Here is a 48,675-nt window from a genome sequence, read left to right as displayed (position 1 = left end):
AGTCTCCGAGCCAGTAGTCAGTAGTCAGGAGAATTAAGAATGAGCATTAATCAATTAAATGCTCTATTTGGTTATTTTATGCAATTTTATGCTTATTTTTCTCATTTTTGCCCTCTCAAAAATTAATTATGCAAGAACTCTATTAAACTTACTCAAATCTACTCATGAGCAAATTTGAAGCTAATTTCCTGCTTCAAGGTAGCAGTGTCGGCACTATCTACTCCCCAGGCTGACACGGTGGAACTCACCGCCAAAGAAGCTAGATTGAGACTAGCGTTCAAGTCTCTATCACAAACAAAAGAGCATTGTTCACAATCAAAAACTCTTTCGGATAAAGATAGAGACTCTTTTTTGTATCCACAATTGGAACAGATTTTGCTACTGGGGAACCATCTATCAGCTACGATTAACTCCGCACCATACAACTGATTTTTTTTGTTGGCTTTTGAAACTATTTCAATAACTTGAACCTCCTTCTGAAGTGCGGAATGTAGCCCTCTAAAATACCTCTGAGGGGGTTGCGGGCTTTTTCTTCTAATTTTTTACCCCGCACCCAAAGGACAGCACAAAATCCGAACCGCTTCCTTGCCTTTTTCCCATATCCTAACTACCAATATAACACTATTTCATTAATCAGAAAAATTACTTAAAAAACTCTGTGTCCTCTGGGTCTCTGTGGTGAGCAATCAATTACTCAATCGACACTTTAGACATCTTCCACTACTTTTACCATTCCTTCTCGACCAACTTCTCCTAACTTTTCTCCCCAAACCTCCCAGCAATCTTCACAGGATTTTCCTACTCGTTTTTTGACGTTAATTCGGTAATAAAAATGTGTTTCATTATCTCCCACTAATTCCCCTGAAAATATTTCCCAATTGGGACTAACTAACAGCAGGAGTTCGTTAATTGGATCGTAAATATCTACCTCTGGATGCGCTCTTTCGGCAATTCGTTTTAACTTGATATCTGGCAGATACATAAATTTAGGTTCACAGCAGGAATTAACCATCAGCCACAGACAACCTGGCCCCTCCACTCGGTAATTAACCCACGCGATTGATGATGCTATTTCTAACATTTCATCTGGCATTTCATCAGGAGTGGGTAAGTGTAAATCCACTCGCATTATCCAATCACAAGATTCCTTTTTAGCCATGATTTTATAACTCCATATATAACATTTTTACTAACTAATGACACGAGCGGGTATTTAACGGGATGGTCTGGGATTTTAGAAGCTCTATATCTGTCAGCACTTGATAAAAATTAACCCATTACTTTAATAATAATAAACGCTGGGGAGATAAAGTAACAGTCCAAGGCAAAGCTTGCTCCTTAATTTCTAACCATTTATCCTTATATAACTCTGCTTGGATATGAAAATCGCGGTCGTGGTTGGAGGGTTGATTAAGTTTCAGATAGAGAGTCACCCGATGGGGTCCTTCAATGGCATTAGCTAACCAACAGGTAAAAGTATTAATATCGCCTAAATCTCGACCAAAAATAATTTGATGGGCGCGAATTCCCGTATGAGCTAAATAGTCGGGAATTCCGGGGATGGTGTGTAATTTAACATCCCAATCAATGGCTTCCAATTGTTGATTATTAATGATAATAGCACGGGAAAAATTCTTACAGCCCGTAATCTTGGCCAAACTAACGCTATCTGGTCGCTCAAAAATTTTCTGTTTAGAATTATTAGCAATTGCCCGACCTTTTTCCATAACTAATAAATTCTCACATATTCGATAGGCTTCATCCATATTGTGGGTAACAAAAATTGTCACGCCATCGTAATTACTTAAAGTTTTGATCATCTGACGTTCTAATTGAGCGCGTAGATGGGTATCAAGGGCAGAAAAAGGCTCATCTAATAATAAAGCTTCCGGACGACTAGCTAAAGCGCGAGCGATGGCGACCCGTTGTTGTTGTCCCCCCGATAATTGATGGGGATAACGGTTTTCCATGCCGGGTAACTGCACTAATTCTAATTGGTTGGCAATCTGCTGTTTAATAACTTTTTTAGATAAGTTTTTGGGGAGACTAAAAGCGATATTTTCTGCCACGGTGAGATGGGGAAAAAGGGCATAATTCTGCACCACAAAACCGATACGACGCTGACGACTGGGGAGATTAATTCCCTTTTCGGAATCGAAGAGAATGCGCCCATTTAAGACAATACGACCCCTTGAGGGCGTTTCCACACCAGCCAGCGATCGCAAAATCAGGCTTTTTCCCGATCCCGAAGCCCCTAATAGTCCTAGGGGCTGATTTTGGCAGTTAAAAGTTACCGAGAGGTTAAAACCGGGTAAATATTTCTCTATATCGACAAATAAGCCTATTTTATCCCTATAATGCTGATTTTCAGCTTCTAAAAGGGCAAAATCGCGACCCCAACAGGGTGGCAGCCAGTCCTCCATCTCGTTAGGTTTGCTTTCTCCCGGTCGTCCTAATTGCTGTTTGCGTTGACTTTGCCAGAGATTAACGGCGATAATCCCCGATAGGGAGATTAATATGATAATAAACACCCATATCCAAGCCTCAGTCATCGCTCCTGCTTCCACAGCGAAGAAAATCGCCATCGGGATAGTTTGAGTTTGCCCCGGAATATTACCCGCTAACATCAAAGTCGCCCCAAATTCCCCCAAAGCGCGGGCAAAAGCTAGGGTTAATCCCGCTAATACTCCGGGGAAGGAGAGGGGCAAAAGTACGCGCCAGAATATTTTTCTCTCCGTCGCGCCCAGAGTGCGGGCAACCTGTAGGATGTTGGCATCCACCTGTTCAAAAGCCCCTAGGGTGGTTTTGTACATCAGGGGAAAAGCCACCACCGTCGCGGTGATAATGGCGGCATACCAAGTAAAAACGACGCGAAAGTTAAATAAGTCTAATAACTGTCCTAATAGTCCGTTTTTGCCGAATAGGAGCAGTAAAATGAAGCCTAGCACCGTCGGGGGCAAGATTAAGGGTGCGACGAAAACTCCCTCGATTAGGGATTTCCACCGTCCACGATAACCTAACATCCAATAAGCGGCGGCAATACCGAGAAAAAAGATGATTATCAGGGCAATGGTGGCGGTTTTCAGGGATATCCATAGGGGGGAAAAGTCTGGCATTTTTCAGGGGTCAGGGGTTGGGTTTTGGGGTTTTGGGGTTTTGGGGTTTTGGAGTGTTGGGGTGTTGGAGTGTTGGGGTGTTGGGGTTTTAGTTGAAATTCCCCACTACCCCACTTCCCCACTTCTCCACTTCTCCACTTCTCCACTTCTCCACTTCTCCACTTCCCCACTTCTCCACTTCTCCACTTCCCCACTTCTCCACTTCCCCTAAATTATCTGGCTATTCCGAAGCCGAATTTTTCAAAAATGTTTTTAGCGGCTGTGCTGGTGAGATATTGGGCGAAAGTCTTGGCAGCTTGCGGGTTTTTACTGGCTTTGATGACAGCTATCGGGTAAATAATCGGAGAATGGAGATTATTGGCAGCCGTAGCCACTACTTTTACTTGGTCGGAAATTTTGGCATCGGTGAGGTAAACAATGCCAGCATCGGCGTTACCAGTTTCTACGGCGGCGAGAACATTACGGACAGAGTTGGCCAAGACCAGTTTTGGTTTTATTTGCTCTAAAATGCCGAGATTTTTCAGAACTTCTTCGCTGTACTGACCGACGGGAACGCTGCGCGGTTCACCCACGGCAATTCTTTGGACATTACTGTTAGTCAGGGAACGAAAATCGCTGATTTTTAGGGTGGAATTCTTGGGAACGATTAAAACTAGGCGATTAGTGAGCAGGTTTCTTCTGGTACTTCTATCGATTAAACCAGCTTTTGCTAAAGCGTCCATTTGCTTAGTCGCGGCCGAGACGAAAACATCGGCCGGCGCACCTTGTGTAATTTGCTGTTGCAAAGCTCCCGACGCACCGAAGTTATAGTTAACTTTAATGTTGGCATGGGCTTTTTCAAACCCCGGCTTGATTTCTTCTAGGGCATCTTTGAGACTAGCGGCGGCAGAAACTAGAATTGTCTGGGTTTGTGCAGTGGCGATAGTAGAGGAAAAAAGGTTTATGTCTGGAGATAATAAGCAACTAAGGACAATTGAGCCGATAAAAGCCAGAAAATATCGTCTTTTCATCAAGATTGATAGCAAGCGATCGATATTTATACATCTATCACAACCAATCCACCGCCCGAAATCTGTATCTAGGGTTTGCGGCAAAAAGTTTTTCTTGGGGAAGTGGGGAAGTGGGGTGTAGGGTGTAGGGTGTGGGGTGTGGGGTGTGGGGAGAATAAATAGAAATAATCTCCTATCTCCTATCTCCTGTACCCTGACTCCTGAATCCTAGAACTTAGGGAATCCTGTGAATTTTGAGGAAATTGGTGCCTTTAGTTTTCTGCATGGGAATTCCCGCCATAATCAGGATTTTATCGCCCGATTGCGCTAGATTTTTCTGAAGCAGAATTGATTCCGTTTGCTTTAACACATCCTCAAAGACGGACACCTGATGATCAAGAAGAATCGGGATCACACCCCAGACTAGATTGAGACGGTGATAGACTCGTTTATTGGGAGTCATGGCAATGACGGGAACCGAGGGACGTTCCTTAGAAGCCAGTAGCGAAGTGTAGCCAGAGGTGGTAAAAGTGACAATATAACGGAGATCAAGGGTTTGATCGATCGCCACTAAAGCCTCACTGAGAGCGTGAGTTTCATCGGACTGATTGGGGGGAGCATTATCAAACTTCACATCCGCTTCCACATCATGGGCGATTTTGGCCAACATAGCCACAGCTTTGACGGGAAAATCTCCCACTGCTGATTCCCCCGATAACATCACCGCATCGGTTCCATCGATAATCGCATTAGCCACATCACTAGCCTCGGCCCGAGTCGGTCGGGGATTGTTAATCATGCTTTCTAACATCTGGGTGGCAGTGATGACGGGAATGGTTTTCATGTTGCAGAGTTTGATAATGCGTTTTTGCAACATGGGGACTTTTTCGGGACTTAACTCTACCCCCAAATCGCCCCGGGCCACCATAATTCCGTCACATTCCTCGATAATTGACTCCAAATTTTCGATCGCTTGCGGTTTTTCAATTTTAGCCATCACTGGCATATCCGCATGATTTCTCTCGGCTAAAAATGCCTTAATCGCTTTGATATCTTCTCCTTTACGAACAAAACTGAGGGAAACCCAATCAACCCCCTGAGAAAGACCAAATTCTAGGTCTTGTTTGTCTTTTTCGGTCATGGAAGGTAAGCGCAAATTGAGACGGGGTAGATTGACTCCCTTGCGACTCTTGAGAATTCCTCCCTCCAACACTTGACATTTTAGGTCTTTTCCGTTAATTTCAACGATTTTTAGCTCTAATAAGCCATCATCAAGGAGAATTTGCTCACCTAACTTGGCTTCCTCGGCCAGATAGGGATAATCGATCGAAACGGTGTTCGCTTCTCCCCGATACTCATCCATGGGTACAAGGGTGAGATAATCGCCGTCGTTGATGGTAATGGAACCATTGGGGAGATTACCAACGCGAATTTTCGGCCCTTGTAAATCTTGCAGGAGAGTGATAGGATTGTCTAATTCTTGAGAAATTTGCCGTAAAAGGGTAACAACTCTCGCATGATCTTCGTAGCTACCGTGGGAAAAGTTTAGCCGCGCTACATTCATCCCCGCACCGATCATCTGCTTGAGGACTTCTGGCGAATTACTCGCAGGGCCGATCGTGGCTACGATCTTAGTTCTATGGGTAATAATTGACATGGAACCCTTACTAATCAATCTTGGGACGATTACATGATATTCACTTTAGGTTAACTAAAAGTGAAGTGGAAAACAAATTAAGCTTTTGCACAGAGTTGCCATCGCTCCGGGTCCTTTCCTGACTGCTCAGGAATCAGCCCAGCGGCAACGGTTGGGATCTTTAAGGTAGGATAAACTAATAACCATCTCCGCTCGTTTAGATTTCGTTATGACCAACACATTAGACGATAAAGCCATAGTCAAGGACTATTTTAACGCCACAGGATTCGATCGCTGGCGCCGGATTTATGGGGATGGCGAAGTTAACAAAGTACAAAAAGATATTCGCATCGGTCATCAACAGACGATCGATACCGTTATTGGTTGGTTAGAAAGTGATGACAATTTGCCTAATCTCTCGATCTGTGATGCCGGTTGTGGAGTCGGTAGTCTTAGTATTCCCCTCGCTCAAGCGGGCGCAACTATTTTCGCCAGTGATATTTCTGAGAAAATGGTGACAGAAGCCAAGGAAAGAGCAGCCAAAGAGTTAGCAGATACCAGCAAACTCACCTTTGCCGTTCAAGATTTAGAAGCATTAACCGGCCAATATCACACGGTCATCTGTCTTGATGTTCTCATTCACTATCCCACAGAAGAAGCATTAGGAATGATTAAACACCTGGGAGCCCTAGCTCAATCCCGTTTAATCCTCAGTTTTGCCCCTAAAACCTGTTTATTAACCATTCTCAAGAAAATTGGTCAATTTTTCCCCGGTCCGAGTAAAACCACTCGCGCCTATCAACACAAGGAAAAAACTATTGTCGCCGCTCTCAACGAAAATGGCTTTAAAATTGAACGGACGAGTATGACTAGCACTCGTTTCTATTTTTCCCGTATCCTCGAAGCTGTCCGCAGTGAATAAATAATGGCAGTCACCACCAGCAAATTAATCGAGTGGAAACAGCAAAAACGCGCGATTGTCACCCTCACAGCTTGGGATTATCCGATCGCGCGACTGCTCGATCGGGCAGGAATTGATATTATCTTGGTAGGTGATTCCTTAGCTATGACCGCTTTGGGCTATCCTACCACTTTACCGATCACCCTAGAGGCGATGATTCACCACGCGGCGGCCGTGTCTCGTGGGGTAAAACAAGCTTTAGTTGTCTGTGATTTGCCTTTTCTCAGCTATCAGGAAAGTGTCAGTCAGGCAATTCACTCCGCCGGAAGGATGTTAAAGGAAGCGGGAGTGCAAGGGGTAAAATTAGAGGGAGGTTATCCCGCTATGATCGAGACTATTAGCCGTTTAACCGAGATAGGCATCCCTGTTATGGGTCATATCGGATTAACTCCCCAGTCAGTCCATCGGTTAGGATACCGTCAGCAGGGAAAAACTCCATCGGATGCACAAAGATTAATCGAGGAAGCTTTAGCCTTGGAGAAAGCGGGAGTATTTGCCCTGGTTTTGGAACATATTCCCGCCAATTTAGCCGCTACTATTACCGATAAATTGACTATCCCGACGATTGGTATCGGTGCGGGGGAAGATTGTGATGGTCAGGTGTTGGTAACGGCGGATATCCTAGGATTAACCGAAAAAGCTCCCCCTTTTGCCAAAGTTTATGCTAATTTAAGCGAAGCAATTACAAAAGCAGTGGTGGAATTTGCCAAGGATGTGAGGGGAAATGAATAGCGGCGAAAAAGCTACCTTTGGGGCCGGCTGTTTTTGGAAAACCGAGGACGCATTTCGGCGTTTACCTGGTGTTTTAGCGACTTCTGTGGGTTATATGGGGGGAAATTTCCCCAATCCTAGTTATCTCGATGTGTTATCGCGAATTACCGGTCATGCGGAAGTGGCACAAATTGCCTATAATCCCCAAGAGATAAGCTACGAGGCGTTATTAGCCGTTTTTTGGTCAATCCATGATCCGACTCAGTTAAATCGCCAAGGACCGGACAGGGGAGAACAATATCGATCGATTATTTTTTATCACACCCCAGAACAAAAGTTAATCGCCACTGCTGGCAAGCGTCAACTACAACTATCGGGAAAGTTTCAGCAGGATATCGTTACTTTGATCGAACCCGCAGGAGATTATTATCTGGCCGATCAGTCCCATCAACAGTATTTGGAGAAAAAACAGGCTCGATCGGTCGCGGATTTCCAGAAGAAAATATAAATACAGGTTCGGGGTATAATGTAAAGTTGCTTTCGCAGGAGATCAGGAAAAATGCCCGAGGCGGTCGGAGTCATTCAAACGTTGGGTTTTCCCCCCGTTTTAGCGGCGGCGGATGCCATGGTTAAAGGGGGACGAGTCACCCTAGTTTATTTTGATCTAGCGGAAAGGGGCGAATTTTTGGTGGCGATTCGCGGTCCGATTTCCGAGGTTAAACCAGCAGTAGAGGCAGGATTAGCGGCGGCGATGACCGCTTTTGGTGGTAATGTGGTCAGTCATTACATCGTACCGAATCCTCCAGAAAATGTACTGGCAGTTTTACCAGTGCAGCATACGCCTAAGTCAGACCGTTTTCGCAGTTAATTTCCCTAGCGATTTACCCCAAACTAGACTATAGTTAAAGACTGGAAAATAGATTGGATTCTATCAATTAAACTTATCTGATTTTTGTTATTAGGAGTTAATTTATGACAGCCCAACCCGCGGTGGGATCGATCGAGACCAAAGGTTTCCCCGGTATTCTAGCGGCCGCCGATGCGATGGTAAAAGCAGGACGGATCACGATTGTTGGCTATTTAAGGGCAGGAAGCGCCCGTTTTACCCTCAATATTCGTGGGGATGTACAGGAGGTAAAAACCGCTATGGCTGCCGGCATTGAAGCCGTCAATAAAACCGAGGGGGCAGCTTTAGAAACCTGGGTAATTATTCCCCGTCCTCATGATAACGTGGTGGCTATTTTACCGATCGATTATAGCGAGGCAGTGGAACCTTTTCGCGCCGCCGCCGACGGTGCGATGGCACCAATCCGTCGTTAATATTCAAGGTCAATTTTTTGTTACTGGTTGGAACTTGTCTAGTTCCAACTTAGTTTTTGATGATGATTTAAGTTTTAGTCAGAAAACCGAATTTGATCATTGCTGCAACAGTTGCACCGATAACAGTGACTATCAAAGCCCATATTTGAGCCGTTGCCCTTCCTTTCAAGTCTTTGACATCTTCTTTGATTTGGGAAACTTCGGTCTCTATTTTCGGCAATACTTCTAGTTTTGTTTCGATTCCCTTCAGGTTTCTGACATCCTCTTTGAGTTGGGAAACTTCGGCCTCTATTTTCGGCAATACTTCTAGTTTTGTTTCGATTCGCTCTAACCGATTGTCAAGTTTAGCGAGAATATCTTTTAAGTCAGTTTCAATGATAATAGGGTTACTCATGGGGAGATTCCTAGATTTTTATGGCTTTGTTTATCGTCAGGTTTGGGAATCGCCGTCTGTTTTACGGCGGCGAGGATCTCAGGTCTTACTCCACTCGATTAAAGCGCTAGTCAACCCTTCTAGGGTGTATTCTTGCGCCTCGATATCAACACGACCAAATAACTCTTGACAGGTTTTTGAAGTTTGCGGACCGATAGAAGCCAGACAAACTTTTTCTAATAGGGAATTAACCGATAATTCTGCCGTTTCTTGCAGCAATAACCGATAAAAATTCTGGACGGTTTTGGAACTGGCAAAGGTGACTATATCGACTTTCCCATCTCGAAACGCTTCCCAGATGCCCCTATCCATGCGTGCCGGACATCCGGAATAATATGCGGCCACTTCCGTCACCTGACCAGCTTTGGCCGTTAATTCCTTAACTAATATGTCTCTGCCTCCCGTTTCCACGCGAGGAAAGAGGAATTTTTGCCCCCTAATCGGGTCGGGAAACTCGTTTACCAAGGCATCGGCGACAAAATCCCCCGGGATAAAATCCGCTTTTAATCCCCGTGAGTGCAAAACTTGGCTGGTTTTTTTGCCCACCACGGCGATTTTTATGGTTGCTAAAGCCCTAGCATCTTTTCCCCAAAATGTCAAGCGATCAAAGAAAAAATTAACAGCATTGGCAGAAGTTAAAATCAGCCAATCAAACTCTTTTAACTGAGCGATGGCATCGTCTAAACCTTGCCAACGGTCGGGGGGACGAATCTCTAAAGCGGGCATTTCTAGGACTTCTGCGCCTTGATTTTGCAAAATTTCGCTAAATTGACTCGTTTGCTCGGCGGCACGGGTAATAACAATAGTTTTACCTCCTAGGGGTGGGGGAGAGGACATAATCGCCAGATCCACAACTTGACCAATGACCATAATAGAGGGTGAGAGGGACACCCCGGCGGTTTGAGCGAGAATATTTTCTAAAGTGCCGCGCCAAATTTGTTGATCCTTGCGTCCCGCCTGGCGGATAATAGCGATCGAGTCGTGAATATTCCGCCCATTTTGGCATAATTTCTCGATAATTTGCCCTAAAGACTGACCGGCCATCAATAGCACCAGTGTATCAATTTTAGCTAAAGCTGACCAATCGAGAGACTCGGGATCGTGAGCGCTCAAGACCGCAAAACAGCGACTAATATCCTTTTCCGTCAGGGGAATTCCGGCCAATAAAGGAGCGGCCAAAGCGGAGGAAATTCCAGTTATCAGTTCAAAATCACAGCCAGCCCGCTTTAGGGCCAACATTTCAGGATATACTCGCCCAAAAACCCCCGGATCACCACTTTTGAGCCGAATAACTCGTTTTCCCTCTTGACAATAATTAACCAATATCCGATTAATCTGATTTTGCTCGGCGCCGGGTTGTCCCCCCCGTTTGCCCACATCGACTAAAACACAGGTTTTCGGCACGAGGGAGAAGATTTGACTATCCACTAGGGCATCATACAGCAAAACCTCGGCCGTGGCTAAAATTGCTCGCGCTTGCAGGGTGAGAAAACTGCTCTGACCGATTCCCGCACCGAGAAGATAAACTTTACCCCGGGGATAGACGACTCCTGACATAATCGCAAATTTGGGTTTAATCTTGAATTTAGCACTGGAGAAGATACAAATTACTAACGCAACAAGGGCAGCAGTAAAGTGACGAAATAATATACTAGGGGAGCGGTGAAGACATAACTATCAGTGCGATCAAGTATACCACCGTGACCGGGGATTAACTGCCCGGAATCCTTGACCCCGGCATCGCGTTTCATCATCGATTCGGTCAAATCGCCCAATAAACTGACAATACCAATTAATAAGCCCAAAATTAAGCCCGTCAGCTGCCAATAGGGCCAATCTAAATACCAAGCACCCACCTCGGCCACCGCTATACTGCCAAGAATCCCAAAAAAGGAACCTTCCACGGTTTTTTTGGGACTAATCAGCGATAAACTGGTTTTCCCTAACCATTTTCCCATGATATAAGCTCCGATATCGGCGGCCCAAATGCAACCGAAAGCTAGAAAAGTCACCGTCAAAGCGGCCGGGAATAATTTCGGTTCCATCCACGATTCTGGCCAATATCCCATCAGGGGTAAGTTACTGGCCATAGCCACGGGACCACTTTCAGGAGAAAAACCGACCCGTAAACGAATCCAATAACTAGGTAAGTAACCACCATAAAACAGACCGAGAATTGAGGTGGAAATGTCGGCAATTGTCGCCATTTTGGGCTGAAAGAGCAGATAAAAACAAATTAACGCCCCAGCGAGGGGAAACATGGCATCGGTGAGGGGGGCTGCCATAGTTGCCGTCAGTAGTAATAATTGCGAAACTACGAGAGTGGTTTTAGCGGCCGGTTCAATGCCTTTAGCGCGAACTAAGCGAAAATACTCCAATTGTCCCAAAAAGACGATAACACCGATGCCGAGGGTGAAATACCAACCCCCAACGATAATAATTCCCAGTGCGAAGGCAATAGCAAAAATAGCGCTGACAATGCGTGGCCAAGGCATGGTTAATCCAGAGAAGTTAGGCGGCATTGTCATAATTATATAGATTAAGAAAACTTTATGGAAGGTTATCCCCAATTAAAGTTTATCGCCACTCAGGATGAACATGGGATCAACGGCGGCAAAAACTTGGTGAATACCCCTAGTTTCTAGGCGATTTACTGCCGCTTGGACAATCTCGATATTACGCGCCTGTAAATTAGAAAAGCCTTCGGAAAATTGATAGAGGGTTTCTAAATTATTGGCCGTAGCCACGATGCGGCCGTTGGGTTTCAGGTATTGCCACACTTCTTGCAGAACCGATTTAATCGGTTTGCCGCCCTCGATACAGACGCGATCGGGTGCTAGGGATATATTGGGCAGACAATCGGGCGCGCTGCCTTCAAAAACCGTAACATTTTTTACCCCAAAGCGATCGCAATTACGGCGGATTAAACTGGCCACTTCTTCATCCCTTTCAATGGCAATAATCGGACTATTGGGGCATAATAAGCCAATTTCAACGGGAATAGTGCCAGTTCCCGCCCCGATATCCCAGAAAACCCCCCCATCACCTAACCTCAAAGCGGAAATCATCAATAATCTCACCTCGCGTTTACTCAAGGGAATCCCGGGCAAACGTTCAAACAATTCATCGGGAATACCAGGGGTTTTATATAACCAAGTCATGGGGAATCAATTATTGAGAAGCTTCACTACCAAGCATTATTATATAAATTTGTCCAAGTTTCTTTATTAAGTAAACAGGGACTTTTCTAGTGGGACTTAGGCGTTTTCGGTCAGCAAAAAAGGCTCAAACCATTACGGGACAAAGGGTTAACCTCGATTGATGATTTTCCTTGATCTATCTGGGTTTCAGCGATTTTGGGCTTCTCGAAGTAAATCCCAAGCGGGGATTGGAGTTGAGGCTTTTCTCGATTTGTTTTTTGTCTAAGTCCCACTAGAGATAAAACCCTGATTATAGGAAACTATTACCGAAAATGTCGGATGAATGCCCCCGCTACATTTTTCAACAAGATACTCACCTTTGCGGGGGATGAAATCCGACCAGAATATCAACCCCAGAGCATCGGTTTAATTCTACCATCTGTGAGTAAACTGTGTTATACTTAACTTAGCCAATGGTCGAGAATTGTTAGATGCTAGTCGTAGAAGCCAAGTTAAAAAACGGGACACCAGAGCAATATCACCAGCTTGATGAAGCTATCAAAACTTCTCAGTTTGTGCGTAACTCTTGTGTTCGTTATTGGCTGGACAATCAAGGGACAACCCGCAATGATCTCCAAAAACTTTGTGCTGTACTAGCAGACAACAAAGAAACACCTTGGGTTAATAAATTAAACTCACAAGCACGTCAATCGGCTGCTGATAGAGCCTGGCAATCAATTAATCGATTTTACCAGAATTGTCATGCTAAGATACCGGGGAAAAAGGGTTTTCCTCGGTTTAAAAAACATAGCCGTTCGGTTTGTGTTATGCAATGGACGGGGGTTATAAGGGATGGAACCCTTATATAGAAGGGCATTTAGCGATTTTTTTCAATTGTTTTTGCTCTAGAGCGAACTAATCAATTAAGTCTCTTGCCAGATAAGGATTTAGTCGATTTATGCCCCCCTATCGAACCATACCAAGTAACGAAGAACCAAAAAACATAGCCGTTCGGTTGAGTATAAACTAACAGGCTACAAACTATCTGATAATCGACGTAAAATCAAGTTCACTGATGGTTTTAAAGCAGGGGAATTTGATTTATGGTGTAGTCAGAAAACCTTAGTTTATTATTCAGATCAACAGATTAAACGGGTAAGAGTTGTTAGACGTGCCGATGGTTATTATTGTCAGTTTTTGATTGACGTAGAACGGCAAGAATACCATAAACCAACGGGACAAATAACAGGAATTGACTTAGGGTTAAAGGAATTTTATACCGATGCCCAAGGTAATACTGTAGAGAATCCACGTTATTTAAGCAAGTCAGAAAAACGACTGAAAAAAGCACAAAGGAGATTATCAAAACGATTTCGTCAAGGAAAGAAACAGTCGAAAAACTATCACAAGCAACGGATAAAAGTAGCTAGGCTTCATCTTAAAGTATCAAGACAACGTAAAGACAAAGCGATTAAAGACGCTTTGGCGTTAGTCCAGTCTAATGATCTGGTAGTCTATGAAGCTTTAAAGGTAAGAAACTTAGTCAAAAACCGTAAGCTTGCCAAGTCGATTTCTGATGCTTCTTGGTATCAATTCACTCAATGGTTTGAATTTTTTGCCAAGATTTATCGGATTGTTTGTGTTGCTGTGCCGCCGCATTTCACTTCTCAAGATTGTTCAGTTTGTGGTACGCGAGTTCAAAAAACATTAAGCACTAGAACTCATCAATGTCCCAATTGTAAAACAGTCTTGGATAGGGATCATAATGCAGCCATCAACATTCTTAAAAAAGGGTTGAAATATTTGGGAAATCATCTCAACGGTACTGTTGGGCAAACAGAAACCGACCCAAACGCCTTGGGAGAGTCCGGCCTCTGGGTTTTCAGTGGAGACATTGAGAATCTAAGTTGTCTCGTCGAACAAGGAATTTCCGATAGTGATAGGTCAAGAATCCCCCGTCACAGCGTAGCTTGACGGTGGGAGTATGTCAACTCACCTTGGCGGCGTATTATTGACAATATTGAGAGCATAAAGGCGAAAACGCTCTAGATCGGCTTGCAGGGTTGATTCCACCACTCGACCGAGGAAAAGATTATCCATCAATTTTCCTAACCAACCTGGTATAGCATAGGCTGCTGTCAGTCGCACAATACTCCTACCATGACGGTCATAAAAACGAATTGCCCCGCGGTTAGGCAACCCGTCCACGGATTCCCATTGAATCATCTGGTGGGGGACAATTTTCAGTATCCGTGACAACCAAGTAAATTCTAGACCACCACTGGCTAACTTCCAACGGGAAAGCTCTGGCTCCTCCTCTAGAATTTTCACCGATTCGATCCATTTCATCCACTGGGGCATTTGTTCTAAATCTGACCAGAGAGCCCAAACCAGATCGATCGGCGCGTCCACTTCTACCTGTACACTATGTTCTAACCAAGTCATTCGTTAATTCTGGCGATGCTGAATATTTCTATGATAACGGCTATTAGTCTTTAGCTTTTGACTCAATGATAAAATAAAAACAATCTTCGAGGTTTAATTTTACTATGTTAATCAGAAAACTGCTCGAATGTGAGGAATTCATCGCCGGTGATCATACCCGATTGCGCGAGTTATTGCATCCCGATAAACAGCCGTTAAATCTACGTTATAGTTTAGCCCACGCCTGGGTAGATGTGGGGGAAACTTCTACTCCCCACGCTTTAAAAACTGCGGAAGTTTATTATATTTTGCAAGGACAAGGGGAAATGCACATCGATGAGGAAGTGCAATTAGTGACTGTCGGTGCTGCCATTTATATACCTCCTCTAGCTAAACAATATATTCATAATTGTGGGGAGGAACCCTTAATTTTCTTGTGCATTGTCGATCCTGCTTGGCGACTAGAAGACGAAATTATCTTTGAGTAAACCTAATGAATATTGGCATTATTGGACTGGGTTTAATTGGTGGTTCCTTGAGCTTAGATTTCCGCTCACAAGGTTATAAAGTTTTGGGAGTTTCTCGTCAACAATACACCTGTGATATCGCTGTGCAAAAAGGAGTTGTAGATGAATCTAGCACCAGTTTAGAATTATTAGCTACTGCCGATTTAATCTTTATCTGTACTCCTATACATTTAATTGTGCCAACTTTGGAAAAATTAACTCCCTATTTAAAAACCCAAACCATTGTCACCGATGTGGGATCAGTTAAAGGGGTAATTGTAGCCAATTGTGGCCAATTGTGGCCAAATTTTGTCGGTAGTCATCCTATGGCTGGGAAAACCGAACAGGGAATTAATGCGGCACAATGTGGTTTATTTGTCAATGCCCCATATCTGATTACTCCCCTTGAATCTACCCCTAACTTTGCCGTGGAAATCTTAACTGAAATCGTGCAGAAATTAGGCTGTAAAATTTATTATTCCTCCCCCGAAGAACACGATCGAGCCGTGGCATGGATTTCCCATCTGCCAGTAATGATTAGTACCAGTTTAATCCAAGCTTGTGCGAAAGAACAAGACCTGAATATTCGAGAATTAGCGGAAAATTTAGCTAGTTCTGGTTTTCGCGATACCAGTCGCGTCGGTGGTGGCAATCCCGAATTAGGTTTAATGATGGCTAAATACAATCGTCAAGCTTTATTGATATCCTTGACAAATTATCGGCAAAATCTTGATCAAATTGTTGACTATATTGCAGGAGAAAAATGGCAGGAAATAGAGGAAATTCTCGTTTCTAGTCATCAATATCGAGCCAAGTTTATTCAATAAAAATACCATTTTGCCCAGCAATTATACCCTGGTGCTGTATTATAGATTTATCCTCAGTAAACCAAGGCAATAATATGAACACCTTTTTTGACTTTGAATCCGAATTTGTTGACTCCTTACGTTGCATACCGATGGCCGTGAGAATGAAACTAGATACCTGTGGAGTTAAATTAAAATTATCCCATTGGATGCAGTTAACTCAACCAGAAAGAATGGTATTAGTTAATATGGCTTGTACGACGGCAGCAGAAGCCAAAATCTATCGAGATTTTCTGCAAAAATTAATCGCCGAAAAAACTGGCAATCCCCCGGAAGAACTAGCAATAGATCCCGATCCTGCTTGGCTAGATGATAGCCAGATTCCCGATACAGTCCGAGAAAAAGCTAGAGAATTCCAGATCGAAATTAGTTTAGAACAATGGCAAAAATTGCCACCATCCCAACGGTTTGCCCTGATTAAACTCAGTCGTCCGGGTCATGAAAATCTCAACTTCTATCCGGCCCTGAAAGAGTTTCATATAGTCGATGCCTAACTCAAGAACCTATGGTATATTAAGTTTGTTTCTACCTTACTTTGGCGAGAAATTAGTATTTTATACCAGATCAATCTCGAATTAAAACGGGGGGAAATAGCGGCTGATAGCTGGTTTAATTAGTCCCAGCAAAGGTGAGATTTTCTGCTAGGGCAAACCTTAACGGGACTTAATAAATAAATTGCAGGAACTCGCTGCTCTGGAACTTGGTCAATTCTCTTAATAAAAATGATAATTAATGAGCATATTCTTGGAAAATAATTATACAGTTTCCATCCAGTCAAAAACTTGATTCAATTGCGACAAATCGATTAAACCGTACTGCCATAAAACCATCGGCAAAGAACCCACCGATGCTTCACAGAGACGCACAGCCATATCGAAGGAACGGGGAGAAATTGCTAATTTTTCCAAGAGGAAAGTGCGGAGTTGTTTTTGTTGATGAGCTTCCATGATGTAAGGATCATTGGTAATGATAATCGGATTATTGAATAACTTATCCTCTATTAAAAAGAGATGCTTCCCTCACGGGGATCACCCAATTGGGTGATTTTGTCCACCAATCGGAATAATTTAAGAATTTATCCATAATATGTCCTACTGTCCCGAAATTGCTAGTAGGGATATCAACACTTCCTTTACTTAGAAAAACGAGAAAGGGGAACTTTTGGGATAAGCTATTGATAACCTAGTTTTTTGCTCGAGTAGGAGAGAATTTCCCTCAATGAGTCATGTTCCTCAAGTTTCCGTGATTATTCCTTGCTATAATTAAGGTCGCTATCTTGATGATGCGATCACATCTGTTTTAGTGCAAACATACCAAAACTTTGAAATCCTGGTCGTTGATGATGGATCCACAGAACCAGAAACCATCGAGATTTTACAAAATTATCAACAGCCAAAAACCTGGATCATCCGCACAGAAAATCAAGAGGTTGCCACAGCGAGAAATCTAGGAATTGCCCAAGGGCAAGGAACCTATATTCTTACCCTTGATGCTGATGATAAAATTGCCGATTCCTATCTAGAAAAAGCGGTTGCTTTGCTAGAAAGTAATGAGCAATTAGGTATAGTTTATTGCGAAGCGGAATATTTTGGCGATAGACAAGGAATTTGGCCGCTGCCTGAGTATAAATTTCCCGATATATTAGTAGATAATATAATATTTTGCTCCGGTTTATTTCGGAAATCTGATTGGGAAACTGTGGGCGGCTATAATACTAATTTAATTTATGGTTGGGAAGATCACGATTTTTGGTTATCTCTGATCGAATTAGGTCGAGAAGTCTATCGTATCCCAGAATTGTTATTTTTCTATCGACAAAAAGCTGATTCTATGAGTCGCTCAATGACCGCAGAACACTAGATCTATTCCTACACCCAACTTTTTTATAATCATCCCCAACTTTACTCCCAAAATATCCAAGCCATTTTTACTGCTTTAGTCACCTTAAGAGTCGATATATTCGCTCAGTTGGAACGGGCTAGAGAACGAATTAAACAATTAGAAATCCATGGACAAGAATTGCAACAAGAATTGCAAAAAACCCAATTGGATTATCGAGAAAGAGACGAGGAATTACAAAAAGCTGACAGTAAAATAGCCGCCATGGAAAAAAGTAAATTCTGGCAAATGAGAAGAGTTTGGATTAAAATGCAAAAATTGCTAGGTTTGCTGGAAAAAGACCCAATTTATTCCTAAGGGAACTTCAACGCTAAACAAAGATCGAATCGATTATAATCATTACAGAGTAAGCACTTGACGATTTGACTTCTGGATCACGGTGCCAAGATTTAGATCGTCGATAATTCCTCGCAGGTTGGCGATTCCTCTCTGTTTCATGGTTTCTTCTAGTTCTTTACTTTCGGTTTCCCAGTATTGAGTCTATTTTAGTCGGTCTTTGGGGTTGTAGATTTTGGCATCGGGGAGGACAATGGGGAAGATGGGATCGTAGAAATCTCCATTTTTTGCGATCTCGATTAACTCGAACATACAGTTACAGGAAAATGGATAATACAATAGGAAAATCTTGGCCAAAGTAGCCACAAAAATTGATAAGTAGGGAGGCACAATTATTTGTAGGATGGGTTAGCGGTAGCGTAACATAATCGGGCGTTGGGTTTCATGCTTCAACCCAACCTACGTTCATCTTATATTTAATTCCACCCACCTACTTAATATCAAGGGTAGAACTGAAAAAAGCAATTTAGCCGCCGCTACAGCAATTCTGGCGGGGTTAGTATTAAGTAAGGAAATCATCAGAAGCTTATTAAGAGAAGAAATTATGGGCGAATCAGTCATTGATCAGGACATCCAAGAAAAAGGAAGACAATCAGAAGCGGTTTCTTTGATTCTACAACTACTTAACCGTCGTTTAGGTGAAATATCCTCAACTTTAAGCCAACAAATCCAAGAACTATCCCTAGAACAATTAGAAACTTTAGGAGAAGCGCTGCTCGATTTTACCAGCTTGACAGATCTGACCACTTGGTTATTGGACACAGAAACTTAAATCCCCAGAAGATGTCTGCTCGTCCTGCGTTAAATTTTTAAATACTGGCTTTTTTTGTATTGATTTAACCATGGCTACCAGCGATATCTCCAATTCTACTCACTCATCCCCAAAACCCCTGCCAAAACTGGGACTTTTCACCATGTTTCGCTTAGGACTCTTTCAGATGGGACTAGGTATTATGTCCCTGCTGACTTTGGGGGTTCTCAATCGGATTATGATCGATGAGTTAAAAGTTTTACCCTTTCTTGCCGCAGCTGCGATCGCTATGCACCAGTTTGTTAGTCCAGCACGCATCTGGTTTGGGCAAAGATCCGACGGTAAAACTATTTTTGGTCATCATCGCAGCGGTTATGTCTGGATTGGAGCGGCAGTTTTTACCGCTTTAGCTTTTGTTGCTTTGCAGGTAGTCTGGCAATTGGGACTTAGTATTCAAACTTCGGGATGGAATACCATTTCCTACGCCTGGATTGCCCTCTTGGCCTTAATTTTCGCCCTCTACGGACTCGCTTTAAGCGCCAGTTCTACCCCTTTTGCTGCCCTCTTGGTGGATGTGTCCGATGAAGATAATCGATCGCAATTAGTTGCTATAGTTTGGTCAATGCTGATGGTGGGAATCGTCGTCGGGGCGATCGTTAGTTCTCGTTTGCTGGATACTCCCAATATCTGCGGTACAAATATTTTGACCTATGATCCGACTCAATCAGCCCCTATAGCCAATATTCCGCAGCTACAGGCGAGTATTAACCCCGTGTTCGCGATTATGCCCGCTATCGTTTTCGTTCTCTGTATTTTAGCGACTTTTGGCGTAGAAAAAAAATATTCTCGTTTTAGTAGCCGGTCCACTCTTGTGCAAAGAGAGGATCAAATTACCTTTAAAGATGCCCTACAAGTTCTCACCGCTAGTCGGCAAACCGGTTTATTTTTCACCTTTCTGCTGATGATGACTTTGAGTTTATTTATGCAGGATGCAATTATGGAACCCTTTGGCGGCGAGGTTTTTGGGATGTGTATCGCCCAAACCACCCAATTGAACGCTTTTTGGGGAACCGGAACCCTTTTTGGTATTGCTGCCACGGGATTTATGCTCATTCCCCGCATCGGTAAACAAAAAACCACTAAATATGGCTGTATTTTTGCAACAATTTGTTTTATTCTCTTGATTTTTGCCGGCTTTTCTGCTAACCAAAGTTTATTAAAATCAAGCTTGCTCTTTTTCGGTTTAGCTTCGGGAATGATTACCGCCGGAGCTACCAGTTTAATGTTAGATTTAACCGCCGCCGAAACCGCAGGAACTTTTATCGGCGCTTGGGGATTATCACAAGCGATCGCACGGGGATTGGCCACGGTTTTAGGGGGTACGATTTTAAATATCGGTAAAGTTGTCTTTTCTAGTCCGGTTTTAGCCTATGGCTTAGTTTTCCTCGTGCAAGCATTGGGAATGATCCTGGCAGTTTGGTTATTAAGTCGCGTCGATGTCAAGGAATTTAAGGAAAATGCCCGAGCAGCGATCGCAACAGTCATGAAAGGAGAGATCGACTAGCAAAAGCAAGTAAAAGTGAGATAACAGGAGAATTAGCCCGATCGGGGGAAGTTGGTTAGCAGCTTTTTTCCTATCCTAAAAGTAGAGAAGAAAACGAAAGAGGAGGCGAAAACGATGAAAAGGACTTTAATGATTGCCCTAGGTTCCCTAGCCTCCTTACTGCTGATTAACCCCGTCGGTGCGGAAAATCCTCAACAGGTACAACAGTTATTGAATACGCGGGAATGTCCGGGCTGTGATCTCCGCGGTGCTGATTTAAGAGGGGCGCATCTAATCGGTGCTGATTTGAGAAAAGCGAATTTACAAGGAGCTAATCTAGAGGAAGCTAACTTAGAGGGCGCGGATTTGACGGATGCTAACCTAGAAGGCGCAAATTTGACCGCAGCTTTTCTGACTAATGCCAGTTTCAATCAAGCTGATCTCGATGGAGTCAATTTCACCAGTGCCGTGATTTATGATGCCGATGTGACAGGTGCATCGATGGAGAGAATTAACTTGACAAATGCTCAGATTTATGGTACTGGCATCGCTGTGGGTGGTGGCAATCCCTAGATAGGGCGGGCTGAATGAATCTAAAAACCTGGCGTTGTCAAATTGAAAGATGCTCCGAATCAGCACCGGAACTGAAATTACTTTGATAGGAAAGATTACATGGCATCTTGACAATTAGTGTTTAATGAACGAATAGTGCCGATAGTTGGGCTTAAGTGGGGAACAAGAGTCGCTCGATTTAGCAGTGGAATTAGCCCTACAATCGGCGTAGGGCTAATTCATGAATTAGCCCTACAATCGGCTTTGTCAAATGGAAAGATGCTCCGAATCAGCACCGGAGCATTGCATCTTTCCTCTTCTGATCTGACAACGCCATCATCTAAGGACTAATATGAATTTGACTGAGAATATAACGCAAGCGATCATAATCATCCTTAAGTAAAACACTTAACTGTCTGCCCACATTCACTAACCATTGTCGATCGGCTTGACGCAATTGATACATCTGACGGATAGAAGCAGCTGCCAAAGCTTCCACGGGAGTATTCTTGACCTGTAATAAAATTCGTAAAAAGTCTAATTGTTCACTAAAATAAACCACTTCTAACGACTCACATTGATAAACTGCCTGATGAATTTGTGGAGGCCGGGGAGGAATATATTGATAGATATAACCTCGCCCGGCACCATTGCCATTAAATTGTCCAGGCAGGGTTTCAAAACCGACAATAGTTGCCCGAAATTCCGTTTTTAACATAGCGAAAATCTGCGGCTGTTGTTCCCGCAATTCAGCCAAAGATAACCCCAAAGCTCTAGCGCGATGTACCGAATCGATGGGTGCAGTGGTGGCAAAGGTGACAATCCCAAAAATCTTATTACCCGTTTCTTCATCGTAGGCTTTTACCCAACTACCAAAAGCGGGCATAAAAGGAAAGTTTAACTCCTCTGGTTCCAAACATTGCGCTAAAAACTCGGTCGTCGTCGTCTCGATAACTTCGGCGATATGATCGGGATGGCGGTTATCCGTGGCCAATTGCGGTAAGGGTGGACGCATGGTTATTTTTTGCCTTTAGCCGGGGCAATAATTACTTCTTCTAATTCCGAGAGATTAAAGGCAACTAACTTATCCCAGTTGCCCCCCTCAAAAAGAACGGCCACTTTCCCATCGCTTAAACGCTGGGCTAAACCTTCAAATTTATAGTAGGTATCATCGGGATTGGTGACTCGAACGGTACTACCTGGCAAAATCATAGGATTGACGACGAAATTATAATATTAGGGGTCGAGAAGGTCGTCACCGACCTCCCCTCCCATTCAGAACCGTGCATGAGACTTTCACCTCACACGGCTCCTAGTTTGACTGTTCCCTTGTTAAGGATACAGCTTGACTTCCTTTGGTTAACCTTGTATTATCTAGTTTGACTTCTGAAATTGTCAAACCAGATGATTTTAGGCTTCCATCAGATGCCGATTTATCATCGTGACAGTGGCGGTGTAGTAATTGAAGGTTCTTATATTCATCCTTTCCGCCTAAGCTGAGAGGGTGAATGTGGTCAACTTCAATTAAATCCGATGGGGTGAAATACTGCCCACATCGGCTACACTTGCCTTGTTGCTTCTTAAGTAGTTTGGCTACTCTTGTCGGTGTGTCGATTGCTTGTCCTCTTCTGGTTGCCCAGTAGGTCCAATTTCCGTCGTAAGGTGAAGTTTCGGGGCGTACTAGGGTATGTCTGACATTTGGTGTCCAATTATGTTTCCATAGATAGAGACCATCTTTGGTTTGAAATAACCAAGATTCGTGTCTTTCTTTCCCATTGCTGAGTTTAACTGTACCCGGTCTAAAGTAGTTTCTCAGCTTTTCGTGGTTCGCTTTACCGCATCTTGATACTGTCCATGCCCTTAACATTAACCAGATTGTATTGTCTAGTTTATTGAAGGTATCCATAGATACTACTCCTGAGTAGTAGTTAGCCCAACCTCTAATGATTGGGTTTAAGTGACTAATCAGGGCTGATTGAGGTGCTGTTTTGTGTTTTTTGATTACACCTTTAATCGCTTCTGTGTGGGCTTTAACTGCTTTTTGGTTGGGTTTGATGTGGGTTTTGTGACCAATTAATTGGCTTCCTCTCCCTCCTGTTTTCCCAGATTTGTACTTTCCTGTTGGATATTGTCTGATATTGAATCCTAGAAAATCAAAACCGGGTTCTTCTGTTTTCCCATTGTACTCAATGGGGTTGAGTGTATGACACACTCTGGTTTTTTCTGGTTTGAGTTCTAGTCCTATCGGTTTTAACCATTCAGAAATGGCAGTTTGGCACTGTTCAATGATTTCGAGTGATGGTGAAATTACTACAAAATCATCGGCGTATCTTATTAGAACAGCTTGAGTTTTACTACCCTTTTTGGGGAATAGTGTTTCGATTAATCTTGCCATTCCATCCAGTGCGATGTTAGCAAGTAGTGGACTTATTACCCCTCCTTGTGGTGTCCCTGTTTCTGTTTCTTCAAATACGCCGTTATCCAAGACTCCTGCTTTGAGCCATTGTTTAATGTCTTTCTTTAGGGAGCTTGGACAATGAATCTTTGACAGTAGGAAGTTGTGATTAATTCGGTCAAAACACTTGGCAATATCAGCATCTAATACGAAGTAGCTACTTTTATTGATGGTTGTAAATATTCTGGCGATTGCATCATGGGAAGACCTTCCGGGTCGAAAACCGTAGCTGGTTTCTTCCATTTTTGACTCCCATTCTGGTTCGAGTGCCGATTTAATCAACGCTTGTCTAGCTCTGTCTTTGATGGTTGGTATTCCTAGTGGACGTTTTTCATCCCTGCCTGGTTTAGGAATCCATACTCTTCTTAACGGTTTTGCTTTAAGTGTTCCCTTGATTTCTTCGGTTAGATTTAGCCTTTGCTCTGGGGATATTGCTATCACTCCATCGACTCCTGCTGTTTTCTTTCCTTGATTATCTTGGGTTACTTTGCGAACTGCTAATAGACGGGCATAGTATGATTTCACCAATAGACGTTGCAACCTTCTAACCTTTGCATTCTGTCCCGATTTAGCCGCTTGGTATATTCTCTTTTGGAGCTTGAAAACATATCTTTGGATTTTACCCCAGTTGATAGCTTTCCATACATTCGTAGTCTTAGTGGTTTTCGGTTTCCCGAACCCTTTACCTTCTCTCGATTTCGTCATATAGACTCCTACTAGACTCTATCCTTACAATCAAACCGTAACCTGTTAGCATATCCTGACTATTACCGTCAGGCGTTGGCTTTTGGTTACATCTCACACCCTTGAAGGCTTGCGCTTACACTTGTCACTACTGGGTATTTCGACCGATACTCAGAGCCTGAAAGGGCTTATCACGTTCCGTTTATATGGGCATTCCATCTTTAGATTTGTCCTATCCATCGGGGTACTTTTAAAGGTCTGTGTAAGTGAGTTAGTAAATTCCTTACTTTTCCCCTTGTTCTTTTGAACGCAGTGTGTCAACCTATTTCACTACTAGCTAATTACGATGGTTCAGGTCGGACATTCGGTTCACACCTAATCATGGATGGTTGGCAGTGGTCTCGATTCTGGTGTTAGGTTACACCTCGGAGCCTTCCGTTCCCCGCTTCAGTCCCAGAATTGTGACTTCTGAATCTGGGGGTGGCTATCGCCGTTACTCTCACCTTTGTAACAATTTGTGAATAATTGTTACAAAGTGTATTGACCTTGAGTCCCTTTGCCTAGTTTGGTATCGTATTGATACTAAACGTCGGGACATATAAACAGTTATAAGGCTGGTCTGGGTTGACCTGTTAGATGCAGTCAGGGGACTGAAGACCTTACTAGGCGGTTATTTCGGGCATTTGGTTCCCTATTTCATGCCTAAACGTTTCGCACTACTGTCTCTTAGCTTATCAAAAATTAGTGATCAGGGAGTCGTGACTTACCCCTACCTTCTGTTATCCGTCTTAGGCAATACGTCCCTGTTCTCTACCCGATCAGGCGATCGCAATTCGTTCTTCAGGCGACAATTGTTGTACTGCTTAAATAAGCTGTTCTAAAGTTAAGGGAATGGTTCTCATCGATTTTGCTTTATTTATAATTTGCTCTATTCAACCCTCAACCCCAGCCACAGGCGAGCGCACTAACTCGTAGAGTGAGCTTTTCGATAGCGTAACGCACCAATTTAATAATAAAGTTAGTGCGTGGGGTGCGGATTGTTAATTTGAGTTTTTTATCAGAAATTATCGCCGTCTAACACACCCTACAAGATCGGCGTACTGCTAGGCAGTGCCTTCGGCATCGCACTCAATAAGTCATTGGGGGGACAAATTTAATATTTTTCCTTGGGTTGACTCTAAAATTGAATCTCGGATAAAAGAACTAGCATTAGTAATCTCTAGGCCAATTAATTCTCCTAAATCATTAAGTTCAGCCGTAATATTTGGATTAATTTCTACACTGTTAGCTTCTGGTTCATCAGAAATAGTTAAATGAAGAATGTCTTCTTGTTCAAAGTATCTCATTTTAGGTTTGCTCATGGATAGTATATCTCCCAGTTGTTAGGCGAAATCGAATTTGTTGGCGTGTTGTCGCATGAATGGTGACAGGAGTTATAAAATTATCATCGTATTCATAAGGAATAATTACTAAACTATTATCATGCTTGCCTACGGCAATAAGACGACCCGTTTCATTATCGTAGTACCTTTCTCCAGAGTATTTGAGAATCTCTTCTATTTTGGCAAGTTCAAATCCTCTCAGTTTGGCTCGATATTGTAAGTAATCCGACCAGATAATATTCGGCATTATGAGCAGACTTTGCTAATTATCTGTTATCTATTTTAATCTAAATTCTCCTTCCCAAACCCCCAACACCGTAACCAACCGAAACCATAACCTTAAGGGTGGTGCGTTCCCGAATATCAAATCATGTCGCAGTCGCAAAGGTTTCAGGGAACGCACCCTACCAGATCGGCGATCGCACTTGATTGAGGTAATCAGATAAAAGTTTAAGCAGCATGATTTAATATTTGTTCTAATTCTTGACGCAAAGCAAGGTAATGACGATAATCGTTTGCCCATTCTATAAAGATTATATAGCGTTTCTGATTCACAAGAGGTACATTCCCGATCCTGAACAGCTTAATCAGCAAAGGTTTAAGTGTGCCGCACAGATGCGAGAACCGCTATATCATCTGACAATATTCCCTGATTGTATTCGTTATAAAAATCTTCGGAATCCATTTTATGTTGGTTTTCATAGACGCTAAGCCGCTTGGCAACGGCAATCAAAGCATCTAAAGAAGATGTATATTGAATGGTCTGTTTACGCATTTTTCTTTGACTCCAAAATAATGATATTTTGATTATAAACGATCGCGCTCAAACAAAAACATCAATCGTAGTGGACTGTTTCAGCTAAAATAGGGCAATAGATTTCGGCTTAAAGTCTTAGATTATAGAATTTATAGCATTTTTCTAATACACCAAATTAGCTGAAACAGTCCAGTAGGGTGGATTAGCCAAAGCGTAACGCACCAATTTGATGATAAGGTTGGTGCGTGGGGCGCGGATTATTAATTTTAGTTTTTCATCAGAAATTATCGCCGCAAACACGCACCCTACCAGATCTATACTCAACGGATTTAGTGTAATAGGTTCCAATCCCAGTTATCTGTGTTACCATGCGGGGTAAATTCAAGCGATCTCCAGACACCTATGAGCAAGGTTCTCGTGTTGAATGCCTCCTACGAACCGCTAAATATTACCAGTTGGCGGCGCGCGATCGTTTTATTGTTGAAAGGAAAAGCTGAATCCCTAGAACATAACGGAAAAGTGGTTTGTCGTGACTTACCCTTGCCTTCTGTTATCCGTCTTAGGCAATACGTCCGTGTTCCCTACAAGGAAATTCCTTTAACCCGTCGTAATATTCTCGAACGAGATCATCACACCTGTCAATACTGTCTCTACCGAGGTGAACAATTAACCATCGATCATGTGATTCCCCGTTCTCGCGGAGGGGGTGATACCTGGGAGAATTTAGTGGCGGCTTGTGTGCGTTGTAATGTGCATAAGGGCAATCGTACACCAAAAGAGGCCAATATGTCCCTACGCGCCCAGCCACGTCGTCCCTACAGCAGTCTCCACTTTGAGCTATTAAAGCACACCAGGGGGAATCACAATCACGAATGGCGTAAATATGTCATCGGTATTTAGGGTGAAAAAGGCATGGTGAAACCAAGACCAAAATTGATTCCCATGCCATTATTATTAGTCTGGGTGCGAGGATTGGCAACTCCCGTGCCTAGATAAACCGAACAACCAGGACAGGGGGAATTGACTCGGTAGCGCACCGCCATGGGATCATTGGGATCGGTGATAGTTACTCCCTGATGGTTTAAATCTTTAATTAGATTGGTGACGGGTTTGAAAAAATCGGCGCTGGGGGGTTGACTTGGTTGCAGTTCTAGGGTTTGTTCTTGGGAAGCAAGAACGATTTCCGAAGCGATAATTAGCAGCACAGAGGTAGTTAAGCCAAATAAACCCAGATTATTTTTGATCTTCATCTTTTTTATCACCGAGAGATTGTTAATTTCTTCTGGTGATAATTCTAGCGTTTCCTCACCGGAAAGGAACCTTAATCAGTAAAAAAATTTACTAATTTCTACCATACTTATAATAAGCGGCACAAGCACCTTCACTAGAAACCATACAAGTACCGATGGGATGTTCGGGAGTACAAGCAGTACCAAATACTTTACATTCCCAGGGTTTTAAAACACCTTTAAGAATTTCGCCACACTGACAAGCTTTGTGATCTTTAACACGCTGATTGGGTAGGGTAAATTTTTTCTCCGCATCAAAATTACTGTACTCATCTCGCAGTTTTAACCCTCCTTGAGCAATTTCTCCTAAACCTCGCCATTCAAACTGATCTCGCAGTTCAAAAACTTGCTTGATTGCCGATAAAGCGACTCTATTTCCTTGATTTTGTACCACTCGATCGTACTGATTTTCGATCTCACATCTCTGCTCATCTAATTGTTTTAATACCATCCAAATTGATTGGAGAATATCCAAGGGTTCAAACCCAGAAACTACCACAGGTTTATGATATTCTTGGGCAATAACTTGATAGGGTTCTGTGCCAATTACCATGCTAACATGACCGGGACCAACAAAACCGTCTAACTGTAAATCTGGGTTATCTAACAAGGCTTTCAGAGCGGGAATAATCACCACATGATTAGAAAATAAACTAAAATTAGTGACACCATCTCTTTGCGCTTCTAAAACAGTTAAAGCGGTACTAGGAACGGTTGTTTCAAACCCTAATGCTAAAAATATTACTTCTTTATCGAGATTTTCTCTGGCAATTTTTAAGGCATCGCGAGGAGAATAAACCATGCGAATATCATCACCTTTTGCTCGTGCTTGCAGCAGACTCAAATGGGAACCGGGGACACGCATAGTATCGCCAAAAGTTGTCAGAATTACGTTCGGTTGTTGTGCGAGAAAAATGGCATCATCTAAACGACCTCGCGGCATCACACAAACGGGACATCCAGGACCATGAATTAATTCGATAGTTTCCGGAAGTATTGCCTCGATACCGTATCTAAAAATTGAGTGGGTATGACCTCCACAAACCTCCATAATTTTAGTAACTTTTTCCCGCTTTTCAGAGATTCTTATCGATAATTGTTCAATTTGTTGAATTAATCCTGCCGCTTTAACTGGATCACGAAATTCATCAACGTATTTCATAGTTTATATCCTTTAATTATCATTTTTAGCTGTCGGTAGTCAGTAATAATTGCCGTAATTTACATTTCTTAGAGATAGACAACAGCATTAATTTATGGGTGACTACTTTAAGAACATTAATTATGATTAAATTCTGCCTCTAATTCTGCTAATTGTGTTAATAAATTTAAGGTTTCTTGCGCCTCATCTTCATCGATTCGATTCATGGCAAAACCCACATGAACTAATACCCAATCCCCTACACAAGTATTAGCAGGATGGTCTTCATCAACAATACAAGTAATATTTACTTCTCTTTTTACACCCCCCACATCGACGAGAGCGAGATGATGGTTTTCATCAATAATTGCCGTAATTTGTCCCGGTATGCCTAAACACATAGTTTTTACCTTAAAAAATCTAGTTTTTGCTAATTATGCGCTGATTTTTGGGCTAGAGGTTGCAGTAATATCAACCGAGAATCAGGTCATACTTCATCCCTGTGAGAAACGCTATACAGTCAAAGGTTATCCTTTTTACTTGGTCTTAGCTGCCATTCTGAACCATTGCCCTCAAGAACAGCTTTTTTTCCCGTATCTTTTTTAAGATTTCCCCCGTCCCGCACCGTGGACGCTATCCCAGCAGGGGTAAAACTTTTGTATTAGGGACTACATCAATGATAAGAAATTATTCAATCAATCGATCGGGTGACATTCTAGGCTATGATTTCCCTGACTATAGTTATTTCTCTACATTAAGGAAAATCTACGATGACAACCTTTCCCATCGATTTGAGCGCCTATAAACCCATCAGTCTCGACCCCAGTAACCCCACCCTCACCGACGACCAAAGAAGCGCCCTAAAAGCCAATATCCAACTTTGTCGCGATGCTATCATCTTTTTTACTGCCACGGGTGCGGCCCGGGGTGTGGGTGGTCACACCGGCGGCCCCTACGATACCGTCCCGGAAGTGGTGATTCTCGATGCTCTTTTCCGCAGTCAACCTAGTCAATTTGTACCAATCTTCTTCGATGAAGCGGGACACCGCGTCGGTACTCAATATCTCATGTCTGCGTTAGAAGGTTCTTTACCTGCAGAACAATTAATGCACTACCGCGAGGCCAATTCTAAACTCCCCGGACACCCGGAATTAGGATTAACCCCAGGCGTCAAATTTAGTTCTGGCCGTTTAGGACATATGTGGCCCTACGTTAACGGTGTCGCTTTAGCTAACCCCGGAAAAACCGTTTTTTGTTTAGGTTCCGATGGTTCTCAACAGGAAGGCAATGACGCAGAAGCTGCCCGTTTAGCCGTAGCTCAACACATCAATGTTAAGCTAATTATTGATGATAATGATGTGACGATTGCCGGTAATCCTTCCAAATATTTACCCGGTTATGATGTGGCTAAAACTCTCACCGGCCATGGACTAAAAGTGTTAGTGGGAGATGGGGAAGATATCGATAGTTTGTATCGCAATATATGTGAAGCAATTAATACTCCTGGCCCGATTGCGATTATTAATAAACGTCCCATGTGTCCTGGAATTGAAGGTTTAGAAGGTTCTAACCACGGTCATGATGTGATTTCTGTCCCCTTGGCTTTGAAATATTTAGAGGCAAAAGGACACAGTGCCGCCGTGGAATATCTCAACAGTATTAAGAAGCCTTCTAATGACTATAAATTCCTCGGTTCTGGGGATAAATGGGGTTCTAACCGCAACGTTTTCGGCGAAGCAGTAGTCAGTCTTTTAGGCAAAATGAGCGAGGAAGAACGCAAGGCTAAGGTATTAGTAGTAGATAGCGATTTAGAGGGTTCCTGCGGTCTAAAAATTATCCACGATAAACATCCCGAAGTGTTTATTCCTTCCGGTATTATGGAACGGGGCAATCTTTCGGCGGCTGCTGGTTTTGGGATGGAAAAAGGTAAACAGGGAATTTTCGCCACCTTTGCCGCTTTTCTAGAAATGTGTATTTCTGAAATCACCATGGCCCGTTTGAATTATTCTAATCTTTTATGTCATTTTTCCCATTCCGGTATCGATGATATGGCGGATAATACCTGTCACTTTGGTTTGAATAATTTCTTTGCCGATAATGGACTCGATGACGGTTACGAAACCCGTCTTTATTTTCCGGCCGATGCGGCACAAATGACCGCTTGTGTCGAGGCAACTTTCCATCAACCCGGTTTACGTTTTATCTTCTCGACTCGTTCTAAAACTCCCAATATTCTTGATACTAACGGCCATAATTTCTTTGGCGATGGTTACACCTTTGTCCCCGGAAAAGATGAAGTAATTCGAGAAGGCACTGCCGGTTATATCATCAGCTTTGGCGATGGTTTATACCGCGCTTTAGATGCAGTGGAACGCTTAAAACAAGAAGGGATCGACGTGGGTTTAATTAATAAACCGACTCTCAATGGGGTGGATGAAGAAATTATCGCTAAAGTTGGTAATTCTCCCTTTGTTTTAGTGGTAGAAGCATTTAACCGTCGCACGGGTTTAGGTAGCCGTTATGGTTCTTGGTTACTCGAACGCGGTTTAACTCCTAAATACGCCTATATCGGTACTCACCACGAAGGTTGTGGCGGTTTATGGGAACAGTTCCCCCACCAAGGTATTGACCCAGTTGGTATCATCAGTAAAGTTAAATCTTTAATCGCTTAGATAGTATTTTAGGGGGGAATTAATCAGTTATCAGTTATCAGTAATCAGTTATCAGTGAACATCTTTAATAATTAAGTAGGTAGGTGTTAAAAATTATTAGACACCCCCCTTATCAAGGGGGGCAGGGGGGATCCCCCCGCCTATCAGCACCCCCCTTATCAAGGGGGGCAGGGGGGATCGAACCTAAAATTCATTTTTAATTTAATTATAACCAGCTACTTAAGATTTTAGCTTGGTTGAGAATCCGAGCATTTGTACTAAAATTTCCAAGACGCAGTTTAAATCCCTGACAGCTTATAAACTTTAGCGGCTTAAATCGCACCATTGAGGGGAAATCCCCCTGAACTAGGTACGGTAAGCCCCTAGAAGCCAACAAACCGGTCAATCTAGAATAGTCTCAAGGGTATAAAAGTAATCTCTTATAGAAAATGCAGCCAACCAATCCACAACAATTTACGGAAAAAGCTTGGGAGGCAATCGTCAAAACGCCGGACATTGCCAAACAGAACAGCCAGCAACAAATCGAAAGCGAACATCTAATGAAAGCCCTTCTTGAACAGGAGGGATTAGCGGGCAGTGTCTTTAGTAAAGCTAATATTAGTCTAGCCCGTTTGCGGGATCGCACCGATGACTTTATCCGTCGTCAACCGAAAATCTCTAACCCCGGCGACTCGATTTATTTAGGTCGTAGTTTAGATAGTTTACTCGATCGAGCGGAAAATTATCGTCGAGAATTTGGAGATGACTTTATCTCGATCGAGCATTTAATTTTAGGTTACGCTAAAGATGATCGCTTCGGTAAAAATATTTTTCAAGAATTCGGACTTACGGAAAACAAACTCAAAGAAATTATTCAACAAGTCAGAGGTAGTCAAAAAGTGACCGATCAGAATCCAGAAGGCAAATACGAGGCCCTAGAAAAATACGGACGGGATCTCACCCAATTGGCACGGGAAGGTAAATTAGACCCCGTAATTGGACGGGATGACGAAATCCGTCGCACCATTCAGATCCTCTCGCGTCGGACTAAAAATAACCCAGTTTTAATCGGGGAACCGGGAGTAGGAAAAACAGCCATTGTCGAAGGATTAGCCCAGCGGATTATTAACCGCGATGTGCCAGAATCTCTGTTAGATCGGACTCTCATTTCTCTCGATTTAGGTGGCTTAATTGCGGGAGCAAAATATCGCGGAGAATTTGAGGAAAGATTAAAAGCTGTCCTCAAGGAAGTCACCGATTCCCAAGGCAATATCATCATGTTTATTGACGAAATTCACACCGTTGTCGGTGCGGGAGCCACTCAAGGGGCAATGGATGCGGGCAATTTATTAAAACCAATGTTAGCCCGGGGTGAATTGCGTTGTATCGGGGCCACTACCCTCGATGAATACCGCAAATATATCGAAAAAGATGCGGCGTTAGAAAGACGCTTCCAAGAGGTTTTAGTAGATGAACCAAATGTGGTCGATACTATTTCAATTCTTCGCGGTCTTAAAGAACGTTATGAGGTGCATCATGGGGTAAAAATTGCCGATAATGCTTTAGTAGCGGCGGCACTGCTTTCTAATCGTTATATTAGCGATCGCTTTTTGCCCGATAAGGCCATTGATTTAGTTGATGAAGCGGCGGCCAAATTGAAGATGGAAATCACCTCTAAACCGGAAGAACTCGATGAAATTGATCGCAAAATTCTTCAGCTAGAAATGGAAAAACTTTCCCTACAACGGGAATACGATCCAGCTTCGCGAGAACGGTTAGAAAAGTTAGAAAAAGAACTGGCTAACCTCAAGGAAGAACAATCGGGATTAAATGCCCAATGGCAAGGGGAAAAAGAGATTATCGATAAAGTTCGTGGGGTTAAAGAAGCGATCGAACAAGTTAATCTAGAAATTCAACAGGCCGAACGAGATTATGATTATAATCGCGCCGCCGAATTAAAGTTCGGAAAATTAACTGATCTGCAGCGGCAAATGTCCGCCCTAGAAACTCAATTAGCCGACAAACAAACCACCGGTAAAAGTTTATTAAGGGAAGAAGTTCTCGAATCGGATATCGCCGAAATTATCTCGAAATGGACGGGAATTCCTCTCAATAAATTAATCGAATCGGAAAAAGAAAAACTCCTCAATCTGGAAGACGAATTACACGAAAGTGTCATCGGTCAAGAGGAAGCGGTCACAGCCGTGGCCGAAGCGATTCAACGTTCCCGCGCCGGTTTATCGGATCCCAACCGTCCCACGGCCAGCTTTATTTTCCTCGGTCCGACGGGTGTTGGTAAGACAGAATTGGCGAAAGCTTTAGCGCGCAATCTCTTTGACACGGAAGAGGCTCTAGTTCGCATCGATATGTCGGAATACATGGAAAAACACAGCGTTTCCCGTCTCATGGGTGCGCCTCCGGGATACGTCGGCTACGATGAAGGAGGACAATTAACCGAGGCAATCCGGCGTCGTCCCTACTCTGTCATCCTCTTTGATGAGATTGAAAAAGCCCATCCCGACGTTTTTAACGTTATGTTACAAATCCTTGACGATGGGCGCTTAACCGACTCTCAAGGTCATCTGGTTGATTTCAAAAATACCATCATTATTATGACCAGTAATATCGGTTCTCAATACATTTTAGACGTGGCTGGTGATGAGTCTCGTTACGAGGAAATGCAGGCCCGGGTGATGGAAGCAATGCGGAATAGTTTCCGTCCCGAATTCCTCAATCGTATCGATGAAACGATCATTTTCCATAGTTTACAAAAAGCGCAACTGCGATCGATTGTCAAACTACAGACAGCCAATCTCAGCGATCGCTTGATGGAACAAAAATTAGCCCTGAAACTTGCCGATATTGCTCTCGATTATCTAGCAGAAATTGGTCACGATCCAGTGTACGGTGCGCGACCCTTAAAACGGGCAGTACAAAGATATGTGGAAACTCCGATCGCTAAGGCAATTCTGCGCGGCGAATTCAAAGGGGGAGACACGATTTTTGTCGATGTGGCCGATGAAAGATTGACCTTTAAACGGTTAGCTTCCCAAGTAGTAACTGCTTAATTAAGTAGGGTCTGCTGAAAAAGTTTTTCCCGGTGGCAGGGTGTGGGGTGTGGGGTGTGGGGTGTGGGGTTTTACTCATTTTCAGGTGGTCAATTACCTAATTTTCAGGAAAAAAGTCCAGGAATTTTCCCCCCAATCACTCCAAAGTTCGGCACTTTTTGAGGTCAAAAAAGTCTAAAAACCTTATCCAACAAGGTTTTTAGATTTACTCAGCAAGCCCTAGCTAATCAAATAGTTGCTAATTCCTGAACATCGAAATCTGATTGCAACAGTTGAATGAGAGCGGCACAACGATAGACCATAGCAGCACGACTATCTACCCCTAATTTGGCAAAAATTCGCCGTAAATAGCTGGCAACAGTCCATTCACTAATATGTAAGCGATGGGCTATCTGTTTATTAGCCTGTCCCAAGGCCACTAGGGTGGCAATTTGTAGTTCTCTTTCCGAGAGAAGTTGGGCGATTTCTTGGGCAGAAGATTTAATTTGACCGGATACATCGAGAATAATAAAATATTGACCGTTGACTTCAAATTGATCCACCTCAACAAAAGATTTTTTTAATTCTTTTAAATAATTTTTTTCCTGATCTTCCTTTAGATGGATGATATAGTAGTGATGATCGTGCTTATAAATTTCTGAAACTACTTGATAGGACACATCGGTGAACAAAGAGCCAAGATTTTGCTGATGCTGGTTATTCATTGTCTTTTCTCTCCTAACTTGTTTTCTGGCTAAATAAAAGCTTCGTCTATCTGAAAAATAGGAAACAATCAATAAAAGTAGGTGCAAGACGGTCTTGTCAAGATTACAGTAATATATTTCTGCCAATAATTGGGCTAATCTTAACATTTAATTTGGGAATATAGATTAGGAAAAATCGAGTTTTTAACCAAGACGAAGCTCGATCATTGTAAAATTTTCCAGAAAAACTTGCCAATAAATTAGAAAAACTTAACAATAATTGAGTTTCTAGCTCAACCATAAAAAATTAAGTGCGACTAACAGAAACTTCCCCAGACCGAGGGGTAATACCAGAAAAATTGACCAGAGGAGAATAGACTTGGGCGGGGGGTAGCGATCGCAAATTAAACAGAGCGGCAAAATTAGCCCTGCTATCGTAGAGAGGTTGTAAACGTTGGCAGGAACCCGTTAGTAAAGGCATAACCCCAGGACCATGACCACTGACCGTACTATCGCCATGGACGATAATCCCGAAAGTAATCCGACCTTGACGGTAACTAGGACCGTGACGGGTATCCGCCGAGCCAATGGCAACCAAATCGCCAAATCGAAGAGTATCAAGACGATAGCGGCGGCGAAGTTGCGGATCGAATAGCTGGATATCATAATCACCACGCCAGACCGTATTTTTGCCTAATCCCGAACCCATAGCAGCAGCAGGGACAAAATGAGTCACGGGTACTTGTAAAGTGCGGTCGCCAGGAATTAAACCCCAACGTCGCAGAAAATCGGGGGAACAGTTAAATAAACGCAGATCCGGATAGTCTAATAATTTTAACCCCAAACCATAACTATAGATTTGCACTCGATCGCCGATCCGTAGGCGACGCAAAACCGCAGGGGGAAAATCTACCAAAACATGGTCCACTCCGCCATGTTTTCCCGTCACCAGACCCGATTGACCCGTGGCAGGTCCAGTAATCACCCTAGCGCGATTGCCCAAACAAGCATAGGTAATCAGGGCAAGATTCGGGCCGCGACGACTGCCGATAATTTCCCGACTATTATTATGGAGAGCCACCCCCGGCTCAATATGATCCCCCATTAAACCCACACAGCGATCGCCAACCCGTTGATTGAGGACAATTCCCCCAGTGGCCGGAAGGATTCGGGGTATGCCATCATGACCGATGCGATAGGGATTAGCCTGACCGACCGGATGGGCAATTTGACCGGCAACGGCCACCATTACTAAGTCTGGTTGGTTAATACGCAGAGAATTGGCACTATCTGGTCGTGAATTATTCATATATCAGTTATCAGTATTCTAAAATGGAAGCATGGGATTTTTGCTTGAATCTATGACTGCAACACTGCTCGCACCACCGGCTGAAATAATTCACCTGTCCGGGATTAGCTGGGAAACCTACGAAACGCTGCTAGAAGAAATGAGCGATCGCCGTCTGCGGCTGACCTACAATCGTGGCAATTTAGAAATCATGGCTCCTTCCCCAGAACACGAATTTAGTAAAACCCTCATCGGTCGCTTTGTCGAAACCCTAGCGGAAGAATCAGCAGTCCCGATTTATCCCCTTGGTTCTACCACCTTTAAACGCCCTAAATTGAGTGGTGCAGAACCGGATGAATGCTTTTACATTGATAATATTGAGGCGGTTCGGGGGAAAAAGCGACTGGACTTCAATGAAGACCCTGCACCAGATTTAGTCATAGAAATTGATGTCACCAGCAGTTCTCAAAATCGCCTTCAGGTTTATGCAGATCTAGGCGTGGCAGAGGTTTGGGTTTATAATGGGGAATCTCTGGTTATCCAACAATTACAAAATGGCACTTATATCACCTCCCCAACAAGTCAGTTTTTTCCTAATTTACCCATCTTAGAAATTGCTATATTTTTACAACAAGCTGGCCAGACAGATTACCTAGAGTTAGTAAAAGCATTTCGGAATTGGGTAAGAAGTCAGTTGGAAAAATAAAAGGAAGGTTTTTCAACGTTAAATCTCATACCAAAATCCCCTTGCACCCTGCCAAAAATCAATTTTTTCTCCCCTAGTTTCTGACCAGTCTTCTAATTCCAATTCGCTCGCAGAAATATCTTCGGACCAACTGGGAGGAGGATCGATCCTGATTGCTTCCGGAACTACTAAATGCAGAACCACTGGGTGGAATCCCATCCAGAGCAATTTGGAGACTCCAGACTGGATGAATAACTGGCGTAATTGTTCCCGTTCCAAAGCAGCGATCGCATCTTGTTGGTCAATTTCCTGACAGTTGATGCCCCAACTCTCCAAGGTAGAACAGATTACTGGGGGTAAGTTGCGGGCCCGATCTTCCGGGGAGCGATGGGTTAGGATAAAGGCCGACCCCAAGGCGGCACTCAAAGCGATCGCATCTCGGAAAGCATAGCCGAGCAGATCAGTGTGAATTTGTCTATCCAAACTGCGGGCTAACCATTCCCAACGACTGACTAAACTGCTGTCGGTTTCTTTGGGCAAAAGGGATTCACCAAGCCCATCGCCGATCCAAAATAGATAATGATTTCCTAAATCCGTCTCTAGTCGCAGTCTTTCCCATTCCCGCAAAGTGCGACGGGTTTGAGAAGAAAGTTCCGGAGTAAGAAGGGGTGGGGAATTGCCCTTCTCTGGGGACGCTTCTAGCCAAGGCCGCCAGCGATCGAAAACATCGCTATTATCAATTAGATGCCAAAATTCTCGCGCTATCCATAATTCGAGAAATCGTCCTAATTGTTTGACCAGGAGCAGACCATAATCCGATAAGGCTAGGTTGGGATCGAGGACACAAGACCAACGGCGTTGATTGAGGTTAATGGAGAAATCGGGCAAAAGAGTGGCACTCATCGGGACACCTCTAAAATAATAGCGTTACACCCCAGCAGACTCCGAACCGATAACACTGCGTAGCGCCGGAGTTACCCCCGGAAAGGCCCGGCCTTCGGGAGTCATGCGATAGGCAGCCAACCAAGCTTCCGAATGGGGGCCCATGGGTCTGAGTTCCGATTGGAATAAAATCGGGTCGAGGGCGGTTTTAAAGTCGTTATCGGCGACAAATTGCAGAATCCGACGACCGCTTTCCGCCATTTTTGCCCGTTGGGAAGGTTCGGCAATACCCCCCAGATAGCGATTGGAGACGATTTCGATCACATCCCATTTGGTATTAGCATCGAAGGCTTTTTTGATATCGGCTGCATCCAAAAGGTTGAGAACCGTATTGAGATAATGTCCCGTTTCCATCGTCAGGGCCAAAATGTTACCGTAGGTGGAGCGATCGAGAGCATAGCGCAGATCTAAGCCGATGCGTTGAACCGTGCCGATACTGCCAAAGGGTCGCTGTTCAATGAGAGTGCCGCCGCGAATTACTTCCCCGATCAATAAATCCCGGAAATATTGGGCAACGGCTACCATAAACCCGACTAATTGCCGATGAAAATTGCGGTTAATGATCGCCCCCGAAGCTGGTTGGGCATTGCCGTAGTTAAAGGCGCGACGATAGGCCATCATCCGATCGCGGATCGTGTAGCGCAAAGGTTTCCATTTGTCAAGTAAATATAGACCTCGCGCCCCCGGTCCCCGTTGAATCCGCATCCGTCCCTCTCTAAACAGACGCTGCAGCACTTGGATGACTTGAAAAACTTTCATCCGTTCGTGTTGGTAAATATAGTACAGTTCGGCGGCGGCGTGCAGTTGACTAGGAACGACGGAATCATCGAAATCCGGCTGGATATAGGGATAGGAAACGTTCTCGAAGGGAACCGGTCCTTTGGGTCCAAATCCAATTAAATCGAGGAAACTATCGGGACTACTGGAACCGTCGGCAGCCCCCTTGAGTAGTTCACCGAAACGGTCTTCCAGTTGCTGTTCGTACTGTTGGCGCTCTTCCGGGGGCATCGCTCCTAATTGATCTCTCAAAAAGGTTGCCCACAAGCGTTGAATGGTTTCTGTGGTGTTGTAGGTCATGGTTGCAGTCCTTGAAGTGCTTTAATTATTTCGAGACAAAGTGTTGAAGGATCAAAAGCCGCAATTTCTGGAGTTGGATCAGGCGTTGGTAGCGCAGGGCGGGCTTATTGTCCCGCAAGGGTTCTGAGGCACTCCTCGCCAGTTCTTGATTGAACAAATCTTTATGTTCGGCTAATTTGGTTTGCAGGGCTTGCAGTTGTTTTTCTAGGTGATCTAAATTGGCAACGTCCAGATACTCTTGTGTCAAGCTGGCTTCAACTTGACTGAGTTCGTGAAGTAAGGGCAGGGCTGGCGCTAGGTTTTCCTCTGTCAGTTGCTCCTCTAAAGAAGTAGGAAATGATTCTGGCCGTGGTGGTGCTGGGGGAGCGGCTTGTTGTCTGGCTTCAGGGGATTCAACCGCAAAAGAACCCAACAGTTCCATACACAAATCCTGGATCGTTGAAGCAAAATCCATCCATTTTTGTTCGCCTTCCTCTTTTTCTTGTAGAGTTGGTTCACCTAAAGATTCGGAGCTTAAACCGATAGACTCTACAGGCGTTTCAAAGATAGATGTAAATCGCTTTTCAAGTTCATTTTTTCCACTGTATCCCTTCATTGCTTGATCCCATAATTTCGATTGCCGCATATTGTTCATCAAACAACCCATCCTGTCTCGTTTATTGCGACACAGCCACCACCAGATAAAGATATTGAGGTTAATGAGGAGTATGTAGACAGAGATATTGATGGAAATGTTTGGAGCAGGTACTTTCACAGATAGCTGCAAATTGTTAATAGCATTGGCGATATCTGCTAATCCAGCTGTTGTCATATTTGCGGAATTTGTGTTGTTTCCTGCTTCCTCGCCAACACTTAGCGCTAGTTTTGCATCAGCAAGGCTCAGAATTGCCTCAGTAATGCCTTGAATCCTCTTGTGAATTACTGTGTTAGGTTTTGGTATAGTTTCTCTTTTCGTACTAGGTGTCATCATCCGTACTCTCCTGCTTAAAAACTCTAAGTTTATGGGTTCTTCGTTACTTGGTATGGTTCGATAGGGGGGCATAAATCGACTAAATCCTTATCTGGCAAGAGACTTAATTGATTAGTTCGCTCTAGATAAAAAACAATTGACAAAAATCGCTAAATGCCTTTCTCTATAAGGGTTCCATCCCTTATAACCCCCATCCATTGCATAACACAAACCGAAGAGCCCTACAAATAATTGTGCCTCCCTACTTATGTCGGCTACAATTCGTGAAGAACTTCACCAACAGATTAACCGATTACCCGATCACATTGTTGAAAAAATTGCCAACTTTACCCGATTAATTTCCCCTGAGCCAAACAACATTTCAGAATATACTAATTGGCAAGATGAAGACTGGCAAAAATTTGCATTAGAGCAATTTTTTAAAGAAGAAGATGAAATTGAATATTCCCTAGCAGATGCTCAAGAAATTTATCAACTATGAAACCAGGTGATATTGTTCTAATTCGTTTTCCTCAAGCAGACTTGCAATCAGGAAAACTACGTCCAGCTTTAATTATTTTTGCTATTTCACCAAGTCGCCATCGTGATTTATTACTTGCTTTAATTTCTTCTCGTCTCCATCAAGCTACTTTAGGATTTGACGAAATTATTAATACCTCAGATTCTGACTATATTACTACTGGACTTAAAGTGGCTTCTTTAATTCGGCTAGGACGATTAACAAGTGTCGAATCATCTGTAATCAATGCCCGTTTAGGAAATATCTCACCAGAAAGACTAATACGCATTAAAAATCTTTTAATCAATTGGCTCAGAAAATCAAATTAGTGTGGTCTGCTAGGCTTCGCCGCTCTTCGAGAACGCAGTGCCTTCGGCAACGCCGTCATCTTATTGATTAAACTTTAAAAATGCGATCATGTATTGCCGTTGTCAACGAAATAGCCGATTTTTCCGATTTTCACCTCTCGATCGCAAATTTAAAAGGTTAAAAGGAGCCCTCAAGATGACCCAAGACAAACCGATCCAACGCCAAATTCTACCGATTCCCGACTTGACCCCCTTCGGTCTAACCACCTACGACGCCAAGAATCCCGACACCCACTATCCCCCGATTCGAGATATCCGACCGCCGGCTGGCGCACCCAACGTGCTGATCGTGCTGCTCGATGACGTGGGTTTTGGAGCCGCCAGTGCCTTCGGTGGTCCCTGCAATACGCCCACTTTCGAGCGATTAGCGGCGGCTGGGTTAAAATACACCCGTTTTCATACCACTGCCCTCTGTTCTCCCAGTCGTGCGGCTTTGCTCTCCGGAAGGAATCATCACTCGGTCGGCATGGGCAACATCACCGAAACCGCCACCTCCGCCCCTGGACAGAGTTCCGTCCGTCCCAACACCAAAGCCCCCCTTGCCTTAACCCTGAAGCTAAACGGCTATTCCACGGCGCAGTTCGGTAAATGCCACGAAGTACCGGTTTGGCAAACCAGCCCGATCGGTCCCTTTGACGCTTGGCCCTCTGGCGGGGGTGGATTCGAGTATTTCTACGGCTTTATCGGTGGCGAAAATAACCAGTGGGAGCCGGCACTGTACGAGGGAACGACCCCGATCGAACCGCCGAAAACTCCGGAGGAAGGCTATCACCTGACCGAGGATCTGGCCGATCGAGCGATCGCTTGGATTAGTCAACAAAAAGCTCTCGCCCCCAATAAGCCTTTCTTTGCCTACTTCGCCCCTGGCGCAACCCACGCCCCCCACCACGTCCCGAAGGAGTGGATCGACAAGTATCGAGGCCAATTCGCTCACGGTTGGGATCGCCAGCGTGAGATCACCTTTGCCCGACAGAAAGAACTGGGCGTAATTCCCCAAAATGCCGAACTCACCCCCCGTCACGCCGAAATTCCCCCATGGGATGACATGGACGAGCGCCTGAAGCCGGTATTAGAGCGCCAGATGGAGGTGTACGCCGCCTTTCTGGAACATACCGATGATCAGGTGGGACGAGTGATTCAAGCCTTAGAAAAGCTAGAAATCCTCGACGATACGCTAATTTACGTCATCGTCGGTGATAACGGTGCCTCCGCCGAGGGAACGCTTCAGGGCGCGTTTAACGAGATGGCCAACTTTAACGGGTTAGCGAGTCTAGAAACCCCGGAATTTCTCCTCTCGAAACTAGATGACTTCGGTGCGCCCGATTCCTATAATCACTACGCGGTCGGTTGGGCCTGGGCGATGAGTAGCCCCTATAAGTGGACGAAACAGGTCGCTTCCCACTGGGGCGGCACCCGCAACGGTACGATTGTTCGTTACCCCAAACTCATCCAGGAAAAAGGTGGGATTCGTCACCAATTCTGTCACGTCATTGATGTGGCCCCGACGGTGTTGGAAGTGGTAGGCATTCCCGAACCGACGATGGTTAACGGTGTCCTACAAAGTCCCTACGAGGGTACGAGTATGGTTTATACCTTTAACGACGCAGCCGCCCCCGAACGTCATGATGTGCAGTATTTCGAGATGTTTGGCAATCGGGGCATCTATTACAAGGGTTGGAGCGCGATTACCAAGCACCGCACCCCGTGGGTGATGACTGGACAGACGATGGTTCCTTTCGACGATGATATCTGGGAACTATACGACGGCAGTACGGATTGGACGCAAGCTCGGGATCTCTGCCAGGAAATGCCAGAGAAACTGCACGAACTACAGCGACAATTTCTGATCGAGGCGGTTAAATATAATGTACTGCCCCTAGACGATCGCCAAGTGGAACGGGTCGATCCCGCCACCGCTGGCCGGCCTACCCTCGTGCGGGGAAACTCGCAATTATTCTTTGCCGGGATGGGGCGTTTGTCTGAAAATAGCGTCATCAACATCAAAAATAAATCCTTCTCGGTAACGGCGGAACTGGAAATTCCCCCGGAAGGCGCGGACGGGGTGATTATCGCCCAAGGCGGCCGCTTCGGTGGTTGGAGTGTCTATAGCCACGATGGAAAAGCCAAGTTCGTCTATAACGTGCTGGGGATTGAAAGTTTTGTCACCGAGGCGACGGAGACGATCCAGGCTGGCAAGCATCAGGTACGGATGGAGTTTGCCTACGATGGTGGTGGTTTAGGACGGGGGGGAAATGTCACCCTCTACTACGACGGTCAACCAGTGGGTACGGGTCGGGTAGAACGAACTCAGGCTTTTATTTTCTCCGCCGACGAAACCACGGATATCGGCTACGAATCTGGTACCCCCGTGGCGGCGGAATATACCTCGAAAACCAGTCGTTTCACCGGCAAGATCGGCTGGGTTCAATTGGATCTGGGTACGGACAATCATGACCACCTGATCGACCCGGAGGAACGTCTGAAAATTATCATGGCCAGGCAGTAGAAAAGGGGACTTGCGATACTGGTAGCTTTATCTAGACTATCCCTCGGTTAAAAGCAAAAAAATTGAGCTTAAATTAGCAACTTTGTCCTATGGAATGGTCTTTTTTGAGAAACTTTGCCATCACTTTATTCGCCCTCTTAAATCCTCTGGGAATGCTGCCGATTTTTATTAGTTACACCGCTCGCGAACGTAAAGAAGTACAACGACTCGTGGCTCTATTTGTCTCGTTAACTGTCTTGTGTTTGTTATTGATTTTTATGTTTATCGGAACGGCAATGCTAAAATTCTTTGGCGTCACCTTAGACTCTTTTCGCCTAGCTGGTGGCGTGCTTTTGTTGATTATCGGTATCAACATTGTTAACGGTTCTGGGGCAGGGACAAAAGAGCTTTTAATTAATGAGCAAGGCGGGGATTATCTCAGCGAAGCTAAGTCAGTTTATCGGCAGATTGTTATTCCTATGGCTATGCCTTTATTAGTGGGTCTTGGGGTTATTGCTAACGTTATTCTTTATGCCAGTGAAGCCGAATCAAGGCTAGGTAGTGGTACGGGCATTGAACTGATTTTGATGACAATTTTAGTCAGTTTTTTAGTCTTTCTCATCCTCGCGGCTGGCCAATGGTTACAAAGACTTTTAGGAGATATTGGCTTGAGTATTACTCAGCGAGTTATGGGCCTATTTGTAGCGGCGATCGGAGTACAATTTATGGTGACAGGTTTGATTAATATTTTTGTCGATCAGATCGTTCCGAAACTACCATCATAGCCAATTACTAATTAGTCTAAATATAGCGGTTCTCGCATCTATGCGGCACACTTAAACCTTTGCTGATTAAGCTGTTCAGGATCGGGAATGTACCTCTTGTGAATCAGAAACGCTATAGTTAGCTAAGAAAATTACTGGAAATATCAAATAAGCTGTTGTATATTTAAACTGGGTATTAAGGAGAGCAATCATGAGAAATTCTGAGCAATTGACCAAATCCCTGAAGCGTTTTCGTTATACACTTTTTCTGGGAGTAGCGGCCATGGCAATCAATAGCTGGGGGATGCCCAATATTTCTGTAGCCCAGACTACTCCTGCTCAAGAAAAAGTGCAGTTAATGTTCGTGCAAACGGCAGAAGATCTTAAGGTAGATCCCGTCGCAAAAACAATTCGCCTGGTGAATGTCAACAAACAGACATTATACTTTTCCGATCGCCCAAACCGGATTGCTGGTAATCTGACCATGGCAGCCTACATGGATGAGTGGACAGCTAGGGCGGGAAAAGATAATTTTGCCAACGATCCCCCCAATGCTACCCTCTCGGTCTATGAACCTGGCCGTCAAGACAATACCATAATTGTCGTCGAGATTAGCAATCCCGTCATCGATGGCAAGGACTTGATTTATAGCTACAAGCTAATCGAAGGGACTCTACCTAAAACCGGCGGGGCAACTTCCCTATTTATCGATTGGATTGGTGTTGGTGGTGGTGTCGGTCCTGGCTTTTACGGGGTGGGGGCCGGTACCCGCGGGGTCGGTTTATACGGTGGTTACGGTGGCCCCCTGCGCTATTAATACACTTGTTCTAAGCAGCCTGTAAATTTATCTACCGATGAGGAGAATTCCATGAGTTACAGATACATCAATCAATTAGCCACACCCGAAAATTTGCATCGATTTCTGGAATTTGTCGATCTAGCGGCCGGCGCTGGCCAAGAAACGGCTAATGTCTGGGAAATCGAGCGCCGATTGGTCAATAGTCGCCCGATGGAGTTATGTGTAAAAGCAGTTCTGCAAGAACCAGCTTCCGCTCAATTAGTGCAAGAAAGATACATCGGCAAACCCTACGATCTCGAAGCAATGTTAAAAATGCCGAAAGGTTCTCTCGGTTGGACTTACGGCACAATTATGCACACTTTGGGCTATGATCCGCAATTTTATCCCCAACGCGAGCAATTTGATTCCGATGCCGACTATATTGGTTTTCGCATTGATAAAACCCACGATATCCATCACATTCTCACCGGGTTTAGTTTAGATACTCTTGGAGAATTGGGAGTAATTTCTGTCACGGTCGCTCAAACTCGTTATCCTACTTTTCTCCTCATCGATATCCTCTCTTTACTGATGACTTTTTTTACCAGTGATACTCTGTTAAGTGAGGTAGAAAGTGATGCCGATTTAAATAAAACTCTCGGTTACAAATTCGATTTAATTTCTCGGGGAATTACCATCGGTCGCCAGGCCCAACCTCTATTCCCGATCAAGTGGGAAGAAGGATTAGAAAAACCCTTAGATCAATGGCGTGAAGAACTGAATATCAAACCAGTTTTAGACGGGCCTTGGAGTTGGTACAGTTGCCCGGAATTACAAGCAGCGATCGCATAATTTACCCCGCAGATTTTTATGAGAGAATAGTTAGGGATAATTCTGCTTTGATCTATGGTCAAAAAAACCGCTAGAAAACCCTGCTATACTCAAATTCGCTGGCTCTGTCAAATAATTGTCGCTCTGATTGTCTTAATGCTGCCGGTGACTATTACTCTGCGACTGGTTTTAGCTTTTCTTTTCGCTTTGATAGTGGCAATTATGTGGCTAGCTTACAGAATTTCTTGCCTTGCCCCCTGGCAGCTAGAACTATTAAAATCTCCCAATCATCGGGGGGCATTTCTGGAATCCCTATTTTATACGATCGGCAGTTTCGGACTATTAATTTATCTGATCGCTTCCGAACACGCCATCGTTCATTTTGCCTGTGGTTTTTTGGGTATTATTAGTGCTTGGTTAGCCATACAATTGATCTACAGCCAAGAATATGCAGTACGCTACTATCATGATGGTAAAGGCCTAGTTTTTCCCGATTGCGATCGACCTAATTGGAGGGAATTTCTCTATCAAGGTTTTTGTATGGCGGCTTGTTATCAAACCTCCGATACAAGTATTAATAGTACGGCAATGCGGCGGCTGGTAGCAACCTACGGGATGCTTTCCTATTCTTTATCCGTCTTGATTATTGCTATTATTTTTGGGATGATTGGTAATTTACTCTAAGCAAAAAAGATATTTTATTAAGGAAGTTATGGTTCATCAGAAAATTAATCTCGATCGCCTAGGTCCAGAAGAGACACTAATTACCCCCACCTATGCTTCCCGCGCCCTGACTTCCGCCGTACCTAAATACGAGATTCCCGAGGGAGAAATGCCGCCGGCGGTGGCCTATAATTTAATCTGGGATGAACTCGCCCTTGATGGTAATTCTCGCCTGAATTTGGCTACTTTTGTCACCCTTGGATGGAACTGGAAGCCAAACAATTAATGGCGGAAACCTTCGATAAAAACATGATCGACAAGGATGAATACCCACAAACCGCCGAAATTGAATTGCGTTGTGTGAATATGATCGCTAGACTCTGGAATGCTCCCAAAGGCGCAGCGGCAACCAGTTGTTCTACCATTGGTTCCAGTGAAGCGGCGATGTTGGGAGGCATGGCTTTAAAATGGCAGCGGCGCTATCGCCGACAAAAAGAGGGTAAACCCACCGATAAACCTAATTTAGTCATGGGCATTAATGTGCAGGTTTGTTGGGAAAAATTCTGTCGTTATTGGGAGGTAGAACCGCGTTTTGTGCCGATGGAAGGGAATCGTTTTCACCTCGAGGCGACGGAAGCAATTAAACTAATTGATGAGAATACGATCGGGGTAATTGCCATTATGGGTAGTACCTTTGATGGTAGTTACGAACCCGTCCAAGAAATTAATGATGTTCTAGAAAAATTGAACAGAGAAACCGGCTGGCAAGTTCCCCTGCACGTCGATGGTGCTAGTGGTGGTTTTATTGCCCCTTTTCTTGATCCCGATTTAGTCTGGGATTTTCGCCTCAAATGGGTTAAATCGATTAATGCTCCTGGACATAAATACGGTTTAGTCTATCCCGGTGTCGGTTGGATTATCTGGCGAGATCGGCAAGAATTGCCAGAAGAATTAATCTTTCATTGTAATTATTTAGGCGGTTATCTGCCTAATTTTGCTCTCAATTTTTCTCGTCCCGGCAATCAAGTAGTCGCTCAATATTATAATTTTTTACTCTTGGGCAAAGAGGGTTATCGACAAATTCATCAAGCCTGTCGAGATACGGCCTTGTATTTATCGGGGGAAATCGCTAAGATGGGGCCGTTTGAATTGATTACCGATGGCAGCACTATTCCAGTTTTTGCTTGGAAATTAAAGGAGACAATTAGCGATCAAACTAATTATAGTTTATTCGATTTAGCCGATAAATTGCGCGAGCGGGGTTGGTTAGTTCCTGCCTATACAATGCCCAAAAATCGCCAAGATTTAACTGTGCAGCGGGTGGTGATCAAGGAGGGATTTAGTCGCGATATGGCGGATCTGTTGTTGCGGGATATTCATTCAGCGATCGCATTTTTTCAATCTCAGTCTCATTATCAGTCAAAATTATCTGGTTCCCATTTCCATCACTAACAGATGTTGAGGAAAAACTCGCTTAAATTTCCTAAATATTGGCAACCCTTACAGAGTTTTGGTGTTGGCAATTTTTCCACTCCTGTCTCAACCTAGTATATCTGTACCTCATCGAGGACAGTAATGCCTAAATCTTACCCGAATACACCCAAAAAAATCTGACTTAATCCTATGAAATCTGTACCATTTTTCGATATTAATCAAATATCTTTAATGCCAAGTAAACCATCTAGAACTAGAAGATGGATGAAAAAAATTGGACATACTTTGGTAATATTTATCGTAGTTTTACTACTGACTCTCACCTCTCCTCTTTTGGGAATAGCTCAAAATCCGACACAACTGGAAAATAAAATTGACGGCTTTCCAGTTATGTTAGATGGAAAAACTCTCTTTTTTATCCGGCGTGGAGTTTCTTCATTTTCGGCGGAGGAGAGAGCTATAGCGGGTTTCAGTTGAATGAGGTACAGCATGGATGACTAGGTAGGCTCTTTAAAAGGGGTATCGCAATAGCAACAATGGGTAAACCAGTGATGGATGTCTCGCAATGTAATCTGACTAAAGGCTTGAACGATCGCTT

50 protein-coding genes and 6 pseudogenes are annotated in these 48,675 nt (G+C 43.9%); 29 read left to right on the top strand and 27 right to left on the bottom strand.

All coding sequences use genetic code 11. From position 1 onward, the window contains the following. Positions 1-158: 158 nt before the first annotated feature. The 3 genes and pseudogenes from O9290_RS18100 to modB all read right to left on the bottom strand — a co-directional run. A pseudogene (locus tag O9290_RS18100) lies at positions 159-434 on the bottom strand (zinc ribbon domain-containing protein); the annotation flags it as partial. A gap of 272 nt (positions 435-706) precedes the next feature. After that, complete coding sequence (locus O9290_RS18095) at positions 707-1,159, bottom strand: hypothetical protein (protein ID WP_288023290.1); 453 nt, start codon at positions 1,157-1,159, stop codon at positions 707-709. A 118-nt stretch (positions 1,160-1,277) separates the two neighbouring features. Further along, a complete protein-coding gene (modB, locus tag O9290_RS18090) occupies positions 1,278-3,116 on the bottom strand; it encodes a molybdate ABC transporter permease subunit (RefSeq protein ID WP_288059593.1) in 1,839 nt (612 codons plus the stop codon). 61 nt (positions 3,117-3,177) lie between these two features. Between modB and O9290_RS18085 the strand changes: the two genes are divergently transcribed. Continuing rightward, a complete protein-coding gene (locus O9290_RS18085) occupies positions 3,178-3,327 on the top strand; it encodes a hypothetical protein (protein ID WP_288059595.1) in 150 nt (49 codons plus the stop codon). Position 3,328: 1 nt separating this feature from the next. On the opposite strand, the gene modA is transcribed toward O9290_RS18085, so the two are convergent. Beyond that, positions 3,329-4,126: a molybdate ABC transporter substrate-binding protein gene (modA, locus tag O9290_RS18080; RefSeq protein ID WP_288023292.1), complete on the bottom strand. Its 798-nt coding sequence runs from the start codon at positions 4,124-4,126 to the stop codon at positions 3,329-3,331. Positions 4,127-4,340: 214 nt separating this feature from the next. After that, entirely contained in the window at positions 4,341-5,762 is a 1,422-nt protein-coding gene (gene pyk, locus O9290_RS18075; RefSeq protein WP_002758171.1) for a pyruvate kinase, read from the bottom strand. 208 nt (positions 5,763-5,970) lie between these two features. On the opposite strand from pyk, the gene bchM reads away from it, so the two are divergent. From bchM to O9290_RS18050, 5 genes are all read left to right on the top strand, one after another. Further along, positions 5,971-6,663 carry a magnesium protoporphyrin IX methyltransferase gene (bchM, locus tag O9290_RS18070; RefSeq protein WP_288059597.1) on the top strand — a complete coding sequence of 231 codons (693 nt, stop codon included), beginning with the start codon at positions 5,971-5,973 and terminating at the stop codon, positions 6,661-6,663. Between the two features lie 3 nt (positions 6,664-6,666). After that, entirely contained in the window at positions 6,667-7,434 is a 768-nt protein-coding gene (panB, locus tag O9290_RS18065) for a 3-methyl-2-oxobutanoate hydroxymethyltransferase (protein WP_002758173.1), read from the top strand. Then, entirely contained in the window at positions 7,427-7,921 is a 495-nt protein-coding gene (gene msrA / locus O9290_RS18060) for a peptide-methionine (S)-S-oxide reductase MsrA (RefSeq protein ID WP_002758175.1), read from the top strand. Before panB ends, msrA begins: the two co-directional genes overlap by 8 nt. A 51-nt stretch (positions 7,922-7,972) precedes the next feature. After that, entirely contained in the window at positions 7,973-8,281 is a 309-nt protein-coding gene (locus tag O9290_RS18055) for a carbon dioxide-concentrating mechanism protein CcmK (RefSeq protein WP_002732196.1), read from the top strand. 104 nt (positions 8,282-8,385) lie between these two features. After that, on the top strand, positions 8,386-8,733 hold the full coding sequence (locus O9290_RS18050) for a carbon dioxide-concentrating mechanism protein CcmK (RefSeq protein WP_002733188.1): 348 nt from the start codon (positions 8,386-8,388) through the stop codon (positions 8,731-8,733). Between the two features lie 67 nt (positions 8,734-8,800). Here the strand turns inward: O9290_RS18050 and O9290_RS18045 are convergent, their stop codons facing one another. From O9290_RS18045 to cbiT, 4 genes are all read right to left on the bottom strand, one after another. Next, positions 8,801-9,127: a coiled-coil domain-containing protein gene (locus tag O9290_RS18045; RefSeq protein WP_288059598.1), complete on the bottom strand. Its 327-nt coding sequence runs from the start codon at positions 9,125-9,127 to the stop codon at positions 8,801-8,803. A gap of 78 nt (positions 9,128-9,205) precedes the next feature. After that, complete coding sequence (cobA, locus tag O9290_RS18040; protein WP_002758179.1) at positions 9,206-10,723, bottom strand: uroporphyrinogen-III C-methyltransferase; 1,518 nt, start codon at positions 10,721-10,723, stop codon at positions 9,206-9,208. A 53-nt stretch (positions 10,724-10,776) separates the two neighbouring features. Next, positions 10,777-11,694: a phosphatidate cytidylyltransferase gene (locus O9290_RS18035; protein ID WP_272013528.1), complete on the bottom strand. Its 918-nt coding sequence runs from the start codon at positions 11,692-11,694 to the stop codon at positions 10,777-10,779. Between the two features lie 42 nt (positions 11,695-11,736). Then, positions 11,737-12,327 carry a precorrin-6Y C5,15-methyltransferase subunit CbiT gene (gene cbiT / locus O9290_RS18030; protein ID WP_002732225.1) on the bottom strand — a complete coding sequence of 197 codons (591 nt, stop codon included), beginning with the start codon at positions 12,325-12,327 and terminating at the stop codon, positions 11,737-11,739. A 470-nt stretch (positions 12,328-12,797) separates the two neighbouring features. Between cbiT and O9290_RS18025 the strand changes: the two are divergent. After that, positions 12,798-13,115: pseudogene (locus O9290_RS18025) on the top strand (RNA-guided endonuclease TnpB family protein); the annotation flags it as partial. 193 nt (positions 13,116-13,308) lie between these two features. Continuing rightward, positions 13,309-14,280 (top strand): annotated as a pseudogene (locus O9290_RS18020) (RNA-guided endonuclease InsQ/TnpB family protein); the annotation flags it as partial. An 18-nt stretch (positions 14,281-14,298) separates the two neighbouring features. Here the strand turns inward: O9290_RS18020 and O9290_RS18015 are convergent. Further along, positions 14,299-14,751: an SRPBCC family protein gene (locus tag O9290_RS18015; RefSeq protein WP_002758186.1), complete on the bottom strand. Its 453-nt coding sequence runs from the start codon at positions 14,749-14,751 to the stop codon at positions 14,299-14,301. A gap of 104 nt (positions 14,752-14,855) precedes the next feature. On the opposite strand from O9290_RS18015, the gene O9290_RS18010 reads away from it, so the two are divergent. The 3 genes from O9290_RS18010 to O9290_RS18000 all read left to right on the top strand — a co-directional run bounded on the left by O9290_RS18010 (position 14,856) and on the right by O9290_RS18000 (position 16,596). Then, positions 14,856-15,218, top strand: coding sequence for a cupin domain-containing protein (locus tag O9290_RS18010; protein WP_002736559.1), 363 nt, complete (start codon positions 14,856-14,858; stop codon positions 15,216-15,218). A gap of 5 nt (positions 15,219-15,223) precedes the next feature. Further along, positions 15,224-16,063 carry a prephenate/arogenate dehydrogenase gene (locus tag O9290_RS18005; protein WP_002758188.1) on the top strand — a complete coding sequence of 280 codons (840 nt, stop codon included), beginning with the start codon at positions 15,224-15,226 and terminating at the stop codon, positions 16,061-16,063. A gap of 74 nt (positions 16,064-16,137) precedes the next feature. Further along, complete coding sequence (locus O9290_RS18000) at positions 16,138-16,596, top strand: nitrate reductase associated protein (protein WP_002758190.1); 459 nt, start codon at positions 16,138-16,140, stop codon at positions 16,594-16,596. A gap of 261 nt (positions 16,597-16,857) precedes the next feature. Here the strand turns inward: O9290_RS18000 and O9290_RS17995 are convergent, their stop codons facing one another. Beyond that, positions 16,858-17,049, bottom strand: a complete 192-nt coding sequence (locus O9290_RS17995) for a DUF2949 domain-containing protein (protein WP_002758191.1) — start codon at positions 17,047-17,049, stop codon at positions 16,858-16,860. A gap of 271 nt (positions 17,050-17,320) precedes the next feature. Between O9290_RS17995 and O9290_RS28245 the strand changes: the two are divergent. Then, positions 17,321-18,298, top strand: a pseudogene (locus tag O9290_RS28245) (glycosyltransferase). 183 nt (positions 18,299-18,481) lie between these two features. Here O9290_RS28245 and O9290_RS17980 read toward each other — a convergent pair. Next, entirely contained in the window at positions 18,482-18,667 is a 186-nt protein-coding gene (locus tag O9290_RS17980) for a hypothetical protein (protein WP_155120374.1), read from the bottom strand. Between the two features lie 106 nt (positions 18,668-18,773). Between O9290_RS17980 and O9290_RS17975 the strand changes: the two are divergent. From O9290_RS17975 to O9290_RS17965, 3 genes and pseudogenes are all read left to right on the top strand, one after another. Beyond that, positions 18,774-19,109, top strand: a pseudogene (locus O9290_RS17975) (DUF4351 domain-containing protein); the annotation flags it as partial. 70 nt (positions 19,110-19,179) lie between these two features. After that, a complete protein-coding gene (locus tag O9290_RS17970) occupies positions 19,180-20,652 on the top strand; it encodes a BCD family MFS transporter (protein WP_043998970.1) in 1,473 nt (490 codons plus the stop codon). A 114-nt stretch (positions 20,653-20,766) separates the two neighbouring features. Next, positions 20,767-21,204 (top strand): pentapeptide repeat-containing protein, encoded by a 438-nt coding sequence (locus O9290_RS17965; protein WP_012267829.1) that lies wholly within the window; start codon positions 20,767-20,769, stop codon positions 21,202-21,204. A gap of 319 nt (positions 21,205-21,523) precedes the next feature. On the opposite strand, the gene O9290_RS17960 is transcribed toward O9290_RS17965, so the two are convergent. The 6 genes from O9290_RS17960 to O9290_RS28545 all read right to left on the bottom strand — a co-directional run bounded on the left by O9290_RS17960 (position 21,524) and on the right by O9290_RS28545 (position 26,479). Then, a complete protein-coding gene (locus O9290_RS17960; protein WP_002759297.1) occupies positions 21,524-22,198 on the bottom strand; it encodes an HAS-barrel domain-containing protein in 675 nt (224 codons plus the stop codon). Between the two features lie 2 nt (positions 22,199-22,200). After that, the gene (locus O9290_RS17955; protein ID WP_288056687.1) at positions 22,201-22,395 is read right to left on the bottom strand and encodes an NAD(P)H dehydrogenase subunit NdhS; all 195 of its coding nucleotides are present in this window, start codon (positions 22,393-22,395) and stop codon (positions 22,201-22,203) included. 100 nt (positions 22,396-22,495) lie between these two features. Next, a complete protein-coding gene (ltrA, locus tag O9290_RS17950) occupies positions 22,496-24,343 on the bottom strand; it encodes a group II intron reverse transcriptase/maturase (protein ID WP_002763643.1) in 1,848 nt (615 codons plus the stop codon). Between the two features lie 1,115 nt (positions 24,344-25,458). After that, positions 25,459-25,668, bottom strand: a complete 210-nt coding sequence (locus tag O9290_RS17945) for a DUF2283 domain-containing protein (RefSeq protein ID WP_223211798.1) — start codon at positions 25,666-25,668, stop codon at positions 25,459-25,461. A gap of 1 nt (position 25,669) precedes the next feature. After that, entirely contained in the window at positions 25,670-25,951 is a 282-nt protein-coding gene (locus O9290_RS17940) for a hypothetical protein (RefSeq protein ID WP_288056688.1), read from the bottom strand. Between the two features lie 351 nt (positions 25,952-26,302). Continuing rightward, positions 26,303-26,479: a hypothetical protein gene (locus O9290_RS28545; RefSeq protein WP_002759300.1), complete on the bottom strand. Its 177-nt coding sequence runs from the start codon at positions 26,477-26,479 to the stop codon at positions 26,303-26,305. Between the two features lie 384 nt (positions 26,480-26,863). Between O9290_RS28545 and O9290_RS17930 the strand changes: the two genes are divergently transcribed. After that, complete coding sequence (locus O9290_RS17930; protein WP_002785544.1) at positions 26,864-27,361, top strand: HNH endonuclease; 498 nt, start codon at positions 26,864-26,866, stop codon at positions 27,359-27,361. Here O9290_RS17930 and O9290_RS17925 read toward each other — a convergent pair. The 3 genes from O9290_RS17925 to O9290_RS17915 all read right to left on the bottom strand — a co-directional run bounded on the left by O9290_RS17925 (position 27,358) and on the right by O9290_RS17915 (position 29,292). Next, positions 27,358-27,711 (bottom strand): hypothetical protein, encoded by a 354-nt coding sequence (locus O9290_RS17925; RefSeq protein ID WP_002759302.1) that lies wholly within the window; start codon positions 27,709-27,711, stop codon positions 27,358-27,360. The genes O9290_RS17930 and O9290_RS17925 overlap by 4 nt on opposite strands. Before the next feature lie 91 nt (positions 27,712-27,802). Then, a complete protein-coding gene (gene hypD / locus O9290_RS17920) occupies positions 27,803-28,912 on the bottom strand; it encodes a hydrogenase formation protein HypD (protein ID WP_002759303.1) in 1,110 nt (369 codons plus the stop codon). Positions 28,913-29,028: 116 nt separating this feature from the next. Beyond that, positions 29,029-29,292, bottom strand: coding sequence for a HypC/HybG/HupF family hydrogenase formation chaperone (locus O9290_RS17915; protein ID WP_002759304.1), 264 nt, complete (start codon positions 29,290-29,292; stop codon positions 29,029-29,031). 369 nt (positions 29,293-29,661) lie between these two features. Between O9290_RS17915 and O9290_RS17910 the strand changes: the two genes are divergently transcribed. Together O9290_RS17910 and clpB are read left to right on the top strand one after the other, a co-directional pair. After that, complete coding sequence (locus tag O9290_RS17910) at positions 29,662-31,563, top strand: thiamine pyrophosphate-binding protein (RefSeq protein ID WP_002751938.1); 1,902 nt, start codon at positions 29,662-29,664, stop codon at positions 31,561-31,563. 428 nt (positions 31,564-31,991) lie between these two features. Further along, complete coding sequence (gene clpB / locus O9290_RS17905) at positions 31,992-34,610, top strand: ATP-dependent chaperone ClpB (RefSeq protein WP_288058365.1); 2,619 nt, start codon at positions 31,992-31,994, stop codon at positions 34,608-34,610. A 227-nt stretch (positions 34,611-34,837) separates the two neighbouring features. Here clpB and O9290_RS17900 read toward each other — a convergent pair whose 3' ends face one another. From O9290_RS17900 to O9290_RS17890, 3 genes are all read right to left on the bottom strand, one after another. Further along, the gene (locus O9290_RS17900) at positions 34,838-35,314 is read right to left on the bottom strand and encodes a response regulator transcription factor (protein WP_249267889.1); all 477 of its coding nucleotides are present in this window, start codon (positions 35,312-35,314) and stop codon (positions 34,838-34,840) included. Positions 35,315-35,417: 103 nt separating this feature from the next. Next, positions 35,418-35,594 carry a hypothetical protein gene (locus O9290_RS17895; RefSeq protein WP_288058368.1) on the bottom strand — a complete coding sequence of 59 codons (177 nt, stop codon included), beginning with the start codon at positions 35,592-35,594 and terminating at the stop codon, positions 35,418-35,420. A gap of 6 nt (positions 35,595-35,600) precedes the next feature. Next, entirely contained in the window at positions 35,601-36,602 is a 1,002-nt protein-coding gene (locus tag O9290_RS17890) for a DUF4438 domain-containing protein (RefSeq protein ID WP_288026994.1), read from the bottom strand. A 52-nt stretch (positions 36,603-36,654) separates the two neighbouring features. Here O9290_RS17890 and O9290_RS17885 point away from each other — a divergent pair, with 52 nt between their 5' ends. Continuing rightward, complete coding sequence (locus O9290_RS17885; RefSeq protein WP_288026992.1) at positions 36,655-37,287, top strand: Uma2 family endonuclease; 633 nt, start codon at positions 36,655-36,657, stop codon at positions 37,285-37,287. Positions 37,288-37,305: 18 nt separating this feature from the next. Here the strand turns inward: O9290_RS17885 and O9290_RS17880 are convergent, their stop codons facing one another. From O9290_RS17880 to O9290_RS17870, 3 genes are read right to left on the bottom strand one after another with little or no spacing between them, the layout of a single operon-like run. After that, on the bottom strand, positions 37,306-38,169 hold the full coding sequence (locus O9290_RS17880; protein ID WP_288058369.1) for a hypothetical protein: 864 nt from the start codon (positions 38,167-38,169) through the stop codon (positions 37,306-37,308). Between the two features lie 24 nt (positions 38,170-38,193). Beyond that, positions 38,194-39,285, bottom strand: coding sequence for a hypothetical protein (locus O9290_RS17875; RefSeq protein ID WP_288058371.1), 1,092 nt, complete (start codon positions 39,283-39,285; stop codon positions 38,194-38,196). Between the two features lie 25 nt (positions 39,286-39,310). Continuing rightward, positions 39,311-40,255 (bottom strand): hypothetical protein, encoded by a 945-nt coding sequence (locus tag O9290_RS17870; protein ID WP_288058373.1) that lies wholly within the window; start codon positions 40,253-40,255, stop codon positions 39,311-39,313. 247 nt (positions 40,256-40,502) lie between these two features. Between O9290_RS17870 and O9290_RS17865 the strand changes: the two genes are divergently transcribed. The 10 genes and pseudogenes from O9290_RS17865 to O9290_RS17820 form a co-directional block, all read left to right on the top strand. Beyond that, a complete protein-coding gene (locus O9290_RS17865) occupies positions 40,503-40,736 on the top strand; it encodes a hypothetical protein (RefSeq protein WP_002760897.1) in 234 nt (77 codons plus the stop codon). Next, entirely contained in the window at positions 40,733-41,083 is a 351-nt protein-coding gene (locus O9290_RS17860; RefSeq protein WP_288027765.1) for a type II toxin-antitoxin system PemK/MazF family toxin, read from the top strand. Before O9290_RS17865 ends, O9290_RS17860 begins: the two co-directional genes overlap by 4 nt. A gap of 175 nt (positions 41,084-41,258) precedes the next feature. Then, entirely contained in the window at positions 41,259-43,628 is a 2,370-nt protein-coding gene (locus O9290_RS17855; RefSeq protein WP_002760899.1) for an arylsulfatase, read from the top strand. A gap of 89 nt (positions 43,629-43,717) precedes the next feature. Next, positions 43,718-44,392, top strand: coding sequence for a MarC family protein (locus O9290_RS17850; protein WP_002760900.1), 675 nt, complete (start codon positions 43,718-43,720; stop codon positions 44,390-44,392). Between the two features lie 190 nt (positions 44,393-44,582). After that, a complete protein-coding gene (locus tag O9290_RS17845; RefSeq protein WP_002760901.1) occupies positions 44,583-45,188 on the top strand; it encodes a hypothetical protein in 606 nt (201 codons plus the stop codon). A 51-nt stretch (positions 45,189-45,239) separates the two neighbouring features. After that, positions 45,240-46,001, top strand: coding sequence for a Coq4 family protein (locus O9290_RS17840; protein WP_002760903.1), 762 nt, complete (start codon positions 45,240-45,242; stop codon positions 45,999-46,001). A 54-nt stretch (positions 46,002-46,055) separates the two neighbouring features. Beyond that, positions 46,056-46,664 carry a DUF1345 domain-containing protein gene (locus O9290_RS17835; RefSeq protein ID WP_288027768.1) on the top strand — a complete coding sequence of 203 codons (609 nt, stop codon included), beginning with the start codon at positions 46,056-46,058 and terminating at the stop codon, positions 46,662-46,664. Between the two features lie 28 nt (positions 46,665-46,692). Then, a complete protein-coding gene (locus O9290_RS17830) occupies positions 46,693-46,929 on the top strand; it encodes a hypothetical protein (RefSeq protein ID WP_288027769.1) in 237 nt (78 codons plus the stop codon). Next, positions 46,905-48,095, top strand: a complete 1,191-nt coding sequence (gene gad / locus O9290_RS17825) for a glutamate decarboxylase (protein WP_288027771.1) — start codon at positions 46,905-46,907, stop codon at positions 48,093-48,095. Before O9290_RS17830 ends, gad begins: the two co-directional genes overlap by 25 nt. 171 nt (positions 48,096-48,266) lie before the next feature. After that, a pseudogene (locus O9290_RS17820) lies at positions 48,267-48,542 on the top strand (mechanosensitive ion channel family protein); the annotation flags it as partial. Between the last annotated feature and the right edge of the window lie 133 nt (positions 48,543-48,675).

The organism is Microcystis sp. LE19-41.2A, from assembly GCF_027530405.1.
Lineage (GTDB): Bacteria > Cyanobacteriota > Cyanobacteriia > Cyanobacteriales > Microcystaceae > Microcystis > Microcystis aeruginosa.
Note: the sequence above shows the minus strand (reverse complement) of the source record. Positions and strands in the feature narration are given on the sequence as shown.

Excerpts from the sequence above, each read along its gene's own strand:
- O9290_RS18035 (WP_272013528.1), bottom strand. The coding sequence starts at position 11,694 with ATGACAATGCCGCCTAACTTCTCTGGATTAACCATGCCTTGGCCACGC.
- hypD (WP_002759303.1), bottom strand. The coding sequence starts at position 28,912 with ATGAAATACGTTGATGAATTTCGTGATCCAGTTAAAGCGGCAGGATTA.
- O9290_RS17960 (WP_002759297.1), bottom strand. The coding sequence starts at position 22,198 with ATGCGTCCACCCTTACCGCAATTGGCCACGGATAACCGCCATCCCGAT.
- O9290_RS18010 (WP_002736559.1), top strand. The coding sequence starts at position 14,856 with ATGTTAATCAGAAAACTGCTCGAATGTGAGGAATTCATCGCCGGTGAT.
- clpB (WP_288058365.1), top strand. The coding sequence starts at position 31,992 with ATGCAGCCAACCAATCCACAACAATTTACGGAAAAAGCTTGGGAGGCA.
- modB (WP_288059593.1), bottom strand. The coding sequence starts at position 3,116 with ATGCCAGACTTTTCCCCCCTATGGATATCCCTGAAAACCGCCACCATT.
- panB (WP_002758173.1), top strand. The coding sequence starts at position 6,667 with ATGGCAGTCACCACCAGCAAATTAATCGAGTGGAAACAGCAAAAACGC.
- O9290_RS17890 (WP_288026994.1), bottom strand. The coding sequence starts at position 36,602 with ATGAATAATTCACGACCAGATAGTGCCAATTCTCTGCGTATTAACCAA.
- O9290_RS17835 (WP_288027768.1), top strand. The coding sequence starts at position 46,056 with ATGGTCAAAAAAACCGCTAGAAAACCCTGCTATACTCAAATTCGCTGG.
- O9290_RS17850 (WP_002760900.1), top strand. The coding sequence starts at position 43,718 with ATGGAATGGTCTTTTTTGAGAAACTTTGCCATCACTTTATTCGCCCTC.
- O9290_RS17865 (WP_002760897.1), top strand. The coding sequence starts at position 40,503 with ATGTCGGCTACAATTCGTGAAGAACTTCACCAACAGATTAACCGATTA.
- O9290_RS18050 (WP_002733188.1), top strand. The coding sequence starts at position 8,386 with ATGACAGCCCAACCCGCGGTGGGATCGATCGAGACCAAAGGTTTCCCC.
- O9290_RS17955 (WP_288056687.1), bottom strand. The coding sequence starts at position 22,395 with ATGATTTTGCCAGGTAGTACCGTTCGAGTCACCAATCCCGATGATACC.
- cobA (WP_002758179.1), bottom strand. The coding sequence starts at position 10,723 with ATGTCAGGAGTCGTCTATCCCCGGGGTAAAGTTTATCTTCTCGGTGCG.
- O9290_RS18015 (WP_002758186.1), bottom strand. The coding sequence starts at position 14,751 with ATGACTTGGTTAGAACATAGTGTACAGGTAGAAGTGGACGCGCCGATC.
- O9290_RS17995 (WP_002758191.1), bottom strand. The coding sequence starts at position 17,049 with ATGGAAGCTCATCAACAAAAACAACTCCGCACTTTCCTCTTGGAAAAA.
- bchM (WP_288059597.1), top strand. The coding sequence starts at position 5,971 with ATGACCAACACATTAGACGATAAAGCCATAGTCAAGGACTATTTTAAC.
- O9290_RS17880 (WP_288058369.1), bottom strand. The coding sequence starts at position 38,169 with ATGAGTGCCACTCTTTTGCCCGATTTCTCCATTAACCTCAATCAACGC.
- O9290_RS17910 (WP_002751938.1), top strand. The coding sequence starts at position 29,662 with ATGACAACCTTTCCCATCGATTTGAGCGCCTATAAACCCATCAGTCTC.
- O9290_RS17845 (WP_002760901.1), top strand. The coding sequence starts at position 44,583 with ATGAGAAATTCTGAGCAATTGACCAAATCCCTGAAGCGTTTTCGTTAT.
- O9290_RS17930 (WP_002785544.1), top strand. The coding sequence starts at position 26,864 with ATGAGCAAGGTTCTCGTGTTGAATGCCTCCTACGAACCGCTAAATATT.
- modA (WP_288023292.1), bottom strand. The coding sequence starts at position 4,126 with ATGAAAAGACGATATTTTCTGGCTTTTATCGGCTCAATTGTCCTTAGT.
- O9290_RS28545 (WP_002759300.1), bottom strand. The coding sequence starts at position 26,479 with ATGCGTAAACAGACCATTCAATATACATCTTCTTTAGATGCTTTGATT.
- pyk (WP_002758171.1), bottom strand. The coding sequence starts at position 5,762 with ATGTCAATTATTACCCATAGAACTAAGATCGTAGCCACGATCGGCCCT.
- ltrA (WP_002763643.1), bottom strand. The coding sequence starts at position 24,343 with ATGACGAAATCGAGAGAAGGTAAAGGGTTCGGGAAACCGAAAACCACT.
- O9290_RS17965 (WP_012267829.1), top strand. The coding sequence starts at position 20,767 with ATGAAAAGGACTTTAATGATTGCCCTAGGTTCCCTAGCCTCCTTACTG.
- O9290_RS17885 (WP_288026992.1), top strand. The coding sequence starts at position 36,655 with ATGACTGCAACACTGCTCGCACCACCGGCTGAAATAATTCACCTGTCC.
- O9290_RS17915 (WP_002759304.1), bottom strand. The coding sequence starts at position 29,292 with ATGTGTTTAGGCATACCGGGACAAATTACGGCAATTATTGATGAAAAC.
- O9290_RS17830 (WP_288027769.1), top strand. The coding sequence starts at position 46,693 with ATGGTTCATCAGAAAATTAATCTCGATCGCCTAGGTCCAGAAGAGACA.
- O9290_RS17900 (WP_249267889.1), bottom strand. The coding sequence starts at position 35,314 with ATGAATAACCAGCATCAGCAAAATCTTGGCTCTTTGTTCACCGATGTG.
- O9290_RS18045 (WP_288059598.1), bottom strand. The coding sequence starts at position 9,127 with ATGAGTAACCCTATTATCATTGAAACTGACTTAAAAGATATTCTCGCT.
- O9290_RS17840 (WP_002760903.1), top strand. The coding sequence starts at position 45,240 with ATGAGTTACAGATACATCAATCAATTAGCCACACCCGAAAATTTGCAT.
- O9290_RS17940 (WP_288056688.1), bottom strand. The coding sequence starts at position 25,951 with ATGCCGAATATTATCTGGTCGGATTACTTACAATATCGAGCCAAACTG.
- O9290_RS18055 (WP_002732196.1), top strand. The coding sequence starts at position 7,973 with ATGCCCGAGGCGGTCGGAGTCATTCAAACGTTGGGTTTTCCCCCCGTT.
- O9290_RS17855 (WP_002760899.1), top strand. The coding sequence starts at position 41,259 with ATGACCCAAGACAAACCGATCCAACGCCAAATTCTACCGATTCCCGAC.
- msrA (WP_002758175.1), top strand. The coding sequence starts at position 7,427 with ATGAATAGCGGCGAAAAAGCTACCTTTGGGGCCGGCTGTTTTTGGAAA.
- O9290_RS18095 (WP_288023290.1), bottom strand. The coding sequence starts at position 1,159 with ATGGCTAAAAAGGAATCTTGTGATTGGATAATGCGAGTGGATTTACAC.
- O9290_RS18000 (WP_002758190.1), top strand. The coding sequence starts at position 16,138 with ATGAACACCTTTTTTGACTTTGAATCCGAATTTGTTGACTCCTTACGT.
- O9290_RS17870 (WP_288058373.1), bottom strand. The coding sequence starts at position 40,255 with ATGATGACACCTAGTACGAAAAGAGAAACTATACCAAAACCTAACACA.
- O9290_RS17875 (WP_288058371.1), bottom strand. The coding sequence starts at position 39,285 with ATGACCTACAACACCACAGAAACCATTCAACGCTTGTGGGCAACCTTT.
- O9290_RS17925 (WP_002759302.1), bottom strand. The coding sequence starts at position 27,711 with ATGAAGATCAAAAATAATCTGGGTTTATTTGGCTTAACTACCTCTGTG.
- O9290_RS17945 (WP_223211798.1), bottom strand. The coding sequence starts at position 25,668 with ATGAGATACTTTGAACAAGAAGACATTCTTCATTTAACTATTTCTGAT.
- O9290_RS18005 (WP_002758188.1), top strand. The coding sequence starts at position 15,224 with ATGAATATTGGCATTATTGGACTGGGTTTAATTGGTGGTTCCTTGAGC.
- O9290_RS17860 (WP_288027765.1), top strand. The coding sequence starts at position 40,733 with ATGAAACCAGGTGATATTGTTCTAATTCGTTTTCCTCAAGCAGACTTG.
- gad (WP_288027771.1), top strand. The coding sequence starts at position 46,905 with ATGGAACTGGAAGCCAAACAATTAATGGCGGAAACCTTCGATAAAAAC.
- cbiT (WP_002732225.1), bottom strand. The coding sequence starts at position 12,327 with ATGACTTGGTTATATAAAACCCCTGGTATTCCCGATGAATTGTTTGAA.
- O9290_RS17970 (WP_043998970.1), top strand. The coding sequence starts at position 19,180 with ATGGCTACCAGCGATATCTCCAATTCTACTCACTCATCCCCAAAACCC.
- O9290_RS17895 (WP_288058368.1), bottom strand. The coding sequence starts at position 35,594 with ATGGTTGAGCTAGAAACTCAATTATTGTTAAGTTTTTCTAATTTATTG.